The organism is Rhizobium sp. NFR12 (assembly GCF_900108545.1).
Classification (GTDB): domain Bacteria; phylum Pseudomonadota; class Alphaproteobacteria; order Rhizobiales; family Rhizobiaceae; genus Neorhizobium; species Neorhizobium soli.
This window is the reverse complement of sequence record NZ_FNWM01000006.1, coordinates 1-57,230: the sequence shown is the minus strand read 5'-3', so window position 1 is coordinate 57,230 and position 57,230 is coordinate 1. Positions and strand designations below refer to the sequence as shown.

The following is a 57,230-nucleotide window of genomic DNA, read 5'->3' as shown; positions in this document are numbered from 1 at the left end:
CGGTTCCCATTGCCGTTATCATGTCGTCGTCGAGCATACACTGGTGACCGGCAAGCCCGATTCCCGCCAGCTCGACATGCTGCAGGTGGCGAAAGACGCGCTCGACCAGATCAAGGATGCAGCGAGGACTGGGGCGGAACTAGGCTCGCTCGACGATATCCATCGCCGCGTGCTGGATGATGCCGGTTTTGCCAAAGCACGGTATGCGGCCTGCGGTTATGCGCTGGGCTGCACGTTCAAGCCGACCTGGATGGATGTGCCGCCGATGATCTATTCCGGCAACCCGCTGATCATGACGCCGGGCATGGTGTTTTTCGTTCATATCATGATCCCCGATGCGACGACGGGCCTGACGGCCGGCGTCGGACAGACCTTTGCGATCACCGATGGCGCGCCGGAAGTGTTCAGTGAACTTCCGGTCGAGCTTTACTGCTGCTGAGCGCAGCACTGACAATCAAGACAGACAAGAGCAGGCACTAATGGATCTTCAATTGAGCGGAAAGACCGCGCTGGTATTCGGTGCAGGCGGAGGCCTCGGCGGTGCGATCGCCAAGGTATTGGCAGCCGAAAAAGCCAGTGTCGTCGTTGCCGACATCGATCTTGCTGCAGCGGAAAAGACCGCGCAGGCGATCGAAGCCGCGGGCCACAAGGTTTTGGTGCTGCAATGGGATATCGGAGACCTGTCGGTGATCGCGGAGCGACTGGCGCTGATCAGCTCAACCTTCGGACCGGTGGATGTGCTCGTCAACAATACCGGTGGCCCGCCGCCGACTCCGGCAGCCGGTCAGGCGCCGGAGATCTGGTCGAAATATTTCGACAGCATGGTCCGCTCTGTAATCGCCGTGACGGATGCCGTTCTGCCGTCGATGCGCGAGCGTGGTTTTGGTCGTATCATCACCTCGACCTCTTCTGGTGTCGTCGCTCCCATCGCCAATCTCGGGATCTCCAACAGCCTGCGGATGGCCCTGGTCGGCTGGTCGAAGACGCTGGCGCGCGAAGTGGGCCGTGACGGGATCACTGCCAATGTCGTGCTGCCGGGCCGCATCGCCACGGGCCGCATCGTGTTTCTCGACGAGCAGAAGGCGAGGCGCGATAAACGTCCGGTGGCTGCTGTGACCAAGGAAAGCACCGGCTCCATTCCAGTCGGTCGCTACGGCGATCCGCAGGAATATGGCGATATAGTTACCTTCCTGGCGAGCCCGCGCGCATCCTATATCACCGGCTCAGTGATCCGCATCGACGGTGGCCTTCTCGCCAACATCTGATTAGAAACTAAGAGAAAAAGCTTCGGCCCCAACTGGGCAAGCATCTGCATCCGGAAGAACAACATGACATTCAGCATTGCATCCAAGGGCGTTTATGCGATCGCCGCCACGCCGTTTCACGAGAACGGCGCGATCGATTTCGAATCCGTCGATCGGCTGACTGATTTTTACGAGGAGAGCGGCTGCACCGGCATCACCATTTTGGGCATCATGGGCGAGGCGCCGAAGCTGGAAGCGGACGAAAGCCGGGCAATCATCGAGCGCGTCGTCGAGCGCGCCAGGGTGCCGGTCATTGTCGGCGTTTCGGCTCTCAGTTTTGCAGCGATGCGTTCGCTTGCCCGCAGCTCGATGGACATGGGCGCTGCCGGCGTGATGATCGCGCCGGGGCAGGGCGCAAAGACCGACGAGCAGACGATCAACTATTTCGCCGGCGCTGTGGAAGCGGTTGGTGAGGACGTGCCATGGGTGCTGCAGGATTATCCGCTGACGCTCAACACGGTGATCGCGACAAGCGTGGTCGCCAAGATCATCACCAACCATCCCTCCTGCCTGATGCTGAAGCATGAGGACTGGCCGGGTCTGGATAAGATCTCGAAGCTGCGCGCCATGCAGAAATCCGGCGAGCTGCGCGAATTCTCGATCCTCTGCGGCAATGGCGGCATGTTCCTCGATTTCGAGCCGGAGCGCGGCGCCGATGGGGCAATGACCGGCTACGGTTTCCCGGACATGCTGACCGAGCTGGTCGGGCTTTTTGCCGCTGGCAAACGCGACGAGGCGCATGACCTGTTCGACGCGCATCTGCCGCTGATCCGCTACGAGCAGCAGCTTGGCGTTGGTCTTGCTGTGCGCAAGCACGTGCTCAAGCGCCGCGGCGTGATTGCCTCCGATACACAGCGCAAGCCCGGCCAGATGCTGACACCGGCCGCCAGAGCAGAGGTGGATTATCTACTGGAGCGTGTCGCACGATACGATAATCGCGCCTCGTTTCGGCAAATTTCGTAGCTAGGAACTGTCTTCGCTATCGGCGGCAACGTTACTCGCCAGAGATACTGTTACTCCCGGGTTAAGCGGCCGAAATGACCCATTGACGGATCTCAGAACGCCGGTGGTATAAGTCTGTACAATGAAATAGTGTTGCTTTCCTATGCTCACGCGACAAAATTTAGGTGGTCTCTAAATAAGCTCTTACGCTCACGATGTGAAGTACCATCGGACGAAACGATCTCTGACGCCATCGACATGAACTTCCATCGCTTTTCGGGCTCCTGCCGCATCTCCCCCAGCGATCGCCTCCAGGACAGCAATATGCTCAAGGGCCTGTTGCTCGAAATTCTTTTCCATGCGAACGACGTGGCACATGCGCGCGCGTTGGCGAATATTCTGCACATGCTGCTTGAGAATGGGCCGTCCGCTGGCATTGGCAACAAACTCGTGGAATTCGTCGTCATATTTCCAGAACGGCTCGAAATCCATTTCAGGATGTCTCGCGAGTTCACGGCTCTTTTCCAGGATACAGTCAACGCTGTTTACTGTATGTCTTTGAGCCGCCTGGGCCGCGGCCTCGCCCTCGAGAAGTCTGCGAATAATCAGGATATCCATCAACTCCTCGATCGCGACCTGCTTAATGACGATCGTACCATTTGAAAGTCGCTCTACTAGGCCCTCGCCAACAAGGCGGTTGATGGCGGCGCGCATCGGGGTTCTCGACGCATTCAACTGATCCGCCAATGCGCGTTCCGTAAAGACTTCGCCGGGTTGTAGTTCCTGCGCCAGGATGAGACTCCGCACATACTGATACGCTTGCTCCGTCAGGCTTGCGGGTTTGCGCGCGGTGTCTTTCATTTTTGTCGCAACGTCAATCATCTGAAGCAAGCTCCTCCGCCTTTGATGTACGGTTTCCGATCATTTCCAACCGCCATTTCCTTAAACCACTGTCACCATAAGCGCCAGTTGCGCAAATTTTAGCCCCTGAATAAAAATTGTGCTCATTTGACTTCAATCGCTTTACAGCGGCGCCAACGGCGCGTAGAAATTCATAAGGTATTCGTTTGGGATACCACGTGTACTCACCGATCACAAAGCTCTCATACGCGGAGTCCAGCCTTGAATTTGCATGCTCAGTCATTGTCGGTCGACGAGTTTTCAGAATTCGGAGAAGTGATAGAGCATCACGGAATCGAACGCAGGCATCAATTTGCGATGATTGCCGACGACGGCATTCAGCAGGCCTACTGGGTGACCAAGGTAACGAGCGCCATCACGTTTCCGTTCGAAATTGATCAGCTTGAATACCACCCCCATACGGACCAGGCGTTTTTCCCGCTTTCGGGTCAGCGTATGCTGGTGGTGGTTTGCCCCTCGCTCGAAGATGGTGCCCCAGATCTCAAGAAGGCGAAGGCGTTCGTGAGTACGCCGGGGCAAGGCGTCCTCTATCGTCAAAACGTCTGGCATGCGGGCATGTCGGTCCTTGAACTTCCGTCGCAGTTCGTCGTGACAATGGCGGTCGGAGCTGACTTGCAAAACGATGTGTTCCGGAAGCTTGCCGAACCTCTGACGGTCAATTTTGCGGAGTGTGTATGATGCTAGCAGATCATCTCAAGCGCAATTTTCAGGGCTACGGGAGCCGGCCGCCTAACCCGATGTGGCCTGGCGCCGCAAAACTGGCGCTCAATTTCGTCGTCAATGTCGAGGAAGGATCGGAGCCGTCGGTCGGCGACGGCGATCCCGAAACCGAATCCGGCCTGACAGAAGGCGCGTCGGGCAATTTCAAGGGCCGTGACCTGGCCGCCGAATCGATGTTCGAGTTCGGCAGTCGCGTCGGCTACTGGCGGATCGTCCGGCTGTTCGAGGAGCGCGCTATGCCGGCGACGATCATGGCGTGTGCCCTGGCCCTCGAACGCAATCCGGATATCGCAAGCCATGTGCGCCAAACCGCGCAATTCGACGTCTGCGCACACGGATGGCGCTGGGAACATCATCGCGGTCTCGACATTGCGGAAGAACGCTTGCGCATTGCACGCGCGGCTGCATCCATCCTCAACAGCACCGGCAAGACTGCCGACGGCTGGTACTGCCGTTACGGGCCAAGCATCAACACGCGCCGTCTGCTCAGCGAGGCCGGTTGTTTCCTCTACGACAGCGATGCCTACAATGACGAGCTGCCATATTGGGTTGACGTCGACGGCAAACAGCACCTTGTCGTTCCCTACAGCCTGACGAGCAACGACGCCAAGTTCATGCGAGGGTCGATCGACAGCGGCGAGGCGTTCTTCCGCATGCTGCGGGAAAGCTTCGACATGCTGATGTCCGAAGGCCAGACCGCGCCGAAGATGATGTCCGTCGGGCTCCATCTGCGGATTGCCGGGCATCCCGGCCGTGCCGCCGGCCTCCGGCGTTTCCTGGACTACGTCGCAACCCACGGAGATCAGGTCTGGGTCTGCAATCGCTCCGATATCGCCAGACACTGGCACACCCATCACCAGCCAGAACCAACAAGTAAAAAAGGGAACTGAACATGCGGAAATTGCTTCTTTCGACGCTTGCTTTCGGCATCGCGCTTGCCACGTCCGCGACCTTGCCGGTCACCGCGTCCGCCCAGGATGGCGCTCCCCTTGTTGTCGGCTCCGACTTCGGTGTTGCTCCGTGGATGGTGCGTGGCACCAATGGTCCGGAAGGTTTTGGTGTCGATTTGATCAATGCCATCGGCGCCAAAATCGGGCGTCCGAATGTCGAGATTACCGACGTCAATTTCTCGGGCCTCTTCGCAGCTTTGTTCGCGAGCCGCATCGACATCACCGTCAATCCACTCAACATCACCAAGGATCGCAGCGAAAAAATGCTTTTTGCCGAGCCCATTTTTGCGACAGGCAACGGCTTCATCGTTGCCAAGGGTGACAGGATCGGCGGTTTCGAGGACCTCAAGGGCAAGGCGATCGCCGTCAACCGCGGCACGCTTTCCGACACATGGGCAACCGCCAATGCCGAAAAATACGGCTTTGAAGTGCAGCGGTACGAAACCTTCCCGGACTCCGTCCAGGCTGTTTTGACCAAACGTGCGTTCAGTGCCCTTAACGAAATTCCGACCACGGTTTATGCCGCCAGCAAGAACCCACGGATCGAAGTTGCCTTCAAGGATTTCGACGGCCGCAAATTTGGTTACGCATTCCGCAATGACAGTGTCGAGCTTCGTAACAAGGTCGAAGATGCGATCGAGTGCCTGAAGCGGGAAGGTGTACTCGTGGCACTCTACAAGAAGTGGTACAACGAAGAGCCGGCTGCTGACAGCCCGCTCAGCACCGTCTATCCCGGTTACGGCGCGCCCGGCTTCACCGGCTACGACGAAAAGCCGCATGAGCTTTCCTGCAAATAACTGATGAGACCCGAAGCCGTATGACGAGATGTCACACGGCTTCGGTGCGGAGCCTCCGACATGCAGCAGATCCTAGACAACTACCTCAATCTCGAAATTATGCGGGAAGCCTTTCCGGAGGTGCTTGGCGGATTTTGGGTGACGGTCCAGGCGTCGATCGCCGTGATCATCATCGGGCTTGCCAGCGGGCTGGCGCTTGCGATCTGCCGGTGCATGCGCAATCCGATCATCGATTGCGTGATCACGGCATATGTAGAGATTTTTCGCACCCTTCCACAACTTGTCGTACTGATTTTCCTGTATTTCGGCCTGCCCTATATGGGCCTGACCCTGTCGCCGTTCTTCGCCACGGTGTTCGGCCTCTCCGCTGTGCTTTCGGCGTTTTCGGCAGAAATCTTCTGGGCATCGATCGTCGCCGTGCCGAGAGGCCAGTGGGAAGCGGCCTCGGCGCTCGGCTTCAAGGCGTGGCGTACGCTGACATACATCATTCTACCACAGGCCGTCAGGCTTGCCCTGCCGCTGGTGACCAACCGCTCGATCGCCATCACCAAGGGCACGGCGCTTGGGGTCGCCCTGTCGCTGCAGGAAACCCTGGGAAGCGCACAAAGCATCATGTCGATCAAGGCCAACCCGTCGCCGCTTACGCTTGCAGCCTTCTTCTATCTTCTGTTCTTCATTCCGCTGGTGGCCTTCAGCCGCTACGTCGAACGTCGGTTCTCGCACTAGGATTGGGCTTGGATATGGAACTCTTTCTGCTCAATTTTGCGGATGTCGATTCGTTCATGTTGATCTATCCTCTGTTGCTTCAGGGGCTGCAGCTCACACTTCTGCTCTCGATCGTATCGCTACCACTAGCGCTCCTGTCCGGTCTGTCGGTGGCGGTCCTCTACAGTTTCGCAGGCGCTCGGACACGCCGGCTGATGGTCATGATCATCGACCTGCTGCGCGCATTTCCCGTCTTGGTCCTGCTGGTCCTGATCTATTACAGCTTGCCATTTTTCGGACTGACGCTTGGAAGTTTCGCGGCCGTCGTCGTTGCGTTGGTGATCAACAATACCGGATATTTCAGCGAAATTTTTCGTGCCGGCCTCGAATCCATTCCCAAGGGTCAGCATGAGGCGACTGCCGCGCTCGGCTTTCATCGGTTTCGCGGGATGATTTACATCATCCTGCCGCAGGCGGTACGCAAGGTGGTGGCGCCGCTCGCCAGCAATTCGCTCGAACTCGTCAAGACAACCTCGATCGCTTCGCTGGTCGCTCTGCCTGAACTGCTGCGCTCGGCCCGCGTGGCGCAGGAGCAGACATACAACCCGACCCCCCTGACTGCGGCGGCCGTCATCTTCTTCATTATGCTCTGGCCGTTCTCCCACTGGGTTTCCCGTCTGGAACGCAAGGCGATTATCGGGAGGGGCTGACACATGCGAGTACTGATCACGGGCGGCACCGGTTTTATCGGGCTTGCAACCGCCGAAGCGCTCCTGGCGCTCGGACACGAGGTGTTTCTGTTTGCGCCGGCACCGCTGTCAGCGGCTTTCGCCAACGCACCTACCCTCACGGGTGCGCGACTTCTGCTGGGCGACATTCGCGCAGAGGCCGATATCGTCTCGGCTCTGACCGCGGCCCGCCCGGACGCTGTTCTGCATCTCGCCGCCATCACGCCCGACGCAGATGCCGAGAGGCGCATGCCGGCGATGGTCATCGAGGTCAATATTGGTGGCACCGCAAACCTGTTGAAGGCCCTGAGCGACACGGGTGGCACCAACCGCCTGGTGACGACCAGCAGCGTTGCCGTATACGGACAGATAGACGCAGAGAACAGCCCGATCGTCGAGGATATCTCGCTGCCCGATCCGAACGGGCTTTACGGCATCACCAAACTCGCGGCCGAAAAAACCGCGATCCGTCTCGCCGGACTCTATGACATCGATGTCAGGATCGGCCGTCTCGGACCTGTATTTGGACCCTGGGAACACGGGACCGGCGTCAGGCCGCTGCTTAGTCCGCATGCCCAGGTTCTCCAGCAGTGGCGACAGGGTGAGGTTGCGAGGCTCCCCCGACCGATGAGCGGCGATTGGCTTTATAGCCGTGACGCCGCAGCCGGGCTTGTTGCCCTGCTGACCGGCCAGCGCCTCCAGCAAGTTGTCTACAATATAGGGCCTGGCTGGACTGAAACGGTCGAAGCGTGGGCATTGCACCTCTCGCAGATGGTCGCGGCGCCGGGCGTTCGCTTGACGATGGATAATGAGCAGCCGACCGTCCGTATCTCGATGCCACGTGACAGGGCAGCCTTGTCCATCGACAGGCTTGTGGCCGATACCGGTTTTACGCCGCGCTATCGCCTCGAAGAGGCTGCGACAGATTACGCGGACTGGCTGAACAACTTTGATCCAATCACAAAAGGGACGCCCGAATGAACAGCATCAATGTCGGACGCGCCGTCATCGAAATGCGCGCTGTCGAGAAATCCTTCGCAAGCTTCAAGGCGCTCGATGGCATCGACCTCAGCGTAGCGCGCGGACAAAGAATTGTCATTTGTGGTCCGTCGGGATCGGGAAAATCGACGCTGATCCGTTGCATAAACGGCCTTGAAACCTTTGATAGCGGAGAGATCTGGGTTGACGGCATCGCGATCGACGGCAAAGCACGCAACCTCGACAGGGTCCGTCAGGAAGTCGGGATGGTTTTCCAGCACTTCAACCTCTTCCCACATCTGACCGTCCTTCAGAACCTGATGATTGCCCCAATGAAAAACCGTGGCAAGCCTCGCCCCGAGGCGGAAGCGCTGGCGCGGCATTATCTTGAGCGGGTTCGTATCGCCGAACATGCCGACAAGATGCCTTCGCAGATATCCGGTGGTCAGCAGCAGCGCGTTGCCATTGCCCGTGCGTTGTGTATGCAGCCGCAGATCATGCTGTTTGATGAACCGACCTCTGCACTCGATCCCGAAATGATCAAGGAGGTTCTCGATGTCATGGTCGAACTGGCAAAAGAGGGAATGACAATGGTCTGCGTCACCCATGAGATGGGCTTTGCCCGCAGTGTTGCCAGCGAGGTGGTGTTCATGGATCGTGGCAGGATTGTCGAACAGAACACACCGGACGAACTTTTTAAGAACCCGCAGCATGAGCGAACCAAGGCGTTCCTCGAGCAGGTCATCAGGCATTAGGAGGCAGAGATGAGACTGGCCGAAAAGACCGCCATCGTGACAGGTGCATCATCCGGCATCGGGCGTGCCATCGCATTGCTGTTCGCGCAGGAAGGGGCAACGGTCGTAGCTGTCGATGTCACCTCCGATGTGGTCGAGGGTGGAACTCCCGTCATTGACGAACTCGCAAAGGTCTCCGAAAGGTCAGTCTTCCTGCAGGGCGACATTTCAAATGCGAATGACGTGCAGCGCATCGTCGATGATGTGGCAGGCCGTTTCGGAAGGGTCGATATCCTGGTCAACAACGCGGTAGTGCGCGGCGGCGCCTCGCTCGTTGACACCGACGAGGCGGAATGGGATCGCGTCACCGACGTCAATCTCAAGGGCGCTTATCTTTGCCTTCGCGCCGCCGTTCGGCAGATGCTGACGCAAGAGATCATCAACGAGGCACGCGGGCGCATCGTCAACATAACGTCCCAGCATGGGATGATCGCCGCACCCGACGATTTCGCTTACGGGGTGAGCAAGGCCGGCATGGTCTACATGACGAAACAGGTGGCCTCCGACTACGGCAAGGACCACATCATTTGCAATGCCGTCGCGCCGGGCAAGATCCTGACGGGTAAAGGTGGCAAGGCCATCGATCCGAAAATGTTGAACTATTCACGCGAGCGCACGCCGATGCCTCGCCTTGGTACCCCGATCGACGTCGCCCACGCCGTCCTGTTTCTTGCGAGCGACGAGGCCACCTACATCACCGGACATAACATGATGGTCGATGGCGGCTGGATGGCACGATGACAACGGTACGTGCGCCGTGGCAGCGTCGTCGAGCGTGGAAAAAAGCTGCGGGCTAAGCGCCTCGCAATGCAGTAGCAAGCGTAAGTGTCGGCCCCGAATATCACTTTATCAAACCATCAGAAGGTACGTCATGCGTTCACTTTTCCACTTGGCTTATCACGTCAAAGACCTCAACGACTGCCGCCGTTTCTACGGGGATATCCTCGGCTGCACCGAGGGTCGCAGCACGGAGACATGGGTGGATTTCGACTTCTTCGGGCATCAGATCTCTCTGCATCTCGGTAAACCGTTCGAGACGACGCGAACCGGCAAGGTCGGAGATCATATGGTCATGATGCCACATCTGGGTGTGGTCCTGCCTCTTGAAGACTGGTTGACCCTTGCGTCGCGTCTGGAGAGTTTCGACGTCAAGTTCGACATTCCGCCGGTTGTTCGTTTTGAAGGTGAGCCCGGCGAGCAGCGGACGATGTTCTTCTTCGATCCCAGCGGCAACCCGATCGAGGTGAAGGGCTTTAAGGACTTCAACGGCGTTTTTGCGCATTGAGGTACAAGGTGAGGTGACGAAATGGCATAGAATGTATTGCCCTTGTACCTGCCTCATTACCTCGACCGCCAAGGCATTGGCGTCACCAATATAAGAGGCCAACGGCAACCACGTTCAGCGGGCGAGCCGTTACTTTGCAGTGGATGTCGCAGATTTACGCCGCGGCTTGAAGTCGACGAGCAAGGATTTCAGCTCCACTTCTCGAACTCGCCGAGCAGCCTCGTCGGGAGAAACCCATTCCAGCGTCCGCTGACCACGCTCCTTGTAGTCGGATGCAGCTTCCTCCACCTCGATCTCGTAAACTTCAACCACGCACGGCGCAACATCGCCGTTGTCGAGCCATTTCAAATATGTGTAACTGCCGATCGGCTTTTTCTTGACCCGGCCACGTACGCCCGCTTCCTGCTGCGCCTCAATCTCGGCGGCCTCATGGGGTTTCTTTTTTTTCATAGGCCAGCCCTTAGGAATGACCCAGCGACCGCTGTCGCGCGAGGTGATGACGAGTATCTCTATGCCTTCGCGGTCAGACGCGTGCCGATAGCAGAGTGCTGCATATTGCTGCCTGAACTTGCCATTGAACAGCTTGTCCGGCGTCTGGGCTAACTGTTGCAGCAAAGTCTGCGGCTTGAAAGGTGATTGCTTGGACGCGTTCTTGACAGACTTCATTCCCTTAGATGCCGACTTTACACGATAGTTTCCAGCGCCATGTCCGCTTTCATGACAATTTGCTGACGGCGGCCCGTAGTCGTTGGCGGCGAAGTGCTGAGAAGCTAGCGCTAGGAGAGCTCCATTTTCGTGTTGGAAAACCACCGCGCACGCCAGCGTCTAATGACTAAGGTCTGCTGTTTCCTAAGTGTGCTGTACGCATCGGTCTCGCACTTCCACTACACCCGCGCGCGTGGATAGCAGGACCTGTTATCGCGATTAGGATGGACTGAAGGGTAGGTAGCCGCTATTTCGTAGTTGTGGCGAGACAGTAGCTCCGTACAAATTCGAAAGCTTATTGAGTAAAGAAAACACAACGCGGTTTTGCCGTCGAGTACAAATCCGGACGGCGAAAGCTTGACGCCAAGCCCACCTCCATTTGGGGAAACATGGACCTTAAGTCCGTTGCCCGTGAGGTAGAGGAGGAGGCGATGCCGTTGCTGCCGGAAGGACTGAAAGCTGATGAAGCCGGCCTAGACGTACAATTGCCTTCGGTAGAACCTCCTCAGCCATTATTGACACCACTGGATGCGACGCCGACAACTGCTCGAGAACCGAAGGAGATGATCATGGCTGACGATACCGATACAATGAATGACGTTGAAGGGCCCGCACAGGAAGAAGCGCCTGTTGCCGTAAAGAAGCAGCGTAAGCCCCGGGCGAAGAAGAGCTCCGTTGTCGCAACGACAGCAGAAAGCGCTACAGCCGGTACCGATGGCCGTAAAAAGCGAGGCCGCAAGCCACGCGTGAGCGTAGACCCGACGCCGGTCGAACCCACGGCGCAGAACCCTGCATCGAATCCTGAACAGATTGCTGATGACACGGCGACCTCTGCAGGCGACGAAATGGCTGATCTTCTGCAGCTAGAGGCGGAGAACCAAAAGCTCCGCAAGATGCTGGCTGAAAAGCTGCGTGCCGAAAATGCTGATTTGCGCAAAAAGCTCAGTCTCGATTGATCTCGCCGCGGCGGTCTTAAGCGCCTCACTTCTCTGATTTTTTAGCTAGTTTGTTTGGCGGCGGTCAGCCCGTCGACAGATGAAATCCGCGTAGATTGATAACAGATGCGAGGCCGATCCCATGGCATCTCCGTGGAAGTTTCTAAGCCGACTTGTGCCACGCAGACGCGAGCCGAAGCAGGCCGATGCTGAAGTTGCCGACAGGAAGCCAGATGTTCTGGCCCTGTCCGGCCCGGCGGAGATTGTTGCAGAGGATAGCTTGGATGCCTTAAGCGCACACGTAGATGCTGATCTACCACCGGCGGAGATATCGGATCCCGCTTCGGTAGAGACTCCAGCGATTGAAAGCGCTTTGGGCGAAGCTGATGACATGCCAGCCAATGTCGTAGCTGACGTTGTCGCTGGTGATATGGCGCCCTCCGATCTCCCTGATACCGTCGTCATCCCATCTCCGGACGCAGCGGATGTGCAGCTGCGAGGAGAGACCAAACCACGCAGGCAGATGGGGCAAACTAGGAGACCGAAGCTAGCTGACACTGAGCAAGTCCCACCTGACCGCAGCATCCCGTCAAACGATACGCTGAGCCTCGACGACGAGATCAGGGTGCTCAGGGGACAACTGGCCGAAAAGCTTAGATTGCAGAACGCGCAGCTGAGAAAGATGCTTGAGCGGTTCGAGCGATAGCCTAAGGCGTCGTCCTTTCGGAAAGCGGGGATTAGGCGCCGTGTCAATGTCGTACAGGTCTTTCGAGCTACATATCGGTGCCAGTGCGTGATAATTCTTTAAGGATGACGCAACAGCATCCAACGGACAAGCCAGCCCAATTCGATATGTTTATCGACACGGTGAATGACCCAGAAGGTTCGGCCAACGCCTCGCGTGCCAGACGCGTCAAGAGCCAACCCATGGCTGAGGCTGAGATGTTGGCGCATCTTACTGCGACGGGCCGCTACCGGATCCTGCACAAGCTTGAACCTCGTCAGGTCGCAGGCAGCGTTCGGCCCGAATACCCTTTGCAGGGCGTCATCATCGACACTGAAACCACAGGTCTCGATCATCGCAAAGCCGAGATTATCGAGATTGGCGTGATTGCCTTTACCTTCGACGAACGCGGGACCATCGGCGATATTACCGGAGTGTATGGCGCCCTGCAGCAGCCCGGAACCACCATTCCAGCCGAAATCACCAAGATTACCGGTATCACGGACGAGATGGTTGCCGGTCAGTTCATTGATATACCGGAGCTACGGTCGCTCATCGAACCTGCTGATCTAGTTATCGCCCACAATGCCAGATTCGACCGCCCCTTCTGCGAGGCATTCTCCCCGATGTTTTCCGGCAAAGCATGGGCGTGCTCGAACGCAGAGATCGACTGGGCGTCGCGAGGTTTTGAAGGCACCAAGCTCGGTTACCTGATCGGCCAAGCTGGATTTTTCCACAATGGCCATCGAGCGGTTGACGACTGCTTTGCGCTACTGGAGATCCTCGATCGGAAGGGTGAAGCCGACGGCATCTCACCATTCGCAGAGCTTTACAACGCGAGCCAGCGGTCCCGTGTCCGTATCTTCGCGGAAAACAGCCCTTACGATTTCAAAGATCATCTGAAGGCTCGTGGCTATCGGTGGTCGGACGGAGCGGAGGGTGGACCGAGAAGCTGGTGGATAGAGGTCGATGAGCCCGAGCTAGAGGACGAGCTTCGCTACCTGCGAACAGAGATCTACCAGTATCCCGAAGCCGATCCGATGATCAAAACCTTGACAGCGTTTGATCGTTTTAAAGCCTGACTAGCAGTCATTTGGGGCATTTGCCAGGGGTCAAATGCATTGAGCGCATAGCTGCATTGCGGCTGATCTCCTTACTGATATCGCCGTGTAGTGTAAATCACATCGACGAAGCGATGCACCTCCTCCCGCAAAGTTTCGTGTTCCAGGCGCCCACGCTCCTCCCATGGGGCACCTGACAGAACAACGGCGCTCCTCCTCCCAGCCGCTGTTCGACTATTCGAAAAGCCTGCCGCTCCCCCCGCGGCAGGCTTTTTCATTTTTCCAGTAAGTTGACAACGCCAAAAGGATGTCCGCGCTGTCTAAGCGAAGGAGCAACGCATCGTCAGCTGTCGGAAGTATTCGCTCAAGACCTTCGCCGTGTCCGACGATTCGTCGATTGTTTCAGCACTGGCTAATGGTCCGCGGTCAGTGCGCGGATCTCTGACGCGATACGATCTGCGGTGAGCTGTTGTATTTTTAACAACGACCATAGAATACATGACAAAATTTTATTGATTGCGCGAGATCTGGCTTTTATAGGTGGCCCCCGTGGCAGCGTAATGCTGTCTTCGCGACACCTTCGAATCCACAACCTCTTGGGTCGCCGCGATATTTTTTGTTCTTAGACAAAGGGTCAGGCAATGACGTTCTTGTTCACTCGGCATCCTTTTTGCCGCATGCTCCAACACTCTACTGCTTTTGTCGGTTTGGTGGTTGTTTGCGCGCCGAGTGCGGCAATTGCGCAAGAGGCTCCTGTCAATACGACCCTCGCCCCAATTGTCATTACAGGCGCCGGGCAAACCATCGGCGAAGACAACGATACGATCGTACCGACGCGTGCGATCACTGCCTTGAAGACAGATACGCCGCTCGTCGAAACGCCCCGCTCGATTTCGATTGTGACCCGCGAGGAAATCGAACAGCGCGGCGCAACCGATCTGATCCAGGCAACGCGCTACAGTTCCGGCGTAAACACGGGTGGCTTCGGTTTCGACCCGCGGTTCGATCAGGTCACTATCCGTGGTATCGAGACGACCACGAGCGGCGATTTCCGTGACGGCCTGCGCCAGCCGGTGATGACCTACGGCACGTTCACAACCGAAATCTATACGCTCGATCGCGTCGAGGTGCTCAAAGGTCCGGTATCCGTCATGTATGGAGCCGCAAGCGCGGCGGGCATAGTCAACAAGATTTCCAAATTGCCGCTTGAGGAAGCCCATCACGAGGTCGAGGTGCAATACGGGACGGTTGGTCGCAAGCAGGCCGCCTTCGACTTTGGCGGTCCGGTTGGCGAAAGTGACGATCTGTTTTACCGCGTCGTTGGGCTGGCCCGTGAGGGAGAAACCAATAATGAAATCGCGGACGACCGCTACCTGCTGCAGCCGTCCTTTTCCTGGGCGCCAACCGACAGCACGAAGCTGACGGTTTACGGACTGGCGCAGAAAAGCGAGGGAGAGGCTAGTGCCTGGACTTTCAAAAACGACGGCAAGATCTTCCGCGTAAGCGATCCGGATTACGATTATCAAAAGGTTCGCCAATACCAGCTTGGTTACCAGTTCGAACACGAATTCGAAAACGGTCTGACGTTTCGGCAGAACGCACGTGTGAGCGACCTTGACCTCGAAGCTCGCTATGTTGACCGTACGACGATGTTCAGCGCGCCGGCCGCGCCGTGGGGCACCGCCGCGGTAACTGAAGATGTGCGGGCCTACCAAATCGACAACCAACTACAGGCCAAGTTCGACACTGGTGCTGTGTCCCATACCGTTCTTGGGGGACTGGATTACACCGGCGTCACTTCCGACTTTGCCGATGGATATGGATCCACGCTACCGGAGGAGATAACCAGCGCACCGTCTCCGGTTCTGACCGGCTTTACCGGCAACGACCTTCGCCAGACAGGGATCTACGCCCAGGAGCAGGCCAAGATCGGAAACTGGCGCTTCGTGGGAGGTCTGCGTTACGACTGGCTGCATCAGGAGACCACGGACAAAGTGGCGGGTACGGGTGCCGAGAAAAATGAGGGTGCACTGTCCGGTCAGGTCGGGCTCCTTTATCTCTTCGACAATGGTCTTGCCCCTTACGTGAGCTACGGAACTTCCTTCGTGCCCTCGACCCAGCGCTCCGCCGGGGGTGGTGTGCTTGATCCGACGGAAGGCCGCCAGATCGAAGCCGGTATTAAATACCAGCCGGACGGCGGGAATTTCTCGCTCAGCAGCGCTGTCTATCACCTCGTTGAAACCGGCCAACCCCAGTATGCCGGCGTCTCCGGCCCGCTCTATGTCTACGAGAACTCGGGCGAAAATACCTATACCGGGTTCGAGGTCGAGGGCCGGAGGGCGTTCGACAACGGTATCAGCGTGATTGCCGCCTACACCTATACCCACGGGGAAATCACCGACAATCTCGATGGTTCGCTCATCGGCAACACGCCGACGACAACACCGCGGCATACGGCCTCGCTTTGGGTGAATTATGATGTGCCGGAAGAATCCGTCATCGGCGGCCTCAGTATCGGCGGGGGTGTTCGTGCCGTCAGTACGTCTTACACCGACGACTACAACACGGCTAAGAATGGGGGCGTTGGCTACCTGGATGCTTCTCTTTCTTACGACTTCGGTGCCAAGTCGCCGGACCTGAAGGGGCTCTCGCTGATGGTCAGCGCAACGAACCTTGCCAACCGCGAGGAGCAGGTGTGCAATGGCGGTTATTGCTACTTCGGTCAGGGGCGAACGGTAGTCGGTTCGTTGAAGTACAATTGGTGATAGGCGTCAGATACGGCGGACCAAACCGCTCGGGGTCTTGTTGCTCTCGAGAGGTACGGGCAGCCTGCGCGGGTCGGTCCGCGGACTATCTCTTAGAGCCGGGGCGATGCGTTCCCCGGCCTGCAAGCGTCATACATTTTGCGAGACTAGCATGACTGAACAGGCCTATTGCCTGCCCCGCACCACTTATTTCGACCTGGCGCCAGAGACCGGCGGCGATCCTTATCGCATTTTCCTGTTCAGGCCGGCTGTCGAGGCGCCCGTCGGGGGCTGGCCGCTTCTGGTCATGACCGACGGCAACGCAAACTTTCCCTTCGCTTTTGCAAGCCTGGTGACGCAGGCGCCTTATCCATCGGGCACCGGGGTCGACTGGGGCGTCATCGCGGCGATCGGTTATCCGACCGACGACCCCTATGATGCCATGCGACGGGCGTGGGATCTTGGGCCCCCGCCGGTCAAATCCTATCCGCCCTATGTCGAGGGGGGACCTCCTGTGCGCATCGGCGGATCAGGTGAGTTGCTTGCTTTCATCGACAAGCAATTGCTGCCGCGGCTCGCCGAAGTGGTTCTGCTCGATGCGACACGGCGGTCGCTCTTCGGGCATTCCTTCGGCGGCCTCTTCACGCTCTACGCCCTGTTTGAAAAGCCGGACCTGTTTGCCAACTGGATTGCAGCGAGCCCGACCATTTACTGGGAAGGCAGCGAGATCCTCAAAAACGAGGCGCTCCGCCAAACGGTCGCTGGCAACGAGGTGATGCTGCATCTTTCCGCGGGAGAATATGAGGGGGAGGAACTCGCGCCGTTCCAGTATTTGAACGAGGATGCCGCCGTCCGCCTGGTTCGGAAGAAAGCCGAAAGAACGGTCGCGCTGGCGCAGGAAATGGCCGATCGGCTGGATGGAGCGGCGGACGGCATCCGGACGCAATTCGAGCTTTTCGCCGGCGAGACCCATATGTCCGTGGTCGGACCCGCGGTCAACCGCGCCATTGGCATCGCCTTCCGGCGTCCGAATTCGTGACAAGAGCAACAGGCGAGATGGTCATGATAGAAAGCGCGCAGGACGCGCCTGATACGCAGAAAGCCTTCGCAGTCGACGGGGTCACTCTTGTAATCGACGGCAATGCCATCCTCTCGGATGTAAGCCTCGATTTCCCGGAAGGCGAAGTGGTGGCCCTTGTCGGCCACAATGGTTCAGGCAAATCCAGTCTCCTCAAAATACTTGCGCGGCAGCTGACGCCAACGACCGGATCTGTCGCCTATGCCGGCCGAGACGTTTGGCGCTATCACGGTCATGAATTTCCGCGTTCCGTCGCTTACCTGCCGCAGGATCTGGGCACCGGGTCGGATATGACTATCCGCGAACTGGTCGCATGCGGACGGTACCCGTGGCACGGCGCGCTCGGTCGCTTTTCTGCCGTCGACCGCGAGAAGGTGGAGGGAGCGATCGCTGCCACGCATATCGACAAATTTGCCGATCGCATGGTGGGAACGCTTTCCGGCGGAGAACGGCAACGGGCCTGGATCGCCATGCTGATCGCTCAGGACGCACGCTGCCTGCTACTCGACGAGCCGACCGCGGCACTCGATATCGCGCATCAGATCGAGGTGTTGTCGCTGGTGCGACGTCTCGCGCGTGAGAACGGTCGCAGCGTCGTCATCGTTTTGCACGACATCAACATGGCCGCACGCTTTTGCGACCGCATCCATGCCCTGAAAGGTGGACGGTTGGTCGCAAGCGGAACCCCCGCCCAAATCCTGGTGCCCGAACTGCTCTATACCATTTACGGGATTAAGATGGAGGTAATTTCCGCTCCCCACCTGCCGCATCCGCTTGCCTATGCCTGCTGAAGTGCGCAACGGAATGCAGATTTCAAGGCGCTCACTTCTGAATGGCGCAGCGGCGGCGGCCGCGGCGGTTTCCATACCGGCACCGCTGCTGGCGGGTGCGGGCGGCCAAAGGATCGTAAGCCTCGACTATGGGCTGGCGTCGACGTTGTTGTCGCTCGGGGTGCAGCCAGTCGGCATTTCCGATCTCGCCGACTGGAACAAATGGGTCGTCGAGCCCGAAATGCCGAGCTCGGTCGTGGATATCGGCAGCTCCCACGAGGTCGATCTCGAGCTCCTAATCCAGCTGAAGCCGGACATAATCCTGACGACGCCCTATCTCGACCAACTTCTGCCAAGGCTCCAGCCGATCGCGAACATCCTTCGGCTGGAGATCTTCACGACAGACGGCGGTCCCATCTTGCCGGCGGCGATTTCGGCGACGCGCAAACTGGCCTCCGGGCTTGGCCGCGAAAAGGAGGCGGAGCAATTCCTGACGCGGTCGGATGCATTCTTCGAGACCTGCCGCGCACGTTTGGCGGGGATAGCCCTTCCGCCGGTTGCACTGGCGTCGTTCATGGATGCTCGGCACGCCCGCATCTACTCCGCTCCCGGCCTGTTCCAAAACGCGCTGGAGCGCATCGGGATACGCAACGCCTGGACCCGTCAATCGAACTACTGGGGCTTCGAGACGATCGGCATCGAGGAGCTTTCGACCATTACAGACAGGGACGCCCGCCTGATCATCTTTGAACCTGTGCCGCCCGATGTGTTGCCAAGACTTGCGGAAAGCCCGCTGTGGCAGACGCTGCCGTTTTCCCGGCCCGGACACGTGTCGGTCATTCCGCCGGCGCTGATGTTCGGCATGGTCAACGAGGCGATGCGGTTTGCCGGTCTGGTGACCGACATCCTGGACCATGACGCATGACCGCCCTTAGTCGCGATAATCTAGGGCCTGGCGTCGTCGTTTTCCTGCTGGTTTGCGGCGGGTGTGTCGCATCCTGGTTTCTCGTTCAACCGGCGCTCTCGGGACCGGTAGCGCCGGGCTACGACATCGAGCGGATGGTGCTCTACTATTCTTCCTTGCCGCGGCTGGCCACGGCATTGCTGGCGGGCGCAGCGCTGGCTTTGTCGGGCGCGCTGTTCCAGCAGGTGCTGCGAAACCCGCTGGCCGATCCGACGACGCTCGGCGTCTCGGCCGGCGCCAATCTTGCGCTGGTCGTGGCCTCGCTTTTCATGCCGGTACTATTGGGCGCCGGCCGCGATCTCGTTGCCCTGCTGGGAAGTGCGGCGGCTGCCGCCATCGTCATCGGGTTGGGTGCTCGCCGAGGTTTTTCGCCGTATTCCTTGGTGCTTTCGGGCCTCGTGCTCAGCCTCTGGTGCGGCAGCCTCTCGGCCATCCTCATCTATTTGAACCAGCGCTACCTCGCGAGCCTGTTCATTTGGGGCGCAGGATCACTGGCGCAGCAGAGCTGGGTCATTCCGGTCTCGCTCATCTGGAAGATTGTCCCCGTCGCAATCGTCTGCGTCCTGGTCATCCGGCCGCTGTCGCTGCTCGATCTGGGGGAAAGCAGTTCGTCGTCGCTCGGGGTCAAACTTGCGCGCCTTCGTATCGTCGCCGTCGCCTGCGCGGTGTCGCTTGCGGCCTTTGTCACCAGCGCCGTGGGCGTCATCGGCTTTATCGGGCTGGTCGCGCCGACGCTGGCGCGGCTTTCGGGCGCGCGCCGGCCGGTGCAGTTGATATTGTGGTCTCCGCTGATCGGGGCATCACTTCTCTTCCTCGCCGACTCCGTTCTGCAACTCGTGGCGGGCGGTCTCGGAGACCTTCTTCCGACCGGCGCAGTCACCGCAATCTTCGGATCGCCCCTGCTCCTGGCGCTGCTACCTTGGCTGAAGGTGCGTCACCGGGTCCAGCACGCGGTGACGGTGCGCGAGCGGCAGGGCCGATGGGGCGTAGGCAAACCAGCAACGGTCGCCCTTGCGAGCGTCCTGGTTATTGTTGCGCTTGGCCTATTTGTCGGGCGCGGACCTGGCGGCATCTGGTCTGTGCTTTCCGGCGAGTTTTTCGACGACATCCTCGCTATCCGCGCACCCAGGGTGTTTGCAGCGCTCGCATCCGGCGCGATGCTGGGTGTTGCGGGAACGATCCTGCAAAGGTTGACCGGCAACGAAATGGCAAGCCCAGAGGTTCTGGGGATTAGCGCCGGTGCCACCTTTGGCGTTGCTATCGCGTTATTCGCTGTTGCGCCTGGCTTTATCGGGCAGTTCGCTTTTGCAGCCGTCGGCGCTATCACGGTACTCGCTGTCATTCTGCTGAGTTCGAGGCGGTCGAACTTCGCGCCGGAGCGGGTCCTTCTGGCGGGCATAGCGCTCAGTGCAATGGTGGATGCTGTGGTCGGCGTGCTGAGCTCCACCGGCGATCCGAGAGCGGTGCTGTTGCTGCGCTGGATAAGCGGCTCCACCTATCTGGTTGACGCCGGAACAGCAGCCACGGAAATAGCAATCGGAGCAGTGCTGATTGGTATTGCTCTGTCAGCACGTCGTTGGCTCGATATCCTGCCCCTTGGGCCGGCTCCGTCATCGGCAGTCGGCATCGAGCTGGCGCGTTCGAGACTGGCGCTGTTCGGTCTAGCCGGCCTGATGACTGCGGCTGCGACCCTCACAGTTGGTCCGCTGTCCTTCGTCGGCCTTATGGGACCGCACCTGGCGCGGGAGGCCGGGTTGAAGCGCGCTCTGCCGCAGATGATGGGTGCCGCCTTTATTGGCGGTGGACTGATGGTTTTAGCAGATCTGATTGGTCGCACGGCTGTAGCACCTTACCAAATCCCGGCTGGGCTCGTCTCAGCTCTCATAGGCGCTCCGTGCTTGATGTTTTTGTTGGGTAAAAGGAGGTAGATTTTCTCGTGGCAGGATGCAGGTCGTAGGTTCGAACCCACTCAAAGCGCTAGTAACGGCCGCGGTGCACGCCGGTTCTAAGTATGTGATTTCACGCACGTTGCCACAATATATCGAGGCTAGCCCGCATGTGCAAAATCGCGCGCAGCCTGAATGAAAGCACTAAAGGCGGCAGGTGGTTTTTTCTCCCGGGGTAGTACAACGCTAACGGCGCCAACGATGGCGTGCAGTCTTCGAGAACGCGCACCAACCGACCGGCCGCTATGTCTTCACGTACATCGGCCTCCATGACATATCCGAGCCCGACGCCATTTTGAACCGCTATCCTGACTAGGCTCGGCTCGTCGAGGGTGATCGAGCCTTGCACGTCGATCTGGACAGCCTCTCCGTCCTTCTCAAATTTCCGCCGAAACAAGCGTTGTTGGGCAGGCGCGCGCGGATGCAGCGAAACCGATAGAGGTCGGCTGGCACCGTTGGAATGCCATGAGTGCGCAGGAAATCTGGTGACGCGACGACGGCATTACTGCGCTTGGTACCGAGTGGCACAGCGATCATGTCGGTCGGCACCAGATCGGCTGGCCTCAAGCCCAGGTCGAACCCTGCCGCAACAATGTCAACGATCCGTCCCCCTGTGACCAGATCGATATGCACCTGTAGCATTGCCGTACTACAGCGTATGAGTTTAAGACCTCTTCCAGTGGCACGAGCGGAGTATGCTTTTGAAAAGCGAACGCATGAAGATGGAAGCGGGAGAGTGGTATTGCTGCATCGATCCTGAGCTCGATGCGCTGCGCAGTTTGGCGAGACTTGCCGTGCACGCTCACAATAGTATGCCGCCCAACGAGCGGGGAGCAATGGCCCCAGAACTTCGCGTCTTGTTTGCCGAGCCGGGCAATGCTTTCATCGAGTCACCATTCCATTGCGCCTATGGAATGAATATCAAACTTGGAGACCGCGTTTATATCAACGCAGGCTGCGTCATACTTGACACCGCATTGGTCTCGGTAGGCGACGGCACGATGTTTGGACCTGCAGTCCAGATATATTGTCCAGAACACCACCAAGATGCGGGCCTACGCAAGGCGGGGCTCGAAATTGGGCGGCCTATCACCATTGGCAAGGATGTCTGGATCGGAGGAGGTGCCATAATACTTGGCGGGGTGACTATCGGCGATGGAGCGACCGTGGGCGCGGGCTCGGTAGTAACCCGGAGTGTGGCGACCGGGGTTACGGTTGTCGGAAATCCGGCGCGACCGATTCGCTGACGACGAGCTCACGGTCATGTTAAGTCCGATGGGGTATAGTGAGGTTGGCAATGCTATGATCACCCCGCCGGCTTCGGCCTGGTCGGGACATGATGCCCCGACTTTAAGGCGAATGTCTAATGGGGGAAACGGCGGTATCCGTTGGCAAGACACAAGCGCTACGCATCGGTACCACCGCTGTCGTCACCGTCCTGTCCGGGCTGAAGTACGAGTAGGAGCGAAACGATCTTCGAACGCATCGAACGCGGAAGCTTACTCATTGCATCGATGACGTCGTATCCTTCCTTGCTCGATCTATAGGACTGTTGACGTTCGAGGCTTGCCATGGATTCTCCAGCCATCTTGTCGCTGAGAGCCAGATCCTCGAAGAAGTACGTTATTGGCGTCTCAAGAGCGATCGCTATCTCGTAGAGCTTCGACGTGCTTATACGGTTCGTCCCTCGCTCATATTTCTGCACTTGCTGGAATGTAATCCCCAACCCGTCCGCGAGGTTTGTCTGAGACATTCCTACCTCGTTTCGCCGCATCCGGACGCGGCGGCCCACGTGAATATCGACAGGGTGCGGGCCCTCAGTGTTCATTTTGCCTCTGCTCATCAGTCCCTCGTGTTCAGTCGCGACTCAACGAGAGCCAAGCTGCCCATAGCACAGCCGGCCATCGAGTACATTCAACAGGGACGACGATGATAGCGACTTAATGGGTCTTCTATCTCGCGAAGTGACCCGGCGCTGAGGACAAGGTCAGTTTGCCACACCTGGAGCGATGCTTATATTGAAGGCAAAACTGACTGTGGCGACGCATCGTCCTTTTTCATCGCTGATGTTCACCTGCAAATTCTCTGGCGGCGGGAAGTGTTTACAGACAAACTGAGCAAGTGCGGTTACGCCTGTCTCAATGGCCTCATGCGAGTTGGTTGCTTCGATCTCAACTTCCGCCTCTTTGCCGTCCATAATGTGCAAATTGAAAATGGGCACCGGCTCTCCAATCTTCGTGACAACTGCCATAGAGTTCCAGCAAAGTACAATTTTTAGCAAGTACATTCGTAATTATTCCTGCAAAGGTTGCTGCAGCAGCCTAGAGCTAAGGATCTAGAGACATGTTCGATCGGAGGTTCGAGTCCTGGCGCGAGCGACGTAGCCTTTCGTCGTGAGGGACGATAACCACTCCCCTTCGCACGACATCGATCGCGTCGAGTTCACCATTGTCGAGAAAGCAATCAACCAGCCATGGGATTGATCAGCTATGTCGCGCTGAACAGACAGCGTAGCTGGCGATATCGTCCGATTGCGTCGGACATGTACGTCACCAAACGCGAACTCGCCATCATCGGCCCCGGAATGGAGGGACGCGAACAGCACGCATCCGTAGAGGGTGAGAACGACAGCCATTACCACCCAACCGTCACTGGTCCAAGCGAAGCATTAGTCACAACGTCGATCCATTTCTGGACTACCTCGGCTCCCGTGTCGTCCGGCAAGAGTTTTGGTGACGAAATCTCAAGTTCCCAAGGCATTGCGAGGATAAGGTACATCCAGTAAATTGCGACGAATACGCCGGAAGATAGCTTCTCGAAGTGATAAAGAACGTTGGGTTCCGAAGGCTTTTGGCGACAGCGTTTGCCCAGGCGGCGCTAAGCTCTGCTTGCGGGCTCAGAACCAGCGCGAAATAATAATCGCGTTCGAGCTGCCGGACGCGGCTGAAGCTACGAAGTCCTTGGGTGAACTCGCTGTCAGGGCAAAAGCACCCACATGACGGTTTCGAAGACAACGAGGACCGCAGGAAGCAGGCCGAGGAAGAGGTACTTCGTCCCGCCTGTGCTTCTGCGGCCTACGAAAGCGAACCGTCGGCGCGCGCTCCCCCGTTTCGGTCGGAGATTGTTGTTGCCTTTGTTGAGTGCTGATGAAGAACGTCGCAGCCTAAGCAAAAGGTGCCGGGGTAGCGCTGAAGCCGCCGGTACCGATGAGTCGCGAACATATAAGCAGGACATCCTGGCGCACAACGCGAAGCTGAAGGTTACGCTCGAAGTGGATGGTGACTGAGTGCGCCATGTTGACCATAGCTGGCCATCAGAACAGTCGCAGCATCTCTATCGACAGCTTTGGAGAACAGATATCCCTGCCCGAGCTTGCACCCGAACGACACGAGTTGCTCGAGCTGGGTCTCGGTTTCGATCCCTTCCGCCACAACTCTGAGACCCAAATTGTTTGCGATGCTGACCAACCCCTCCACGATCACGACTGCGCCGTCGTCCGGAACCAGTCTTTCGACGAAGGATTTGTCGATCTTGATGATGTCGACCGGGACAGTGAGGAGATGGGTGAGCGATGCGAAGCCCGTTCCGAAGTCGTCAAGCGCGACCCGCATTCCACAGCTACGCAGTAGCTTGATTTCGTCGGCAACCACATGGTCGCGTTGGCCAAGATAGACGGACTCGGTGACTTCGAGAATGACATGATCCAACGGAACACCGGCATCCGCGAAGACTGCACAGATCCGCTCCTGTAGCCGGCCCGCGTGAAAGTCCGCGGCGGAAAGGTTGATGCCAACGTGCTGGAGAGGCAGGCCCCGGTCGAGCCAGCTGCGCATATCACGCGCCACTTGTTGAAGCATGCACTGGGTTAGTTCGGCAGCGACATGGGCGTCTTTGGTTGCTTCGTGGAAGTTGGCAGCGGCGATGATGTCCCCTGACGCTGTCGACATCCGACATAACGCTTCGAAACCGACGACTTGCCCGGTATCAAGTCGCACAATCGGTTGGTAGTAGGGGTGTATGCGCTTCTCGACGAGGGCAAGACTGACCTGTCTGATCGCTCGAAAGCGTCGCGTTATTGCGGTGCCAAACCCGGGCCTGTGTTCGACAAACTGGCCGCGATTGCGCTCTTTAGCGTGGTACAACGCGACATCCGCACACTGGCGAACATGATCGGGTGTTTCCCCCGGTCCTGCGACACAACCGCCTAGCGTGGCGCTTGGAACGATGGCGTGACCGTTGCAATGCGCTTGTTCCTTGATCGTCGCAAGTATCCCTGCTGCAACTGTCGAGATTGATGATCCAACGCTACTTTCTACCACCACTGCAAATTCGTCACCGCCGATCCTGAACGCACGACCCTTGCCGACCGCAGCGGCTATCCTTGTTGCAACGATCTGGATGAGTTCGTCTCCGGCACCATGGCCGAACGTATCGTTGACGACCTTTAGGTTATCCAGGTCTGCCAGGATTACGCCCCAACCGCCCTCTAGGCGTTCGGTGTAATTCAGCAGAACCTGACTGAACTTTGCCCGATTGGGCAGTCCTGTCAGCACGTCGGTGTAAGTCAGGCGCTGACGCTCCTGGACCCGCTCCTCTCGCTCGATCGCGATCGCACAGAGATAAATGCAGGCGTCGACGATGCGCTGCTCTAGCTCGTTTGGTCCCCTGCACTCTCGGAAGTAAAAAGCGAATGTCGCGACGACGCGGTCCGCACTGAAGATCGGCGTCGACCAGCATGCCCTGAAGCCGAGCGGCAAAGCCACATCCCTGAAACTCGCCCAGCGGGGGTTATGTTCGATGTCTGTGACGGTTACTGCCTCTCCCTGGAAGGCCGCAGTGCCACAGGAACCCGCCGCTGGTCCGATGGGCACACCATCTAGCGCCGCCGAATATGAGGAAGGCAGAGATGGTCCAGCTAGAGGACTAAGGCGTTCATCTCGAACCGACAAAACGGAGCACACCGTCCCCGGAACCAAAGTTTCAGCTTCGAGGCATAGTCGATCGATCGTCGTCTGCAAAGCTTCGCCCCGGGCGATCATTTCGAGGATGATGTTTTGCAGATTAACCATCGGACATGATCTCCCTTGGACGCTAGTACGCTAGCAATTCGGCCTTAACTCATGGTTGCCGGTTCATATTGTACATTTCTCAGAACGGCTTTCTTCTAAGGCGCCCTATTTCGTTACGAGATGCGCTGCCATGCTCGGAAATAGGCTGCGTCTCGCTATCGCCAGCTGAAGGTCTACTCCTTGAGACAGGGGATTTTACGAGATTGCTGCGCGACCCTTCAACGGGCCGTCGGTGCCGCTGCCATTTGATGGAGTGTGGCGGTGATTGCTCCGATATCGTAGGGCTTATCGAAGAAAATAGCTCTGTCGGGAAGTGTAAGGTCGTGGTGACGCCCCCGGCCAGAAACAATAACGATTTGAATGGGGGGCCATCGATCTCTCACCGCGGCGGCCAGTTTCATGCCGTCAAGACTGCCAGGCATATCGATGTCAGTGAACACGATCCGTATGTCCATTCGCGTCTCTAATATCGAAACCGCGATGTCGGCATTGGCAGCCTCAATGACATCGAAGCCTGCTTCCTCAATAAATTCGACGGCCAATAGTCGTATGAGCGGTTCATCTTCCACGATTAGAACGATCGGTTTTTTTGGCTGCTGCGTTGGGTTCATAAAGGCGGTACCTGTCCGGTGAGAGCGGGTCTCACCGAAACCACTGCGAACGGTAAGCAGCTTCGAACTTACGGGTTCCTTTATATGTCAAATGTAGTAGTCCAAGACCCCGCGCTGATAGTCAGTGCTGCAAACTGGATCTGCAGGTCGCCTCAGGTTCGATCCGGAGAGCGGGACAGAACTAGCCATTCACGATTAAACTGCGAGTTGGTTGAAGATGTAGATAGTTGGCATTGAAGTCTGCAAACTCTCGCATGCGCCTGATATCTGGTATTTCGATGCGATGGTTCTGAAACGAAGCCAATCCGCGATCCCTTAGAAGCTTCAAACTTCGACTTACGTGGACAAGCGAAAGGCCGACCGTGTCCCCAAGCTCCTGTTGGGTGATCGGAAGCGTGAAGACATCATCATCGACCAGCCCTACGGCTTGAAGTCGAGCATGAATTTCGCAAAATAGATGTGCAATACGCAGTTCGGCTCGACGAGCCCCGAGATTGGTGACCCACTCCCGTAGCACCGCTTCGTCGACCAGCATTGTCCACCATAGCGCTCGCGTAAGCGCTGGGCGTTCGGCTACGATATCTAGAATGGACGGTCTGCGAATCTGAGCTACCATACAATCCGAGAGCGTAGACACTGTATGATCCATCTCGGCAAGCAGGGCGACGTGGAGGTCGCAAATGTCCCCGGGTACGAGATAGCTGAATATCTGACGGGTTCCATTTCCAACCACTTTATGCCGTATGGCGTACCCTTCCAAAATAACGTGAACGACGTCGGTTGAGGTACCTTCTTTGACGAGATCCGTCCGCCGCCTGATCCGTTTCTTTTGTTCGGTTAGCACCTCGATGAGGGCTTTATCGCTCTGGTTGAGCGGCCGAAAACACTCCAGTTTGCGGACGAAAGCGTTCAATACTGTCAACCTCCACTCGGACCCTATAGCGGTCTTGCGTCCATTTAGCATGGCCGAGGTGGTTCGACTATGTTGCGACTGTTATCGCCGCTGAACACGGACCGCGCGAAGCTACTAAGGCTCGTTCTTATGCTCGATGCCGTTAGACGTCCGAACAAGAGCCTGCCGAAGGTGCAACCTGCCTCACTGAGCGCTACGTTATCGCTTCTGTGGCTGACATCTCTAGCGCGTGGCATGACGCCTCTGCCGAATAATCCAAGGTACCAACAATCAACGAGCTTGGGCTAAGAGTCCAGATTTTGTCCCCGATGAAGAGGTAGGCCGCCCGTGCTGATTGAAGCGACTTACATAATCATGCGCCGAGGTTCCTGAAGCATTACAAGCGACTGAGTATCTGACCCGCGCAATCTAGAACATCGTCCGGATCAGAGTGATTTTTTTCGTAGCGACTCTTGAAGTGAAAAACCTGAAAAACCAAATCGATTGTCGCCAGCCGCTGTTGAAAGGGCTGGCCTTGCTGGGAGCGCCGCCTTTCGGCGCTTCTGTACCCATGTTGCTTCAAGGAGGATATGGCTATGGCAACATCTTACGACTACGCACCGCTGTTCCGCTCGAGCGTCGGTTTCGATCGTGTGTTCAATCTTCTGGAGAATGCCCAGCGCTCGCGCTCGATCAGCGACTGGCCGCCCTACGACATTGTTAAAACCGGTGATGACACCTACCGGATTTCGATCGCGGTGGCTGGATTCGCCCAGGAAGACCTCGACATCACGTTCCAGTCCAACCTACTGACTGTCATTGGCAAGAAGCAGGAGGCCCCTACGGATGGCTACTTGCATCGCGGCATTGCCGGCCGTCCCTTCGAACACCGGTTTGAGCTTGCCGATCATGTCAGGGTGAACGGAGCGGATTTGAGCAACGGCCTTCTATCGATCGAGCTTGTCCGCGAGATCCCGGAAGCGTTGAAGCCGCGCAAGATCTCGATACAGAGCACGCCTGCGTTAACATCGGCCGCTCCGACGCAGATCGAAGCACAGAAAGCGGCTTGATCGAGGTAGTCCACGCAACATGAGCGCCGTCGCGACGGCGCCCATCAGCATCCCGGGTTGGGAAGGAGAGAGCGATGAAACCCGATATGTTCAGGCAGCCTGTTTCCATTCTTGTCGGCCTTGGCTTTCCGGCCGAGATTTGCAGTGTCCTCGACGCCTACCGGCATCTCGTTGAATGGCCGGCTTCTCAGCGAGACGCAGCGCACTCAGTCGCGCTCAAAGCCTGCCGCGCCGCGCTCCAGGGTGAAATCGAAGCAGAGACCGCGCGGGGACTGTTCGTTGCCTTTGCCGAAAAGCACGATCTGCTGGCGCCCGAAACAAACGCGATCGCTGCGTCACGCCTGCGGCGCGACCGGGATCCGCACGTGCTGTGAGATGTAAGATGATGCAAGAAATGGCTTTCGGTCTGCGACAAGCGTGCAATCCTGACGGCGTGGGCGTGCGACGTCTACGACGTCGATTGCACGCCGCCCCCATGTCCTAGGAACACCGGAGCCGATTTTGATCGTGATGCGATGCGATGCCAGTCGTCCGAACAGTTTGCTTCAGGGTTTGCAGCTTAACCGCCAGGCCGAACTGGAGGCGTGATCAGCCTCTTTGTCGTGATCGCCGCCAGCACCATATTCTGGTGGCGAAATGACAAGCAGTAGCAACCGCCAGAGCGTTTTCTGCCGGTTAGAGTTCACACGGATATTCTTGAGGTTGCCCCGTTGCGGAACGATGGCTGAATGAATTTTGTCGTCGTTAACTTCGTGCAGCATGCACTCGGAACCAGTAACTAGCCTATGCCTTTCGCAAGAAAGGAGATGCTGATGGGTCATATTTCCACGATCGTCACAGTCGCGTTCGCGTTCATCGCGATGGGTATGGTGGCACTGGATTTTCTTGCTGATTGGTGAGCGAGAAGCCGGTTGGCTTTGTCTGAGCTTCGGTTTATGTACTCTCGCCATCGAATTTCATTCGGGCTGGCGGCCGGTGGTCTGGCGTTGCGGACTGCACTCTCGGGTGCGCGCCGGACCTCCGTGCCGGCGCTAAATCTAGCCTATGGCAAAGCTGGCCGGTCGTCGGTAACTTCGGGTCACCGTGGCGTTCCCCTCAATGCATCCACGGTAGCGGCTCGGCGTCGGTAGTCCCTTCCCTTCAAGGGCACCGGGCCTCACTTTTTATCATTCAATTTCAACAGTTGCTCACGCTGCACTCGCATGCTTACTGAACGTCAACTGCCTTCCAAAGGACGGGGGTAGTTTTGGAGAGCCGGTCGCGCCGCCGCAACATCGGCTCTCCTTTAGAACTCACTGTGCATCGTCTTTTATCGGTGACACGAGTCTCCGTGATGATCAGGGACCGTACTGAATAGCCGCCGCCGCAAGCTTTTGCTCCCGACATTTCGACTTTCCTAACTCTTCGTTGTTCAGACACGGCGATGGTTGAAAGGGCTGGCCGACGTCAGAGGAAGGGAATGTCGCCAAGGTTCGCAAAGGCTCAGGATATAGGTGACAGTCGCCTGTTTCATGGCGTTGCTTACTGCCGCGCTACCAGAGCTGATCTTTATCAGCTAGGTGCAAACTTTAGCTGTCTCGACGCCGAGCGCTGCGGAACAATTGGTGTTTTCGTTGAGGGAACAGGCAGGCAGATCACTACCGATCGATACGTGAATGCTTATAAAGCATCTAGTAGTATACAGCGGCTGCAAAACAGCGCATAAGCAAACAGGCACTTCGCCTAGTCCTTTCTTGGAGAGTGCTCATGCCTAAACATACCGGGTCTCGGCCGGTCACAGAAGTCGAACGTCTGCGTGCGGATCTGGATATCTTTCTGATGCGTACGAAAGGTGTTTCCCTGATGCGCGACCCTTCGCCTCTCGATCATGACCAGTTGAGTCCTGGCGTTTTGGCCACATTGCAAGTCCTCGAGGAAATCTACAACCCGCCCAGGATAAAATCTGAGCCTCTATTGAAAGAATATTAACAAGCGCTAAAGTTGCCCTCAGACGTAGCTGCAGGAGAAACAATGCGTCCGACAATCGACCTTAGTTTTGAATGTGTTCTTATCGGGGAACAGGTACCTGATGCTGGCTTTTATGCCTGGGACATTCCCGATAATATTCTGTACGCAGACAGTGCACTCGCAGCATTGTTTGGGCTCGACGCTGGTCTGGCCGAACGAGGCCTTCCAATTGAAAACTATCTGGAAAGGGTGCATCCCGACGACCGCCCGCGGTTAGCGAAGACGATTAGGGACAGTATCATTGGTCATCATCCGCAGCAGGAAGTCTATCGGGTTCTGGACATGAGCGGCACCTACGTGACGGTCGCCTCTTATGGACGCGGCTTTCTCGATGCAGCAGGAAGTCCAAACCGGTATGTCGGTATCGTCATTCCCGCGGCCCACGATATGCAAGGCATCACGCATTGATAGGGATCGGGCGAGGGTAATCGAGGTTAGTGTGTCTCGCCAACAGGGCCTGGCTTTTTTTGGGATGCAAGAGCTGCAGCTCTCCGCGCAACTGGTTTAATCAAGTTTGGAGGGTGTAGGCACGCCCGAGCCGTATCACGCTGCTTTAGACCGAATGCGACTCTTTCGAGGCTGAATTTCCCGCCGCGCTACGCTGGACGCCTCACGGCTCATGAGGCCGAGGCCGGCAAGCGTTTCGAGCATTGACACCACCGCGGCAGAATCTGAAGAGTAGATGACTTGTTGCGCCGAGCGCCTTGTCGTCACGAGCTTGGTTTCTCGTAGCATGGAAAGACGTTGTGAAAGCGCTGATTGCGAGATTTTCAGGTCGGAGGCTAAGGCGTTTACATCCCACTCTTGGAGAATAACGCGCTGTAGAATTCCAAGCCGCAAGGGGCTAGACATCAAGCTTAGGAGCTTCGCAGCTGTCTTCGGATTAAACGTATAGAGCTGGTCGGTTGTTTTGGACACGGGCAGTCACCAGAGTTAGAGCGTTAACAACTGTGCGCGTGTTGTTAAGAATAATTTACAGGTTGAGAATCCATCATCGGCGCAGTTGTGGCGATCACGGAGGGACGTCATAAGGCTGCGTAGCAATCGCGTTGCGATCATCGCATTAACCGTACGAGACCTGCAAGGCTCCGAGTTGCAGTTGCGGAGAGACGCGACGTTTAGCTAATCGATCACAAACGCAAGGTAGGAACGTAGATGTCCTGCCCAGGCAACTGAGCGGCTGCAAATCTGTGTCCCATAAGACAGGATTGCACAGCGCTTATCAGTTCGTCCGGGTCCGACGGCTTGCAAATCCAGACACCGTTTAGAAATATTCGATGGTTGTCGGTAGTCGCGCTCCTGCGGGCCGTGTGAATAACGAGCGGAACGCCCCGAGCGACAAGGACTTCTGCTACTGCGTCGCACTCTCCATCCCTAAGGAAGATATCGACAACGGCGACATCCGGCGTATTGGTCTCCAACCAGGTTAGGGCCTCTGCGCAAGACGCTAGACATGTTGCCAATCCCAACTGCGCGTCTGCAATCGTTCGCTCAACTTCGACTGCAATTAACGCCTCATCCTCCAGCAGCAAAATGTTGCACATCACTGTGGTCTCCTCCATAGGCCCCAGTTCAGTATACACCTGTTGTGCGAGGCTGTCTGGCTTGGTCACCTAGCGCACCATCCGCCAGTTGCATCGTTTGGGTCCTAGCGCTAAGGGAAAGTCAAAATCAGAAGTACTTCCGTCCCATTCGGCGCGGTAATCGACAGACCGGCACTGTGCAGCCGTCGATGGTTGCCGACACGAGGTTTGTCCGGTGAATCGGCGCCTGCGGCGATTATCACCCGTAAGCAATCCAACGTGTTTGTAGTCGTTGAGCAGGAACGTGATTTCAAGCCTGTAGTTTTCGCACCAGGTATGAGTGGTTAGAACGCGATGCCATGAGAGCCGAAATCAGTCTAGTTCGTAAGGCGTTCGGAGCAGACTAGCTGGTCAAGGCTGGTTACACCGTACTTCGTCGCGCCGCTTATGAAAGTCGCAGGTAGACCATACTAATGGCAGCGTGCCCAAAGTAGCTAGGCTCTATGGCGCCGAGCGTCGGGTTAAGCTACTTTGAGCAACGATTCATACTGGGGTGTTGCCAAAGACTCGAATTCCGGTCGGGCGATCAGGTAGCCCTGCATCAGTTTGACGCCGAGATCTGCGAGGACTTGGAGTTCGCCAACTGTCTCGATTCCTTCGCAGAGCGGCGTGACGCCAAGGTCGTCAAGCATTGCAACGGTGTGTTTGACGATCTTCTGCCGGGCAGTGTCCGTATCGATCCCGCGGATCAGCGCCATGTCAAGTTTGGCAATGTCCGGCTGAAACTCTGCCAACAATGCCAGCCCGGCATGCCCCGCGCCAAAATCGTCAATGGCCGTGCGGAAGCCCATATCGCGGTACGTGCGCAAAATGTTGAACAGATGAGCGGTATCTAGCTGCTCGTTCTCGGTAAATTCGAAGATGATGTTCTTGGTTGGAAACTTAGTGCGCATGGCGGCAGCCAGGGTCAGCCTTATGCAAGCTCGCGGCTCGTAAACCGCATTCGGCATGAAGTTGATCGACAGGCTGACGTTGTCGTCTTGACCGTATAGCGAGGAGGCCAGCTCAATAGCCTTGACGCGACATTGCTGATCAAAAGCATACCTGTTCGTCTCATCCACAGTCGACAGGACTGACCAGGCACCTTCTCCCGCCGGTCCTCGCACCAAGGCCTCGTGCGCAAACACTTTTTGTGCTGCGACATCGATAATCGGCTGAAACGCCATCGAGAATGATGTCTCGAATTTCTCACCGTTGCGACATTCGAGGCAGGTTTTAGACATCGACTTTATCCGGTTTCTATATTGTGGTTAGCATCTAAGCATGAAGGAACCCTTGCGAATATTTTTGAATCCGATTGCGCAAAACTCTTACTCGCCGCTGCTGGTACGATTAAACATTTGTACTTCGGAAATTTAGTCTGCTCCGAAGAAAATACATGAGATGTCGGGGCCCATTCGTGCTGCAGAACGCCTTGGTCGGCAGGTTGTCGCGCGATTACGGCAGGAAGATCTGCGGATGTGAGCGGGAGCTCGCAGTGTTCTTCGGCGAGGGCTACGGTGCGTCCTCAATCGCGTTTTGGAAGGGCGCTTTATAGCGGATGCCACTGGCATTCTTAAACCCCACAGCGCTCCTACGATAGCCGGCGGGCGATTATGCCATCGTTTGCCGTGATCAATCACTCGCGTAGATCGGCTGACAGCTCCGACGCGATAGCGCTCTTGTCAGGGTCGCACGACATCGAATTAGAATCCGCCCGTCACGGCTACCTGCGATTCTAGATGCAAGGGAACGGCTCAGGCTGCAGCGGGCATTACGTTTGGGCTTGCGGTCTCGACGCGATTTCGACCATGGGCTTTCGCCTGGTACAGGGCGCCGTCGGCGCTTGCGAGCATTTCGGCGAGGTCGTGGCAGTTCGTTGCCGCAAGACCAACACTGACGGTCGCCTGAATCTTCAGTCCCTCTGCCTGAGCGGCTGCTTCGGCGAACCGGCTTGCGATCGCCGAGCCGCGACTGAGAGCTTGATGATGGTCGCACCGTGGCAGGAGTGCGGCGAATTCCTCACCACCCAGCCGGACAAGAAGCGCGTCGGGTCCCGCTTCTTCGCGGGCGGTCTCTGCGAACAGCTTGAGAATCTGATCTCCGGCTGGATGGCCGTGACGGTCGTTGATCGCCTTGAAGTGGTCGAGGTCGAAGGCAAGCAGGGAGACGGGGTGGCCCTGCCGCTCCCTCATGATCCGAGCTGCCTCCTCAAAAAAGGCGTGGCGGTTCGCAAGCCCGGTCAAATGATCGGTTTGCGACAGGCGGAGCAGGTGCTGCTTCTCCTCCTCTCGAACGATCATCAAAAAGGACATCGGCATCGCTACAGAGTACAAGACGGCCTCGTACATCGTCGCCTTCCCGATGGTGGAGAGAATATCTGGCCCGTACTGCTGGAGGAGGATAGGGGCGATGAACGCGCGGCCGAGGTAGAACACGGCATGGACGGTCGAGATCGCTACTGCGATCGGACGTGAGCGCAGTCCCTGAACCGTGCGGCTGCGCAGAAGTATCCACGCTGTCAGGCCGCAGGTCAGCGCGATGGGGACAGACGAGACATGGTTCCAGAAGGCGGCCGGGAAGTGCGTGCCAGCGATGGCCCAGGCAAGGGCCAGGATGCCCAGCGCTCCAGCAGACGACCAGACATATCGGTGACCGTCGAGGCCGGCGATGGCGTTAAGGACCAAAAGGTAGCCCAACATCATCAGGATGTTCGTCGCCCCCATGCCGAGCGCGACCTGGATTTGGCTGCGGTTCATTGCAAGTGCGCAGCCGAGAACGAACGCGAAGAGAGCCGCGGCCATAACGCCGAGCACGCGTGCGCGACATAGATGAGCCTGCCTTTCCCAAAGGAGAAGCGACGCTGACACCAGCAGCGTTCCGATTGTTAAGTACCAGAGAGTTTGTAAATCGATCTGCATTGCTCTGCCTGCCTTGAGTCAAAGCTTACAGGGAGGTGTTGAAGGATTCTTTACGTAGCCTCCTATACCACCGACATGGTTGGCGTAACGTTAAGCGTGGCGTTACATTCCTGCACTAATGCATAGGGTTGATTCTCGCTGTCATACAACTTGCCAGCGGATCGAATGTGATGGTCGCATCTACAGCCGCCGCGAGACCCGCACCCAGTGCCAGGTGATACGTCTTGCGAGAACGAGCCAACGACGAAGTGGTAGCGCTCATCATACTTCCACGAACACTTGCCAATCGACCAACCTCACAATAGCTTACGTTATGCGCGGTAGAATTCCCTCTGATGTTCTTCTCCGGCCTGAAGACCTGGCTCTGCTCGAAAGAGTATTTGCGCAGGCAGTGCCGATACACGACACGCATCCCGACGAACTCGCGATGCTGCTTTTCCGCTTGTTCCAAGAAGGAATGCGAGACGAGAAGAAACTGCTGGCAGCTGCCGAAGCGTGGTTCTTGTAAGCCAACCTTGCGCCCTTTGACCCGATCGAGAGCGAGGAGGTCGCAGATGCGGCTCTGTTACCTCCGCAAGCGGAAAGACCGAACAGTACGATCTGGTCGTCATTGCGGATGGCGTAGGCTCATCACCCCGCCAACTTGTAATCCCTCGCCAGGCTGACACAGCGTTCCTCCACCAATAAGTTGAATCGTCTTAGGAATCTAAGTGATTTGATCTTTGATGACTGGTCGTAGGTTCTAATCCCATCAAGGCGTAGTGTTCGTCCAGCGGACGAGCAGTTACTTTGCAGTGGATGCCGCAGATTTACGCCGCGGCTTGAAGTCGACGAGCAGGGATTTCAGCTCCACTTCTCGAACTCGCCGAGCAGCCTCGTCGGGAGAAACCCATTCCAGCGTCCGCTGACCACGCTCCTTGTAGTCGGATGCAGCCTCCGCCACCTCGATTTCGTAAACGTCAACCACGCACGGCGCAACGTCGCCGTTGTCGAGCCATTTCAAATATGTGTAACTGCCAATCGGCTTTTTCTTGACCCGGCCACGTACGCCCGCTTCCTGCCATGCCTCAATCTCGGCGGCCTCATGGGGTTTCTTTTTTTTCATAGGCCAGCCCTTGGGGATGACCCAGCGACCGCTGTCGCGCGAAGTGAGGACGAGTATCTCTATGCCTTCGCGGTCAGACGCGTGCCGATAGCAGACTGCTGCATATTGCTGCCTGAACTTGCCGTCGAACAGCTTGTCCGGCGTCTGGGCTAACTGCTGCAGCAGAGTTTGCGGCTTGAAAGGTGATTGCTTGGACGCGTTCTTGACAGACTTCATTCCCCTAGATGCCGACTTTTCACGATAGTTTCCAGCGCGATGTCCGCTTTTTATGACGGTTTGGTGACGGCGGCCTTTAGTCGCTCGCGCTGGCAATGATTGTCTAACTTGACGTATCGGGATCTGTGGCTGCGCTGAGGGGACTGGTAACGTTGCAAAATGTGACAAGGGCGTGGACGCCGTGCTGGTATTGGGCTTGCAGTTGGCGTTGCACAGGTCTACCGCACCGCGCGCGTTTCCTTTGCTGTCAGCGCGCGCAACGCGCCGCAGCTCGGTCGGCGGCAGTCCGCTCATTGCTGCCTTGTCGATTTGGAAGAGGAGCAGGGTAACAGACTGCGGTGACCTTGACGGCGCAAGTCGTTCTGGTCGATCACAATGCAATCGCGCGAATAGAAAGCAGTCCCGCATGCCATATTACCTCGTCACCCAGACGTCGCTCATGGAAGGCGCGGATGAAGTCGAAGCAGCTCGGAAAGTCCTCACGAAGTTAAAGTCAGATGGCGCCGTAGGATTCACCGTGAAATACGATGAAGAAAATATCCAGCAGGTAACGGTCGCCAACGTCCCTGTCTCAGAAGTCGCGCAACCGGCTGCCCGGGAGACCCGACTATTCCCAGAGCAGATCCAGGAAGACAACATTTTTGAGGCCCCAGCTGTCAATCAAGCCCATACAGGTGTCTCCAAGCCGAGACGACTGTCAGCCAGCAGTGTTGTTCTTGGACTGAGCCTGTTCGCAGCCGGCGTAACAACGGGGCTGATCATCATGGCTCTAGTCGATCGCACTCATGGATGAGCCGTCGAGATCTCCAAGAGGACATTGGACTAGTGCTGCCTTTCGCTGGCAACATGATCGCAGAGCTACATGAGCGTATCGATGGCTCGGAGCGCTGTACGATTGCGACGCGAAGCCAACCAAACCATACAACTTGGCTGATGACGACCAACTCTCAACCGGGTCATTGGTTCGAATTGGTTCAAGAACAGGTTCCCTTTTGGCATCGTGAGCCCGATAGTCTCGTCGAAGGTCCCACGATTGATGCCATACCGTAGAAAATTCGAGATTCAGCTCGTCTGTTGATCTGGTGTCGCCGATAGCGGTGCGCCAGTAAGCGTCTCGACAAGATCCGCGCGCCTGAATGTCGCAGAAAGTCGCTGCAGTGTCCGCTCACGTCCATCAAAGAGCGGTTTCAGTGCGTCCTCAATTTCCGTTTCTGCGCGAGTGATATAGGCAGCTCCGTGCTCTTCTATGCGCGTCCGTGCTTTGACGAAGGTTGTATGATTCAGCTTGTCCAACGTTATGCCGAGATCGTGCAAAAGATATCTACCCATTAACATGGCAACAAACCGCGAACCATAAGACAAGAAATCTGGCGCGTCCGCGGGCGGCCGCTTCCGACGATTTTCAACTTGGCGAAGGATCAGAGCTGCGATAACGGCTTGCGCGCCGTTCAAGTCGCCTGCGAATATTATGTCATAAAGTGCCCCGAAGTGCTCTCTTCCCGAGAAGCGCGCTTGGTGCGGCCTGTGCCGCCATATGGCCAACACCGCTTCCGCCACGACTGCACTCGTTAGCTCGTCTGACGCGGTTGCTCGCTCTTCGCGTTTCGTGCGGTAGCCAAAGCCCAGTCCGCGTATCGATTCCGCCAGCTGCCTTTGTCGCGGATCATTGGCCTTGAGGTCCCTTAGATCAACGGGATTTTGGCTGTTGGTCGCGTAGGTGATAGCATCAACCAGATCTTGATCATTTTCTGGAAGCTCGTAAATGCGAATGAGTACCTGTGCTGCGGCGACATCAGGCCCAACTTCTCGTGCCACCTGCTGTACGGTCTTGGACGTTTGTCCTCCGTTGACGATCTGCAATCCGCTAATCTGCACCTGAGAATTGCTTTGTACTAAAGCATTGTGACGGAACTGGGTGCAGGTGATTGTGATTCCATTGTTATAGAAGTAAAAATTGCTTCGCTGATCGACGTCGCGAAGCGTTTCGGCGACCGCTTCGTTGACTCGGTTCCCCGCCAAGCCCAGATAGCGGCGGATATTGCGTTCTAGCAACCTGTCGCCAAATTGTTCAGCAAGCTTAGCAAGCTCCGAAACAGAGATTCTCCCGATCAACACGCGTCGGAAATCGAATGGTTCAACAATCGCCGCGCCGCTCAACTGCAAAGTGGTATCGATTGGTCGCTGCGCTTGAAGTAGCGTTAGAAGTTCATCGGGTCCAACGTGACGCCACTCGACCTGGTCTCCAAATGACCGCACGCTGTCATCAATGCGGCGTTGCGCGATAGCATTCCAAGCAAGGCCGTTGTTGGCACCAATTGCTGTTACCCGCGGTATAGCTCCACCCGCAACAAACGAACGAATGTCTTCTATACGTTTAAGGAGCCGCGCATTTAACGTAAGCCCCCGCGCTGGGTCGAATAGAGCGCCGATCGCGTCAATCATTTTGGCGACACCATTCTCCGGAAAATTAGCGTCTCCGTCGAATGTTTGCTTATATTTTCCCTGAACAACAGTGATTGGGATCTCACCATCTGTCGGCTGCGAAAAATAGAGAGCGTCGATGCCAAAATCGTTGCCACCGTCGACAACTCCGTCAAGCGTATCGTCATCGGAAAGATTAAGCAGTGTCTTGGCAACAAGATACACGAAAGCAGCTGATTTCCGCTTGTTCTGATCGATCCCAAGCTTCAGTTCGTTTGTGAACGGCTCCTCCAATTCGGTGAGCAGACCAACAATCCGCTGATCAACGATTTGTGTCGCGATCGACATGCAATCTCCAAAGATTCAAAAACTTACAAGCACAATAAAGAACTTCGCGAACAGTTGCATCTTCAAAATGAGGGTAGATGCCATTTGACGCAGAGATCTTGATTTGGCTTCGTCCACTTCGTTTATTTAAACCCAACGGGCGGAGCGACCTGATAGATTTTCCGGGGCAGCAGACGTTGTCGCAGACGGGTACGTCATCAAACCGGCAAGTCCGCTAAAAATGTGCCAACAGTGTCACTCCGCCGGCCACGGTCGATGGCTAAAATAAGAGGGTCGATGGTTCAGATCCTTTCAAGGCAAAGACGTCGGCAAGACATCGTGCTCGAGCGTACTTCGGGTCAGCCGCAACGACGGCTTTGCGTCTTCATGTCGGTTATAGAGGCCACCGTCGCGCCCGCCGGAGAGCAGACGTTGACTAAGCCGCTGCTTCACACAGCCGATGCGAAGGAGAGCTCGTGCCACTGCCCTTTGGCTTGCTTGCGGCGTTCCTGCCTGTTGATCCGGTGTCACGTGGAATCAAAGACTATCCTTGAGGCTCGGTCCAAAGCCGTGGCTGCAGCAGTGATCAGCCTAGAGGGTCGAGCGACACTCCGAGGTGATCTTTGATCGCCTGCAGTTTCGCCAAGGGCCTTTGGACTTGCTAGGAAGACAGCACAAATGTCGGCTGAATAGAGGCTCGCGCGTACTGACACAGTCATCTGCTCTTTCCGGTAGCTTGGGTTGGGGCGCCCTCCTGGGAGCGCCCCAATGGCGAGTTTCAGCTCGAGACCAGTGCGTTGGGAAAACGACGGGTTCAATGGCCCTCGGCGGTTACACGCCTTCGTAGACGAGTCGGGTGAAGAAGGCAGGGTCGATGACAAACTGGCCCCATTCGGCATCGAAGGCCGCCGTCGGCTTGGCTTCCACCGCCTCGTCGCGGGTTCGACCTTGACGTTTGAGCGTTGCCACGTTCTCCCTGATACCAACCATCATGTCCCGAAAGCCGCGAAGTTCCGAGCGGTTGCTGACTGGGTTTCCATGGCCAGGAATGATGATCGTCTTGTCCGTGGAGACCGCCAGGTTCGCTTCGCATGCCGCAATCATTCCGTCGATGCTGCCACCCGTCGAGTGGTCTATGAACGGGTATATCCCGTTCCAGAAGGTATCGCCGACATGAAGGATGTCCGCCTCGGAGAACAGCACTGAAATATCGCCGTCGGTATGCGCCGGCCCGTAGTACTTCAGGGCGAGGGTCTCGCCGTTGAGCTTGAGCGAATGCTCCTTCGAGAAGACGTGCTGGGGTACCCCGCTGCCGTGGAGCGGGAGGAAATTGTAGTCCCAGTCTTCGACTCGCTGAACCTGCGAAAGATACTTGCGGGTGTTCTCGTGCGCGATAATCTTGGTCTTGTCGGAGCCGATCCAGGAGTTTCCGTCTGCGTGGTCGAAATGCCAATGGGTATTGATCAAATGCGTGACGGGCTCTCGAGAAATGTCGGCCAGTGCCTTCGTCATCTGCTTGCGGGAGACGCTGATCCCTGCGTCGATCATGACAAGACCGTCCTTGCCGCTCACCACGGCGACGTTGCCGCCGGAGCCTTCAAGGACCGTGACACCGTTCCTCAGCTTATGAGCGGATATTACGGACTTAGCGGCGCTGTCCTTAATGAGGCTTACGATGCCGCGGGCCTCGGCATAAGCCGCACGGGGGCTCAACCATCCTCCGGTGGCGGCGAAACCCGCCGCGCCTACACAGCAAAGGCAAAAACCGCGGCGGGAGAGAATGTGTTCGGACTTCATAACTACCTTTCCGAGACCGGCTTCTAGGGCCGCCCGCTACAAGCTTGAGTTTATGGCGATCAAGGCGGGTCACGCGGTGTATGGCACCGCCAGGTTGAACACCTTGCCTAGGCTCTGTTCATCGTCCGCACAGGTACGGCCACTTGGGCAAGCCCTGTGCGGCCACTAATCGGAAGGTGGGACAACAACGGAAACTTCAACTTAGCTCATTTGTCGCCCTATCCACCTGTGGATGTTTACCACCCGTGCTTTCGCCGTATGAGTGGCATTGGTGACAAAGCGAGGGGTGCTTGGGACAATCCGTCGGATTCACAGGGACGGCATAGGTTTCGCAGCCGCATGGCGCATTGATCCTGTCACCGCGAAGCTGTTAGGTCTCAGAGAAGTTATTGAATAGCACTGCCTCCGTAGACACCCTCGGGTAACGTTTCTGCTGCTTTCGCTCTCGATAGGTGAGGGCATTGCGTCTCTGACGTGTTTGCGCTTCTTTGGCGACAGAAAACAACTAGGCCTTCCAACCTGAGCATCGAATGAGGGAGCAGAAATTGGTGCGGCAGAAATGCGGTTGCTTGTCGGCAATGACGTCCGCGTTGACATTGCCGAATGTCGTTAGCGGCTTGTGGCGATTGCCGTCGTAGAAGGCTTGTATGATGTCTTCCTTGAACTGTGATGTCCGGGGGAAGGCTGTAACAATCGCCTCCCTTATCTCGTCGGTGTATTGGTCGTAGGTCAGGCCCAGAACGTCCATCTCGACGCCCGCCGTCGTCAGCGCGATCACCGGATGCATGAACTCGGGCACGCCCGGAGTGGTGTGGAGCGCGATACCAGTCCAGACCTTTTCGATATCGGAAGGATCGACATTATGGCTCTTTAGGAAATCTCGGGCGGCGTTTGCCCCATCGACTTCAAACCTGAGATCTGCGGTGCTGTGCGCAGGCATTAGACCGACATCATGGAACATTGTTGCCGCGTAGAGAAGCTCCCGGTTAACGGAAAGGCCTCGCTGCTGTCCGGCGATCGCACCGAAATAGTACACACGGCTCGAATGGTTAAAGAGTAGGTCGGTCTCGGTGTCCCTGACAAACTCCGTAATGGCGCGGCCAAGCGCGCTGTCGGGGACCGATACGCTGCTGATGCTAGGCCGTGAAAACAGGCTATCAGTCGTCGCTGAACGGTGTTCGTGTCCCATATCTCGTCTCCTTGTCGATTGACATGATTTGACCGCACCGGGATTTGAGTAAATCCGACGGTTACTGATTGGTCGCTGTTCTGGTGCAGGGACAAAACCAAGGGGCATTGCGTCCTGGTTCCTTATATCGCAAGTGTCACGGATGGCAGCAATCACTGTCTACCGTGAAAAACTGCCAAAACAGCCCAGCTACCTGCCTGCGACCATCCAGGCGGAACGCGACGTGTCGGCAGGTTCGACCTGCAATTCAGTAAAATACGAGGTATTGATGACAAGGAGAGAGGTAGCGCTCGTCATTCATGAGGGTGTTCAGGCGCTCGATGTGGCAGGGCCACTCGACGTGTTTGCTGAAGCAAACGGATTCTTGCCGGAACACGAGCACTATCGATGTGTGCTATTAGCGGGAAGCACTGCGCCTGTTCGCAGTTCGAGCGGCATGTGGATGATACCCGATCTCAGCTTCGAACAGGCCGGACGCGAGTTCGATACGGTCCTTGTCGCTGGCGGTCCCGATCTACCGGATCGTGAGCCAGACGAGGAAATGTCAGAATGGCTTCGTCAGTGGGGCGTATTGGCAAGGCGGCATGGTTCGGTCTGCAACGGCGCTTTCGCGCTCGGACATGCCGGACTTCTCGATGGACGGACCGTGACCACACATTGGCGGTGTTCCTTTCAACTGGCAGTGAAATTCCCTGCGGCACAGGTCGAGCACGACCGCATTTATGCCCGCGACGGCCGTTTAGTGACGTCCGCCGGTGTGACCGCCGGAATCGACCTCAGTCTCGCTCTTGTTGGCGAGGATCATGGATCGGCTTTGTCACTTTCTTGTGCCAAGGCGCTGGTTGTAGTGGCCCAGCGCCATGGTGGCCAGTCACAGTTCAGCCCGCTTCTCGGAGCGCCAACCGAGACGTCGACGCCGCTCGGCAAAGTTCAGGCCTACGTCATGGAGCACATCAGCGAGTTGCTTTCCGTCGAGCGCTTGGCCGAAATTGCTGGCGTCAGTCCCAGGAGTATCGCGCGGCTTTTCGTTCAAGAACTGAATACAACGCCACACGATTTCGTGGAGGGCATCCGGATTGACCACGCACGCAATCTACTCGAGGCGACAACACGGGCGCTTAAGGTGATCGCATTTGACTGTGGCTTCGCAAGCGTTGATCAGATGCGGAGCGTATTTCAGCGCAGGCTCGGTATCACTCCACTGCGATACCGAGAAAACTTTCAGGTCGCTGCCTGAGCTCCTTGTTGGGAGTTTTGTTTTGCTGCGCTGACGTGAACAAGACGATTCGCGGTCGCTAGCTAAAGCGCTCGATATGACCAAAATTTCGTCGGTATTCGCTTGGGCTGAGTCCAGTCTCCCGGACGAATGTTTGTCGGAAAGACGCTATGTCAGCATAGCCAACCTCATACGAGACTTCGGTGACGGGCACGTCGTTCGCTTCGAGCAACTCGCGCGCCTTCTCCATCTGCAATTTTTGACGGTATACGTTGGGATTGCACCCGGTGGCCTTACGAAAGCGGCGCGTGAAGGTCCGTGGTTCCAGACCGGACCACCTGGCCATGTGTTTGACGGTTATTCCAGACGGACCTCGAGCATGGAGTTCATACTGAGACTTCAGCACAGCGCTATCGCCATGGTTCATTTCAGGGAGGAACGTCTTGTAGAAACGCTGCTCCCGACTGGGTGCCTGGAGCATAAAAAAATTTGCGGTCTCTTCCATTGCGGCAGGACCGAGCAGTCGCCGAACGAGGACGAGAGCGAGGTCGGTCCAGGCCATTACTCCGCCGACCGTGATGATATCGTCTTCCTCGGTTCTTACAGCATCAACATCGATTTGCACGTCCGGAAACAAGTCGGTCAACTCCTGGGCGCTAGGTGCGTGCGTTGTGGCCCTGCGACCGTCCAGGAGACCGGTCTGAGCGAGCAGAAACGTGCCGCCGCATATCGATGTCAAAATTGACCCGCGAGTGTGCTGGGCCTTTAACCAGTCCGACCATGCAGTACTGGCCTCAATACCAAGGCTTGATGTTTGGCGGGGTGGTATGATGATGACGTGTGGTTGATCGTTTACATCTTCCGATACGGCATCCGCGATCGCATCGAATGTTCTGGTGACCCCACCCGATTCTGTATCAGAGAAATGGCTTAGCCTTATCACTGGCGTATCCACGCCGAGGCGTTTTCGGCTCAGGTCGTCAGCAATGCGGAAAAAGTCCGTCAGGCCGTGAACGACGCCAAGCATCGCTTTCTCACGTAAGACGATAGCAATCTCGATTGGCCGAGGGCCATGGTGGGACATCGCCATTTGTCGTTTCCTCCTCGCTTATTGTCCGTCCAGCCGATCACAGAGCGGAACGGTATGTCGTAGGACTAGGCGGTAGCAGGATGGATTTCGCCGAGATGTTGTTTTGGAGGCGTAAACGCAAGCGGTGGCCGCCTTGCGCAGGGTGGCCGTGCGGCAATCGCTCGAATGCCCGCTGGCATCAGGAGTTAGAACCATGAATACAAACACAGTCAAGAACATTGCCAGTATCATAGCCGAAGCCGTAGTCCCCGCCGATCGAGCCCGTCCGGGGCAGGTGGTGCTCTCGACACTAACGCCTGCCATCCTCGCTGCCTGAAGGCGGCGCGGTATTTGGAGAGGCGGCGGCGCGACCGGTCCGGTCCAAAGACGTCATATCGCAAACCGTATCCATGCTTTTCCGGCCCGAAGCAACATCCGTGTGCTGACTAATCTTATGCACGCCTCAACGAAGCTCATGGAAAGGAATATTGCCAATGAAAGATTCGAAGCAAAATTTGCATATCGACATCCCGGTCAAGTTGACTGAGGTGAAAGCAGTTTTCAGCGTCGGAGGCCTTACATTTGAAGGCGATCTGCCAGCGTCCCTCTTTCATATGACGCTCATTACGGATGACGTCTATGACTGGAACGCGGCATCAGACATCATCGCAGTGTTTCATACCAATGCTGGCCATGTCCTGATCAGCGATGCGACCTACAACGCAGACCGAAATATTTCTACAGGCAACCCCTACAAGGAACTGGTCGCTGTCCTCGTGAGGCGCGGTGTACGTGTCGAGCTGTGCGGTGCCACAGCGAAAGCGCACAGTTGGGTGAACGACGACCTGTTGCCTGATGTGAAAGTCAACACGGACGCCATGGCAAGAACGATAGAGCTTGTTCAGTCAGGCTTCGTAAAAATCTCGGAATAGGCGTTGCTCCAACCCAAGATGGATCCGCTTTCCTATCCGCGGCAAGCAGTCATTTTGCCCATTTGTTTTCTCGATTTCGAACAAGGTGCTCGTCTCCCTGGGGTCGTCGCTATGGACAAATTTGTTAATCGACCAAGGCCATCCGGCCTGGAAAGGAGAAAAGAATGTTTACTCGAGATAGCTCTGCCGACGGCGGAGCAACACGCCGGGAGGTTCTGGTTGGCATCGCGTCAATCGCTGCTGTTGCCGCCGTCGTGCCAACGTCACTACCGGCAGCGGTTCAGCCGAAAATCAACGTCAAATCAGGAGTTACAGACATGGGTACCATCACAGTCAAGGACGGCACTGAGATCTTCTACAAGGATTGGGGCACGGGCCAGCCAATCGTATTCCATCATGGCTGGCCGCTGAGCGCTGATGACTGGGACGAACAGATGATGTTCTTCCTCGGAAAAGGCTTTCGGGTGATCGCCTATGATCGTCGTGGTCATGGTAGGTCCAGCCCTTCGCCAACGAATAACGATATGGATACTTACGCCGACGATTGCGCGGCGTTGGTCAAGCATCTTGACCTTAAGGCCGCCATCCATGTCGGCCATTCGACGGGCGGCGGTGAAGTTATCCGCTACGTTGCCAAACACGGTGGCGGTGGTGTCGTTTCGAAGGCAGCGACGCTGAGTGCTATCCCGCCGGTGATGGTCAAGTCGGAGAAGAATCCTGACGGTGTTCCGATGGAAGTATTCGATGGTATTCGGGCCGGTGTTGCCGGCAATCGTGCCCAATTCTACACGGACCTCCCTGCTGGTCCCTTCTACGGCTATAATCGCGACGGTGCTAAGGCCTCCGAGGGCACGAAGAAGAATTGGTGGCGTCAGGCCATGCTGGGCGACATGAAGGCCCAATACGATTGCGTCAAAACGTTCTCGGAAACGGACTTCACCGAGGATCTGAAAAAGATCGACGTGCCGGTACTGGTGATGCACGGTGAGGATGATCAAATCGTCCCGATTGGAAACTCGGCGCTGAAAGCCGTCAAGCTTTTAAAAAACGGAACGCTTAAAGTGTATCCAGGCTTGCCGCACGGTATATTCGCAACAAATCCGGATGTGATCAACGCCGACCTCCTGGCGTTCTTCAAAAGCTGATCACCCGCGGCACGGTCGATGCCTCCGATCAGTCTCGCCGCTTCGTCGCAAACCTGCTGCGCGGCGAGACTGACAAGCGGTCCAATTTGAAGAAATATTTGCATGCCAATTCGCCTTCGAGGGTCGATGCCATGACGGATCGAGCATCGCGCAACAGCCAGTTCGTCGCAGCTCTGCGAGATCTTTTTGTGTTTCGGATCCGCTCGCCACAGTCAGCGACCCGCCACAAGCGACAGACCGTCGGTTATTTTTCACTCGAAGGTTTGGCAAGTCAGCAAACGGAAGCATCACATGACACAAACAATTCTCATCACAGGCACGTCCTCTGGCTTTGGAGAGGCGACCGCCAGGCTTTTTGCCGCGCGCGGGTGGAATGTCATCGCGACAATGCGCAATCCAGAGGCGAGCAACGCACTGCAGTTGGGTGATAACGTGCTGGTGACCCGTCTCGACGTCGAGGACCTGGACACCATTGAAGCCGCCATCTCGGAAGGAATTGCGCGTTTCGGTCGTATTGACGCTCTCGTCAATAATGCGGGATACGGCCTCTTTGCGGTATTTGAGGGTGCGTCTCGCGAAGCTGTGAAACGACAATTCGACGTCAACGTCTTTGGCGTCATGGATGTCACCCGCGCAATCCTTCCGCATTTTCGGTCTAACCGCAAAGGCACGATCATCAACATCTCGTCGGGTGCGGGTGTCGTAGGCTTCCCTATGGCCTCTCTATACAGCGCCTCGAAATTTGCCGTCGAGGGCTTCACAGAGGCTCTCGGGTATGAACTCTCTGGACTCGGCATCACGGTTAAGCTCGTGGAGCCAGGCGGGGCTCCTAGTACAGGTTTCATGGCACGAAGCGGATCGGAAGGCGCCCCAATCCCCGTCGCCACAGATTACTATCCATTCCTCGAACATATCGGAAAACTCTACGGTGGCATGGCTGGAGGGACGGATCCGGACGCAGTCGACAAAGTTGCGTCAGCGATCTTTGAGGCAGCGACTGATTGCTCTAATCGGCTGCGTTACATTCCGACAAATGATATCCGGCCACTCATGGACGCCCGCCGCGGCGCCACGGAAGAGCAGTATCAGGACCTTGTGCAAGGCATTTTTCTTCCGCAAGCTTGAGTGGCCATGCCCGGCTTTGCCGAGCTGATTCCACACATCGACAATATGAGCCTGAACCGCCCTGTGGAGGAACACCTTCTTTACCGTGATGGCCGGATGGTTGGTGCGGTCCCTATAGCCAGAGGCTGGTGTCCGCTTTTGCATCGCGTGCTCGAGCAGCGGACGGTCTGTAGTCGCCCCCAAATCAGCCATTCCCGAGGGCAAGTAGCTGCCCGTCCACGGAAATTCGGCGCGAACTTATCGGCCAAACGACGGGGTCGGCGGTAAGAGTCCTTTCAAGACCATTGAAGCTGTCACTGTCCGCAATCGGGCCCAAGCCGCCATGCGAAAGTTACTGCAGGTTCAATGAGCCAGCGATAGAGTAGTGAAATTAATTGAAATCACCAGAAAAGCCGTATGAAGAAAAATGAAGACATCCATCCTGAAGCTGCCGTTGCTCCTGGCTATCTGGCAAATCATGCCGAACGAGTGTTCAACCGGTCGGTAGATAATGCATTGCGAGTCCATGGAATATCGCTGACCCTACTTGGCCCGCTGCTATGGTTGTCTTGGCGCGGGCCTCTGCTGCAGAGGGACCTCGTAAAAGCATCGGCGGTGAAGCAGCCCGCGATGGTCGCGACACTCGATAAGTTGGAAGTGGCAGGCTATATTGAGCGTTCCCCCGTGCCAGCTAATAAGCGTGCCTCAACAGTGATCATCACGCCACGCGGCCAAGTAGTGGCAGCGCTTGGGCGACAGGTGCTGCTCGACACAAATGCGAGAGGGATGGAGGGCTTCACTCCTGAAGAGGCTGTGGTTTTCGTATCGATGCTCCAACGCTTTATCGGCAATCTGGAACGATGAAGGCGATTATATCATCGGTGATGTTTACTTAATATCATGCGTGATGTAATCATGGGGACAACAGGAGCATTCCCATGTCCAGACGAGTACTCATTAGTGGCGCGAGCGTCGCAGGCAACACGACGGCCTGGTGGCTATCTCGATATGGCTTCGAAGTCACGGTAATCGAAAAAGCCACGGCGTTTCGCGACGGTGGCCAGAACGTCGACGTTCGCGGTGCTGGGCGCGAAGTGTTGCGCAGGATGGGCTTGGAGCAAGCGGCGCTCGATCTCACCACTGGAGAGGCGGGAACAGACTGGGTAGATGAGAATGACAATACAATTGCGCGGTTTGCCGTAGCTGATATCGGCGACGGACCGACTGCCGAGCTGGAGATCATGCGCGGCGACATTGCCCGGATGATTTATGACCCGGCAAGCCAACGAGCAGCCTATCGGTTCGGTGAAACGATAGATGGTTTGAAGCAGGATGCCTCAGGCGTCACCGTGCACTTCGCAAGCGGCACAAGCGAACGCTATGACGTCGTAATTGTCGCAGAAGGCGTTGGGTCGCCGACCCGGGAGGAGATATTTCCGGACGAGAACAAGCCGAAGTGGATGGATATCACTGTCGCATACTTCGGCATTCCCAAGACGACCGATGACGGCGAATTCTCGCGCCAGTACAACACCATCGGGGGGATCGGCGCGACCCTGAAACCGGGTCGCGAAGACAATGTCCATGTATACATCGGTATGCAGAAAAAGCCGGAGGGCGAGAATGATTGGAGCACCGAGCGTCAGAAGCTCTTCCTAAAGGAAAAATTCTCTCATGCAGCATGGCATTTCCCGCGCATCCTGGACGGCATGTTCAAGACTGACGATTTCTATTTTGATGTCCTGCGCCAGGTTCGGATGGATCGGTGGTCTAATGGCCGAGTGGTGCTGACGGGCGATGCTGCCTGGTGTGCCACACCATTGTCTGGCATTGGAACGACGCTTGCGGTCGTTGGTGGCTATGTGTTGGCGGGCGAACTGTCCAGGACGGAGGATCTCCCATCTGCGCTTGCGGCGTACGAACGTGTCATGCGGCCTTTCGTCAAGGAAGGGCAAGGCGTACCGAAGATTGTGCCTCGTATGCTCTGGCCTCACTCTCGTGTTGGTCTGGCTTTCCTTCGTGGTGCGATGCGCGTAGCCGGGACACCATTAGTTCGAAAGACCTTTTCGAACTTGTACCTCAGGAACTCAAAGAAGATCGAACTTCCCGATTATGCCGACGCATCTACCGCATGACTTTTAATGGCAACCGGACAGCATGGGTGAATTTCCGACAAGCACCCTGAATTCGATTTTCTCTGCAAACTCGCAAGTGAAGTGTCGTGTCCGATTGTAGTAATGTAACAGAAGCGGCAATCGGCCCACCAGGGTCATTCGCCGTCGGAGCGAGTGTCGCAAAACCAATCATTCGCGACAAAATCAGCGGCGTTCGATTTTAAGCAAAATTTCTGTCGCAGAATTCGGTCGCAAAAAGCTAGCACTAGCGACCGACTTTTGCGAAAGAACTGGGTCACTGGAGGTGGCCCTTCGAAGCCGTTCCACAAATGCTCGTCCATCCGCCAGACTGCCGTTCACTTTTCTTTTTCATCATCTAAGTCTGTGCATCGGCTGAAGCCGCAGGGAGCCACCGCGCCACATGTCCTATTGCACCATCCTCCCGCAGCTCATAGCGGCGGCCCTGTTTCTTCTCGGTCCGTCACCTGCCTTCGCAGAGGAGCTGGCCTTGCCGCCAGGTGCCGAGACCGCGGGTAACGCGCTGCCCGGCGAAATCATGCTGCGTGCGGCACCCCTGATGCAGGCGGGGAGGGGTGACGAGGCGACGTTCTGGTTCTATGCCGGACAACTTCGCTGGCGTTCACGCTTGAACGGCGGCCCAGCTCAGGACCCGACCGGCGAACCCGCTCTGTTCTCGTCGCTGTTCGAGACACTTGGGCCGCCCATCAATAATTGGGCTTTCGGCGATATCCCCAAGCTCGAGCGGACGATCGACGCCGTGCTTCTTTGGGACGCACATTATCCCGATCCTTCGCTGGATCCGGTTGTACACGAGCGGATGCGGGCAGGACTGAGGGACCTTCGAGACCAGATCGGCCGAGAAGCTGGCATGATCAGAGCTGAGCGCGCCTCACGTGGTCTGGAGAACCGATAATGCTGCGCATGAGGTGTTGCATCGACATGGAACGCTTGTTCCGCCTGCTGCTCGCCGCGATGCTACTTGCCATCTCCGGATCCGCATCGGCGCAGGATGGTCCTGTCGCGGATCCGTTGCGCAGCGGCCTGGAGGGCGCACTGCGCGGCTGCGAGACTTGGGTCCTCGACCCGTCAAGCTGGCTGAACAATCCGACGCGCTTCCTCGCGGCCATCGATCTTGGCAGCGCGGTGTACGAGACCGAGAAACTGCCCGAGCCGCTCCTCCCCCCTGAGCCCCTCCGACGCGGCAACCGCTACTGGCGGATCAATGCCGGACCCAACGAGGGTTACGCGCTGGTGGTCTCGCGCGACATTCCGATGTGCCACATCACGGGCGGCGGCGGGGTCGACTTCCAGCCGGCGGCCGAAGCCGTGGCCACTTCGCCGGACTTTTTTGATCGCTGGGAACGCATCGGCGAGGAGCGCCAGGAGGACATGGTCTCGACCTTCTTCCGACTGCGCGAGGAGCCAAAGCTGGCGCTGGTCCTCAGCCGTGCCGACGCGCCGGGTGCACGACGTGACCGCGCCCAGGTGATCGCGACGGCGACCTACGACCTTGGTCGCTGAGGCGACGCAGGTTCGTCGGGCCAGCGTGGTGGAAATGGCAACACAAGAACCTCACCGCCCGGCGGGATCGGTCCCAAATGGCGCAGCACACGGTCATAGTGCTGATCGCTCGGGGAGTAGCGAAACTCACCATGTCCGACGACGGACCCGTCTTCGTTTGTGGCACGCAGCCATAGGACCAGCGTGCCATCTGGCTCGCGATGCGCTGAGCCGATCGACGCCTCCGCGGAAGAAGGAGCCGGCGCATGCTCCTGCAAATTGGCTCGCTGGTTGGCGGACGCCGCCAACGCTTCCAGCACTGCTACGAAACGTGGTCTTGGACAATCGGAGCCGACCTCCTGCAGGACGTCATCGCCGTCGAACAGGGCGACGCTGCACAGGTGGTCTGTCGGCTCACCGAGTACTGGTGGATCGGAACCCGGCATGATCCAGACCTCGTTTCCGGACGCGATCACGTTGCGCCGCTCGTCATCCGAGATGGCATCGGTGCGTTCGCTTTCGATCTTCACCGAGCCTCCCGCATCGGTTAGACGGGTCGTTGCCTGCCGGATCGTCATGAGGTCGAGATCAATGACGATCCATCGAGCCAGCGGCGACAGGACGTTGCCGGTCGCGACCAGCATCCCGCGACGGGGCAGTTCACCAACAGGATAGGCGAGACGGACGCCCGCGCGGCTGGTGCGTGCGGGCGAGGCGATCTTTGCGTCGGCGTAACCAGGCTCGTGCGCCTCCGCTGCGACCGGCAGGACGAGAAGGAGGACGAGAAACTCCAAGGTCCCCAGCCGTCGCAAACGGTCAAGCACTCCTTCGTGCCACTTGGTTCCGGTCTTGGTCCGGTATGCGTCCGTCCTGCTGCCTTCCATTTGCGAGCCCGCTTCTGTTCGTTTCGCTCCGGCATTCTATCGACGCTGGTCCCAGCCATCATCCGTACGTGGTCAGCAATCCGGGTAGTAGCGGCTGACCTCGACCAAACAACCGAGCCGCTCGCCCAGTTCTTGCCCAAGCGCCGTCATGCCGTCGGGATCGCTGTGCTGCGCTAGGAACACAGACTGGTTGTCCGCGCCGGTTGCGTGCGTGCAACAATGAGCATGAAGCGACGAGCCGCCCCCGCCCTTGGCCGGCGTCATACGAATGACCTCGAGAAGCAGAATGTCGGTGCGGGGCATGACGAAGAGCTGATCCGAAACCACGATCAGCGCCTCGCCGTCTGCTGACAGCCCAAGCGTCCGCTGCCGGTCATCGACCAGGTCTTCTGGGTCGCGCACATATTCGAGCTCCGTCTCACCTGGCGCAAGGCGGCCAGCCTGTGCCATGCGCGCTGTCCCGACATCCCCCTCGAATGCGAGAGGCACGGAGCTTGTCACCCATTCTCGTTCTCTTGCGCTTAGAGGCAGGCTGAAGCCCGTCGTCAGCGTCACGTGGCAGGCGGTCCTAAGGCGAGGGTCGCGATCCTCGGACGGGTTCTGCAGACCTTGCGATTGCCACTCCGGCGGCCAGGCTGTCAGCGAGACCTCAGCCAGCCCCGACCGCCACGCGGCGACGACGGTGTTCCACCGCTGGCCGACCAGCGTGGGCCCGAGTGATGCCGTTAGATTGTCAGCGACGCGCCGAAGGTTCGCGTGCGCGTCGTCCTCGAACCACGCAAGGGCGGTGAAACGGCTAATCGGGAACTGGGGTGGGATGCGCTGGAAGGCGCTTGCCGTCCAAGGCGCAAGAGCGCCTGGTAGGGGTTCGGCCTCGGTAAGGACGAGCGCTGGCCAGTTGTAGATCGGATCGGGCAGAACGCCGCAGCGCGCCATGACCTCCGTGCGCGTTTCGTGACGGGGTAAGCGCCAATCGTCTGCAACGCGTAGGATCGGGTTCATGCCATCGGCAAGTAATGGAACCTCCGCCGGCCCGGGGCCGTCGGGCCAGGACGTCAGCGGCACCAGTGCGGCCTGCGTGCGGCGCAAGAGGCGGTTCAAAAATCGTATCACGGCCTCCGTTATGTTCGCCGCTCACCAACGGGTCCAGGTAGAATACAAGATACGCGCTGGCCATGTCCACGTCCCAAACGTCTTGCCCCGTAAGTGGACCGAAACTATTCCGGATCAGAGGGAGTTAGCCTCCGGAACAGATTAGACTGCTCATGGCCTCCACCGGTCATTTCGAGTGCAAGTGATTACTGGGTTAGATGATTTAATGCGAATATAGCGACAGGGTCGGCGGTTCGATTCCGTTCAAGGCGTTGTAATTTTCACGGGTCAGCAATTTGGAGGTCTTGCCGACGCGGCGCGCCGAGCCGGTCGTTCGTTCCTATGTATCGGCACCATCTTAGGCTCGCATGTCGCTCGATCATCATGCAAAAACACTTACAGAACCATCGTTTTGACGGGATCTCGTTAGCGCCGGACAGGCATCCGGGTAAAAGAACCATCCGCCGGCATCCGGCGGATGGTTTGCGTTCGGGAAGATAGGACGCGTTACCCAGAAGCGTTCGTAACGCTGAGCGCAGCGTGGATCTGCGAGACGACGGCTGCACCCTCACCAACCGCTGCTGCAACACGTTTGGTTGAGCCGGCCCGGACATCGCCGATGGCAAAGACATTCGGCAGGCTGGTTTCGAGGGGCAGGGGACTGCGGGGCAAGCTGCAGAGTTTGTCAAAAGCTTGGCCGGTGATGATGAAGCCTTTGTCGTCGGTGTGGACGCGATTGCTAATCCAGCCTGCATTGGGATCGGCGCCGATGAACAGGAAAAGATGGTGCAATGGCAGTTTTTGTTCGCTGCCATCGACCCGATTGTGAATAGTTGCAGAGGTCAGGCCGGTCGCAGGATCGCCAGCGATCGCATTTACCTCGCAGTCCATGTGAAGTTCGATATTGGGCAGAGATCTGATGCGGTCGATCAGATATTGCGACATCGTCTGCTCAAGCGGGCGCCGGACGACGAGGTGCAGCTTTGCGACCAGCGGCGCGAGAAACATCCGTTGCAGGCACCGGCTATAGTTGGCAGACCCCTGACACCAAGGCGATTGTCAGCGTATTGGAAGTCAGTCGAGTGACAAGGCCATGTCTTGGCGGTTCTGGAACCGTGCCATAGATGATTTACGGCTTTATCACTATTCATATAAATCCCTCACGTGGGTCGTGACGGACGCAGACTACTTCAAGGTTATACCCTCGCTGTCGTTTCGAGTGGCAGGCGTAAGGTTTTGAATGATGGTGTGAGGCTGGTTGACCAAGAAGCGTTCGATCGCGTCACGGAACTTGTGAGCTGTATGCTTAGATCGGGCTACTCCCGTTCTATTTTCGAACATGTTTCGGTCTCGGATTCATACGCGGTGGGCTTGCTTGTGGGCGGCGCTACCACCGTAAGCACTACGCAGATTTGAACCTTGCGGCATGGAATCGGACGAGCACCACCGGTCTGCATGGTAGTTCTTGACGAATGCTGGGTAGACCTTAAGCCGCAGCGCTGTTGGTAGAGATCTCTCGATTTACTCGCACCCGATTACGCCCCGCCGATTTTGCGGTGTAGAGCGCCTTGTCCGCCCTTTGAATGATATCCTCAACATCACGGCTGCGTTCATCACTCACGGCGCATCCGACGCTTGTCGTAAACTTCACCGTCTGGTCGCCCGAGACAACCTCGAGCGCGGCGATCTTCCTTTTTAAGCGATCCGCCATTTTTTCCGCGACAAGTTCGTCAGTTTCCCTCAGGAGCACGACAAATTCCTCGCCACCAAAACGTGCGACTTTGTCAGTGGTTCTAATTTCGTCCTTTATGCAAGCGCCGACCGCTCTGATGACCTCGTCGCCGACTGCATGCCCATAAGTATCGTTGACGCGCTTAAAATGATCGATGTCGAACATTAGAATGCTGAATGGACGATCGTAGCGCTCGAAATAGCTTAGCGCATCCTCCGCAAAAGGTAGAAACGCCCGGCGGTTGAGTAAGCCCGTCAATCCATCTGTATCTGCCAATGCCCGCAGCGCATGAAGGTCGGCGCCGAAGCGCATCGCTTTTTCTTCAGACTCTTTCGTGCGGTTTTCCAATTCAAGCTGCAGCGCCGCCATGGCACTACTGGACGCATGTTGATCCGCTTCTGCCACCCCAACCCGGCGGACCAAGGACCGAATAGCCGCAGATAGATGAAGCACTTCGCGCGACCCATGCTGTCTTTCGACTGTCGTTACGCCCGGCTGACGACCGATCTGATCGACGTCGTGCGACAACTTGTGCAGCGGTTTGGTAACCGTGCCAGCCAGCAACCAGGCGACTGCGCTTGCCAGCAATGCTGCTAGTCCGCCAACGATAAGAATTTTGAAAACCAGCGCGTTGGCTGGACCGTAGATCACCTGCGCAGGTTTGCGCGCTGCGACTCTCCAGCCAAGGCCCGGATAGGTTTGATACCCCTTCGTTGCAACAATGGAGGTGCGCATGTCGTCGCCCGAAGCAGCCTCTGTAAAGGTCTGGACATCCTCCTGCGCCGGATCTTGTGTCAGGGTACGGTCGCGGGGGCCTATCAGCATCGTACCGTCACGCCCGATCACCCAGAGTTCAGCATCATCGGCCTGTCTGCCACTTAGCACGGTGCGCTTGACGTCTTCAGCCCATGCCCAGCTCATATGGGCGCCCAACACACCGGCAATCCCGTCGGTTGAGACCACGGGTACTGCGACATCGACGAATCGAAACGGGGCTTCGTCAGGCGACGTGCGAAGCAGCTTGTCCAAGAGCTTTGCGTCATGGACGTCCTCGACAGTTGCCGCCTTGCTTCCGTTTACGAACCAAGGCCTGCTGCTAACTGAGACGCTTTCCAGCATTCCCTTGGTTGCGGCTCTGACATTGCCGTCCATGGTAGCGAAGCCGAGCCATGCATATTCCGGCAAGCTCGATTGAACGCGTTCCAGCGTTTCCCGGATAACTGCAGGATTGTCTTGCCAGACGCCTCTTAGGGTCGGGGAGTGCGCGATGTTCTGAATTTCGCGGTAGCGTTCGAACATGTGTTGATCTAGGCGATCGGCCATGTTTCTTGCCAAGGCCTGAAGCTCGCGGTCAGCCGCAGCGATCACTCCGCTTCGAGCAATGTAAGCTGCGCCGGCCGCGGCAAGTGCAACGGCGCCAGCACAGACAAAAGCTACTAGCAGCGCTGTCTGGACACGTATCGTCAACGTGTCGCGGATCCGCTGGAGCCACGAACGAAACTCGATCAAGGGTAATCTCCGTATATTATGAAAGGAAGTTACAACCAATCGATTTCGGGAGCGTAAACTTCGTTAGCTAACGGAGCACTAATCCTTATTGAGCTTCGGTAGTGTCTGAATAGCCCCGAGTTTCCTAGACACCCTCGGGTCAAGTTTTCTGCCGCTTTTCGAACTCTACGGGCGACAGCATCCCGTTTCTGACATGTTTGCGCTTCGGGTTGTAGAACATCTCGATGTAGTCGAACACGTCTTGCCTGGCTTCGTCTCTTGAGCGATAGACCTTTCGACGTATCCGCTCCCGCTTCAACAGATTGAAGAAGCTTTCAGCCACGGCATTGTCATGGCAGTTGCCCCGTCGGCTCATCGAATGAACCAGATTGTGGTGCTTCAGGAACGCTGCCCAGTCCATACTGGTGAATTGCGATCCCTGATCCGAATGCACCCGAACCTTTTCCTTTGGCTTTCGCCTCCAGACAGCCATCAGCAACGCCTGCAGCACGACATCCGTTGTCTGACGGCTCTGCATCGACCAGCCGATAACACGGCGGGAATAGAGATCGATCACCACCGCGAGATAGGCGAAGCCTTCGTTGGTCCGGATGTAGGTGATGTCCGTGACCCACGCCTTGTCCGGAGCAGCAACGTCGAATTGACGGTCCAGAGTGTTGTCGATGACAATGGAA

55 protein-coding genes and 2 pseudogenes (1 of these 57 running past the window's edge) are annotated in these 57,230 nt (G+C 57.2%); 35 read left to right on the top strand and 22 right to left on the bottom strand.

Features of this window, described 5'->3' with window-relative positions; genetic code table 11:
- The 3 genes from BLW69_RS20685 to BLW69_RS20675 all read left to right on the top strand — a co-directional run.
- A protein-coding gene (locus tag BLW69_RS20685; RefSeq protein WP_092664810.1) for a M24 family metallopeptidase crosses the window boundary here: on the top strand, positions 1–439 show its 3' end. The gene continues 776 nt to the left of window position 1, outside the view; the window shows 439 of its 1,215 coding nt (coding positions 777–1,215); its start codon lies beyond the left edge, outside the window; its stop codon occupies positions 437–439.
- 40 nt (positions 440–479) lie between these two features.
- Complete coding sequence (locus tag BLW69_RS20680; RefSeq protein ID WP_092664808.1) at positions 480–1,265, top strand: SDR family oxidoreductase; 786 nt, start codon at positions 480–482, stop codon at positions 1,263–1,265.
- A gap of 63 nt (positions 1,266–1,328) precedes the next feature.
- Positions 1,329–2,267 (top strand): dihydrodipicolinate synthase family protein, encoded by a 939-nt coding sequence (locus tag BLW69_RS20675; protein ID WP_092664805.1) that lies wholly within the window; start codon positions 1,329–1,331, stop codon positions 2,265–2,267.
- A 189-nt stretch (positions 2,268–2,456) separates the two neighbouring features.
- Here BLW69_RS20675 and BLW69_RS20670 read toward each other — a convergent pair whose 3' ends face one another.
- Positions 2,457–3,128: a GntR family transcriptional regulator gene (locus tag BLW69_RS20670; protein WP_092664804.1), complete on the bottom strand. Its 672-nt coding sequence runs from the start codon at positions 3,126–3,128 to the stop codon at positions 2,457–2,459.
- 240 nt (positions 3,129–3,368) lie between these two features.
- On the opposite strand from BLW69_RS20670, the gene BLW69_RS20665 reads away from it, so the two are divergent.
- The 9 genes from BLW69_RS20665 (at position 3,369) to BLW69_RS20625 (ending at position 10,124) form a co-directional block, all read left to right on the top strand.
- Entirely contained in the window at positions 3,369–3,845 is a 477-nt protein-coding gene (locus BLW69_RS20665) for an ureidoglycolate lyase (protein ID WP_139283909.1), read from the top strand.
- Entirely contained in the window at positions 3,842–4,777 is a 936-nt protein-coding gene (locus tag BLW69_RS20660; protein ID WP_210184936.1) for a polysaccharide deacetylase family protein, read from the top strand. Before BLW69_RS20665 ends, BLW69_RS20660 begins: the two co-directional genes overlap by 4 nt.
- Before the next feature lie 2 nt (positions 4,778–4,779).
- On the top strand, positions 4,780–5,634 hold the full coding sequence (locus BLW69_RS20655; protein ID WP_092664798.1) for a substrate-binding periplasmic protein: 855 nt from the start codon (positions 4,780–4,782) through the stop codon (positions 5,632–5,634).
- Positions 5,635–5,694: 60 nt separating this feature from the next.
- Entirely contained in the window at positions 5,695–6,360 is a 666-nt protein-coding gene (locus BLW69_RS20650; protein ID WP_092664795.1) for an amino acid ABC transporter permease, read from the top strand.
- A gap of 14 nt (positions 6,361–6,374) precedes the next feature.
- Positions 6,375–7,049 (top strand): amino acid ABC transporter permease, encoded by a 675-nt coding sequence (locus tag BLW69_RS20645; protein ID WP_092664792.1) that lies wholly within the window; start codon positions 6,375–6,377, stop codon positions 7,047–7,049.
- Between the two features lie 3 nt (positions 7,050–7,052).
- Positions 7,053–8,048 carry an NAD-dependent epimerase/dehydratase family protein gene (locus tag BLW69_RS20640; protein ID WP_092664789.1) on the top strand — a complete coding sequence of 332 codons (996 nt, stop codon included), beginning with the start codon at positions 7,053–7,055 and terminating at the stop codon, positions 8,046–8,048.
- Between the two features lie 32 nt (positions 8,049–8,080).
- Positions 8,081–8,800 carry an amino acid ABC transporter ATP-binding protein gene (locus BLW69_RS20635; protein ID WP_280141304.1) on the top strand — a complete coding sequence of 240 codons (720 nt, stop codon included), beginning with the start codon at positions 8,081–8,083 and terminating at the stop codon, positions 8,798–8,800.
- A gap of 9 nt (positions 8,801–8,809) precedes the next feature.
- Entirely contained in the window at positions 8,810–9,580 is a 771-nt protein-coding gene (locus BLW69_RS20630; RefSeq protein ID WP_092664783.1) for an SDR family NAD(P)-dependent oxidoreductase, read from the top strand.
- 130 nt (positions 9,581–9,710) lie between these two features.
- Entirely contained in the window at positions 9,711–10,124 is a 414-nt protein-coding gene (locus tag BLW69_RS20625; protein ID WP_092664780.1) for a VOC family protein, read from the top strand.
- A gap of 129 nt (positions 10,125–10,253) precedes the next feature.
- Here the strand turns inward: BLW69_RS20625 and BLW69_RS20620 are convergent, their stop codons facing one another.
- A complete protein-coding gene (locus BLW69_RS20620; RefSeq protein WP_092664778.1) occupies positions 10,254–10,790 on the bottom strand; it encodes an NUDIX hydrolase in 537 nt (178 codons plus the stop codon).
- A gap of 470 nt (positions 10,791–11,260) precedes the next feature.
- Here BLW69_RS20620 and BLW69_RS20615 point away from each other — a divergent pair, with 470 nt between their 5' ends.
- The 8 genes from BLW69_RS20615 (at position 11,261) to fhuB (ending at position 21,033) form a co-directional block, all read left to right on the top strand.
- A complete protein-coding gene (locus BLW69_RS20615; RefSeq protein WP_244508916.1) occupies positions 11,261–11,785 on the top strand; it encodes a transcriptional regulator in 525 nt (174 codons plus the stop codon).
- A 121-nt stretch (positions 11,786–11,906) separates the two neighbouring features.
- Positions 11,907–12,470 (top strand): hypothetical protein, encoded by a 564-nt coding sequence (locus BLW69_RS20610; protein WP_092664775.1) that lies wholly within the window; start codon positions 11,907–11,909, stop codon positions 12,468–12,470.
- A gap of 146 nt (positions 12,471–12,616) precedes the next feature.
- Positions 12,617–13,570: a 3'-5' exonuclease gene (locus tag BLW69_RS20605; RefSeq protein WP_092665034.1), complete on the top strand. Its 954-nt coding sequence runs from the start codon at positions 12,617–12,619 to the stop codon at positions 13,568–13,570.
- 620 nt (positions 13,571–14,190) lie between these two features.
- Positions 14,191–16,314: a TonB-dependent siderophore receptor gene (locus tag BLW69_RS20600; protein ID WP_092664773.1), complete on the top strand. Its 2,124-nt coding sequence runs from the start codon at positions 14,191–14,193 to the stop codon at positions 16,312–16,314.
- Positions 16,315–16,465: 151 nt separating this feature from the next.
- Positions 16,466–17,332 carry an alpha/beta hydrolase gene (locus BLW69_RS20595; protein ID WP_092664770.1) on the top strand — a complete coding sequence of 289 codons (867 nt, stop codon included), beginning with the start codon at positions 16,466–16,468 and terminating at the stop codon, positions 17,330–17,332.
- 17 nt (positions 17,333–17,349) lie between these two features.
- The gene (locus BLW69_RS20590) at positions 17,350–18,162 is read left to right on the top strand and encodes an ABC transporter ATP-binding protein (RefSeq protein WP_092664767.1); all 813 of its coding nucleotides are present in this window, start codon (positions 17,350–17,352) and stop codon (positions 18,160–18,162) included.
- A gap of 13 nt (positions 18,163–18,175) precedes the next feature.
- Positions 18,176–19,066 (top strand): iron-siderophore ABC transporter substrate-binding protein, encoded by an 891-nt coding sequence (locus BLW69_RS20585; RefSeq protein WP_092664765.1) that lies wholly within the window; start codon positions 18,176–18,178, stop codon positions 19,064–19,066.
- Positions 19,063–21,033: a Fe(3+)-hydroxamate ABC transporter permease FhuB gene (gene fhuB / locus BLW69_RS20580; protein ID WP_092664762.1), complete on the top strand. Its 1,971-nt coding sequence runs from the start codon at positions 19,063–19,065 to the stop codon at positions 21,031–21,033. Before BLW69_RS20585 ends, fhuB begins: the two co-directional genes overlap by 4 nt.
- Positions 21,034–21,152: 119 nt before the next feature.
- Here the strand turns inward: fhuB and BLW69_RS20575 are convergent.
- A pseudogene (locus BLW69_RS20575) lies at positions 21,153–21,687 on the bottom strand (LysR substrate-binding domain-containing protein); the annotation flags it as partial.
- 59 nt (positions 21,688–21,746) lie between these two features.
- Between BLW69_RS20575 and BLW69_RS20570 the strand changes: the two are divergent.
- Complete coding sequence (locus BLW69_RS20570) at positions 21,747–22,298, top strand: sugar O-acetyltransferase (protein WP_092664760.1); 552 nt, start codon at positions 21,747–21,749, stop codon at positions 22,296–22,298.
- Between the two features lie 158 nt (positions 22,299–22,456).
- Here BLW69_RS20570 and BLW69_RS20565 read toward each other — a convergent pair whose 3' ends face one another.
- The 5 genes from BLW69_RS20565 to BLW69_RS20540 form a co-directional block, all read right to left on the bottom strand.
- On the bottom strand, positions 22,457–22,879 hold the full coding sequence (locus tag BLW69_RS20565; protein ID WP_280141305.1) for a helix-turn-helix domain-containing protein: 423 nt from the start codon (positions 22,877–22,879) through the stop codon (positions 22,457–22,459).
- A 159-nt stretch (positions 22,880–23,038) separates the two neighbouring features.
- The gene (locus BLW69_RS20560) at positions 23,039–23,338 is read right to left on the bottom strand and encodes a hypothetical protein (RefSeq protein WP_092664755.1); all 300 of its coding nucleotides are present in this window, start codon (positions 23,336–23,338) and stop codon (positions 23,039–23,041) included.
- 973 nt (positions 23,339–24,311) lie between these two features.
- On the bottom strand, positions 24,312–26,120 hold the full coding sequence (locus BLW69_RS20550; protein ID WP_092664750.1) for a putative bifunctional diguanylate cyclase/phosphodiesterase: 1,809 nt from the start codon (positions 26,118–26,120) through the stop codon (positions 24,312–24,314).
- 218 nt (positions 26,121–26,338) lie between these two features.
- A complete protein-coding gene (locus tag BLW69_RS20545) occupies positions 26,339–26,731 on the bottom strand; it encodes a response regulator (protein WP_092664747.1) in 393 nt (130 codons plus the stop codon).
- A gap of 181 nt (positions 26,732–26,912) precedes the next feature.
- On the bottom strand, positions 26,913–27,644 hold the full coding sequence (locus BLW69_RS20540) for a Crp/Fnr family transcriptional regulator (RefSeq protein WP_244508914.1): 732 nt from the start codon (positions 27,642–27,644) through the stop codon (positions 26,913–26,915).
- Positions 27,645–28,219: 575 nt separating this feature from the next.
- Here BLW69_RS20540 and BLW69_RS20535 point away from each other — a divergent pair.
- Together BLW69_RS20535 and BLW69_RS20530 are read left to right on the top strand one after the other, a co-directional pair.
- Positions 28,220–28,693, top strand: a complete 474-nt coding sequence (locus tag BLW69_RS20535) for an Hsp20 family protein (protein ID WP_092664742.1) — start codon at positions 28,220–28,222, stop codon at positions 28,691–28,693.
- Between the two features lie 74 nt (positions 28,694–28,767).
- The gene (locus BLW69_RS20530; RefSeq protein WP_092664739.1) at positions 28,768–29,067 is read left to right on the top strand and encodes a DUF982 domain-containing protein; all 300 of its coding nucleotides are present in this window, start codon (positions 28,768–28,770) and stop codon (positions 29,065–29,067) included.
- Between the two features lie 171 nt (positions 29,068–29,238).
- On the opposite strand, the gene BLW69_RS22615 is transcribed toward BLW69_RS20530, so the two are convergent.
- Positions 29,239–29,454 carry a hypothetical protein gene (locus tag BLW69_RS22615; RefSeq protein WP_139283908.1) on the bottom strand — a complete coding sequence of 72 codons (216 nt, stop codon included), beginning with the start codon at positions 29,452–29,454 and terminating at the stop codon, positions 29,239–29,241.
- A 985-nt stretch (positions 29,455–30,439) separates the two neighbouring features.
- On the opposite strand from BLW69_RS22615, the gene BLW69_RS20525 reads away from it, so the two are divergent.
- Both BLW69_RS20525 and BLW69_RS20520 read left to right on the top strand, forming a co-directional pair.
- Entirely contained in the window at positions 30,440–30,661 is a 222-nt protein-coding gene (locus tag BLW69_RS20525; RefSeq protein WP_092664736.1) for a hypothetical protein, read from the top strand.
- A gap of 42 nt (positions 30,662–30,703) precedes the next feature.
- A complete protein-coding gene (locus tag BLW69_RS20520) occupies positions 30,704–31,108 on the top strand; it encodes a PAS domain-containing protein (RefSeq protein WP_092664733.1) in 405 nt (134 codons plus the stop codon).
- A 135-nt stretch (positions 31,109–31,243) separates the two neighbouring features.
- Here BLW69_RS20520 and BLW69_RS20515 read toward each other — a convergent pair whose 3' ends face one another.
- The 4 genes from BLW69_RS20515 to BLW69_RS20490 all read right to left on the bottom strand — a co-directional run bounded on the left by BLW69_RS20515 (position 31,244) and on the right by BLW69_RS20490 (position 36,504).
- Complete coding sequence (locus BLW69_RS20515) at positions 31,244–31,618, bottom strand: ArsR/SmtB family transcription factor (RefSeq protein WP_210184935.1); 375 nt, start codon at positions 31,616–31,618, stop codon at positions 31,244–31,246.
- 1,126 nt (positions 31,619–32,744) lie between these two features.
- Positions 32,745–33,506 (bottom strand): EAL domain-containing protein, encoded by a 762-nt coding sequence (locus BLW69_RS20505; RefSeq protein ID WP_092664727.1) that lies wholly within the window; start codon positions 33,504–33,506, stop codon positions 32,745–32,747.
- A gap of 513 nt (positions 33,507–34,019) precedes the next feature.
- Positions 34,020–35,183 carry a GGDEF domain-containing protein gene (locus tag BLW69_RS20500; RefSeq protein ID WP_092664724.1) on the bottom strand — a complete coding sequence of 388 codons (1,164 nt, stop codon included), beginning with the start codon at positions 35,181–35,183 and terminating at the stop codon, positions 34,020–34,022.
- A 784-nt stretch (positions 35,184–35,967) separates the two neighbouring features.
- Positions 35,968–36,504, bottom strand: coding sequence for an NUDIX hydrolase (locus BLW69_RS20490; protein ID WP_092664719.1), 537 nt, complete (start codon positions 36,502–36,504; stop codon positions 35,968–35,970).
- A gap of 406 nt (positions 36,505–36,910) precedes the next feature.
- Between BLW69_RS20490 and BLW69_RS20485 the strand changes: the two genes are divergently transcribed.
- A complete protein-coding gene (locus tag BLW69_RS20485) occupies positions 36,911–37,297 on the top strand; it encodes a hypothetical protein (protein WP_092664716.1) in 387 nt (128 codons plus the stop codon).
- Between the two features lie 269 nt (positions 37,298–37,566).
- Here the strand turns inward: BLW69_RS20485 and BLW69_RS20480 are convergent, their stop codons facing one another.
- The 3 genes from BLW69_RS20480 to BLW69_RS20470 form a co-directional block, all read right to left on the bottom strand.
- A complete protein-coding gene (locus BLW69_RS20480) occupies positions 37,567–39,273 on the bottom strand; it encodes an AIPR family protein (protein WP_092664713.1) in 1,707 nt (568 codons plus the stop codon).
- 810 nt (positions 39,274–40,083) lie between these two features.
- Positions 40,084–41,049, bottom strand: a complete 966-nt coding sequence (locus BLW69_RS20475) for an MBL fold metallo-hydrolase (protein ID WP_092664710.1) — start codon at positions 41,047–41,049, stop codon at positions 40,084–40,086.
- Between the two features lie 505 nt (positions 41,050–41,554).
- Positions 41,555–42,238: an HD domain-containing protein gene (locus BLW69_RS20470; RefSeq protein WP_092664708.1), complete on the bottom strand. Its 684-nt coding sequence runs from the start codon at positions 42,236–42,238 to the stop codon at positions 41,555–41,557.
- Positions 42,239–42,380: 142 nt separating this feature from the next.
- On the opposite strand from BLW69_RS20470, the gene BLW69_RS20465 reads away from it, so the two are divergent.
- A complete protein-coding gene (locus BLW69_RS20465; protein ID WP_348271849.1) occupies positions 42,381–43,475 on the top strand; it encodes a GlxA family transcriptional regulator in 1,095 nt (364 codons plus the stop codon).
- A 58-nt stretch (positions 43,476–43,533) separates the two neighbouring features.
- Here the strand turns inward: BLW69_RS20465 and BLW69_RS20460 are convergent, their stop codons facing one another.
- The gene (locus BLW69_RS20460; protein ID WP_092664705.1) at positions 43,534–44,544 is read right to left on the bottom strand and encodes a GlxA family transcriptional regulator; all 1,011 of its coding nucleotides are present in this window, start codon (positions 44,542–44,544) and stop codon (positions 43,534–43,536) included.
- A gap of 193 nt (positions 44,545–44,737) precedes the next feature.
- Between BLW69_RS20460 and BLW69_RS23170 the strand changes: the two genes are divergently transcribed.
- The 8 genes from BLW69_RS23170 to BLW69_RS20425 all read left to right on the top strand — a co-directional run bounded on the left by BLW69_RS23170 (position 44,738) and on the right by BLW69_RS20425 (position 51,360).
- A complete protein-coding gene (locus BLW69_RS23170) occupies positions 44,738–44,860 on the top strand; it encodes a hypothetical protein (RefSeq protein WP_280141303.1) in 123 nt (40 codons plus the stop codon).
- 157 nt (positions 44,861–45,017) lie between these two features.
- On the top strand, positions 45,018–45,455 hold the full coding sequence (locus BLW69_RS20455) for a DsrE family protein (RefSeq protein WP_092664702.1): 438 nt from the start codon (positions 45,018–45,020) through the stop codon (positions 45,453–45,455).
- 317 nt (positions 45,456–45,772) lie between these two features.
- Positions 45,773–46,600, top strand: coding sequence for an alpha/beta fold hydrolase (locus tag BLW69_RS20450; protein ID WP_244508919.1), 828 nt, complete (start codon positions 45,773–45,775; stop codon positions 46,598–46,600).
- Positions 46,601–46,891: 291 nt separating this feature from the next.
- Positions 46,892–47,725 carry an SDR family oxidoreductase gene (locus BLW69_RS20445; protein ID WP_092664695.1) on the top strand — a complete coding sequence of 278 codons (834 nt, stop codon included), beginning with the start codon at positions 46,892–46,894 and terminating at the stop codon, positions 47,723–47,725.
- 396 nt (positions 47,726–48,121) lie between these two features.
- Entirely contained in the window at positions 48,122–48,568 is a 447-nt protein-coding gene (locus BLW69_RS20440; RefSeq protein WP_092664692.1) for a MarR family winged helix-turn-helix transcriptional regulator, read from the top strand.
- 74 nt (positions 48,569–48,642) lie between these two features.
- The gene (locus BLW69_RS20435) at positions 48,643–49,839 is read left to right on the top strand and encodes an FAD-dependent monooxygenase (protein WP_092664689.1); all 1,197 of its coding nucleotides are present in this window, start codon (positions 48,643–48,645) and stop codon (positions 49,837–49,839) included.
- 400 nt (positions 49,840–50,239) lie between these two features.
- A complete protein-coding gene (locus tag BLW69_RS20430) occupies positions 50,240–50,752 on the top strand; it encodes a hypothetical protein (protein WP_092664686.1) in 513 nt (170 codons plus the stop codon).
- Positions 50,752–51,360, top strand: a complete 609-nt coding sequence (locus BLW69_RS20425; protein ID WP_092664682.1) for a hypothetical protein — start codon at positions 50,752–50,754, stop codon at positions 51,358–51,360. The genes BLW69_RS20430 and BLW69_RS20425 overlap by 1 nt, the downstream gene beginning before the upstream one ends.
- Here BLW69_RS20425 and BLW69_RS23035 read toward each other — a convergent pair.
- The 5 genes and pseudogenes from BLW69_RS23035 to BLW69_RS20400 form a co-directional block, all read right to left on the bottom strand.
- Positions 51,342–52,133 (bottom strand): hypothetical protein, encoded by a 792-nt coding sequence (locus BLW69_RS23035; protein ID WP_244508913.1) that lies wholly within the window; start codon positions 52,131–52,133, stop codon positions 51,342–51,344. The genes BLW69_RS20425 and BLW69_RS23035 overlap by 19 nt on opposite strands.
- Positions 52,134–52,295: 162 nt before the next feature.
- The gene (locus BLW69_RS20415; RefSeq protein WP_139283907.1) at positions 52,296–53,336 is read right to left on the bottom strand and encodes a hypothetical protein; all 1,041 of its coding nucleotides are present in this window, start codon (positions 53,334–53,336) and stop codon (positions 52,296–52,298) included.
- 486 nt (positions 53,337–53,822) lie between these two features.
- A pseudogene (locus tag BLW69_RS20410) lies at positions 53,823–54,323 on the bottom strand (NAD(P)/FAD-dependent oxidoreductase); the annotation flags it as partial.
- Between the two features lie 478 nt (positions 54,324–54,801).
- Complete coding sequence (locus BLW69_RS20405; RefSeq protein WP_092664676.1) at positions 54,802–56,556, bottom strand: sensor domain-containing diguanylate cyclase; 1,755 nt, start codon at positions 56,554–56,556, stop codon at positions 54,802–54,804.
- A gap of 139 nt (positions 56,557–56,695) precedes the next feature.
- A partial coding sequence (locus BLW69_RS20400) for an IS3 family transposase (protein ID WP_139283906.1) occupies positions 56,696–57,230 on the bottom strand: 535 nt, incomplete at its 5' end.

Coding starts and splice junctions, on each gene's coding strand:
- BLW69_RS20680 (WP_092664808.1), top strand. CDS start 480: ATGGATCTTCAATTGAGCGGAAAGACCGCGCTGGTATTCGGTGCAGGC.
- BLW69_RS20675 (WP_092664805.1), top strand. CDS start 1,329: ATGACATTCAGCATTGCATCCAAGGGCGTTTATGCGATCGCCGCCACG.
- BLW69_RS20670 (WP_092664804.1), bottom strand. CDS start 3,128: ATGATTGACGTTGCGACAAAAATGAAAGACACCGCGCGCAAACCCGCA.
- BLW69_RS20660 (WP_210184936.1), top strand. CDS start 3,842: ATGATGCTAGCAGATCATCTCAAGCGCAATTTTCAGGGCTACGGGAGC.
- BLW69_RS20655 (WP_092664798.1), top strand. CDS start 4,780: ATGCGGAAATTGCTTCTTTCGACGCTTGCTTTCGGCATCGCGCTTGCC.
- BLW69_RS20650 (WP_092664795.1), top strand. CDS start 5,695: ATGCAGCAGATCCTAGACAACTACCTCAATCTCGAAATTATGCGGGAA.
- BLW69_RS20645 (WP_092664792.1), top strand. CDS start 6,375: ATGGAACTCTTTCTGCTCAATTTTGCGGATGTCGATTCGTTCATGTTG.
- BLW69_RS20640 (WP_092664789.1), top strand. CDS start 7,053: ATGCGAGTACTGATCACGGGCGGCACCGGTTTTATCGGGCTTGCAACC.
- BLW69_RS20635 (WP_280141304.1), top strand. CDS start 8,081: ATGCGCGCTGTCGAGAAATCCTTCGCAAGCTTCAAGGCGCTCGATGGC.
- BLW69_RS20630 (WP_092664783.1), top strand. CDS start 8,810: ATGAGACTGGCCGAAAAGACCGCCATCGTGACAGGTGCATCATCCGGC.
- BLW69_RS20625 (WP_092664780.1), top strand. CDS start 9,711: ATGCGTTCACTTTTCCACTTGGCTTATCACGTCAAAGACCTCAACGAC.
- BLW69_RS20620 (WP_092664778.1), bottom strand. CDS start 10,790: ATGAAGTCTGTCAAGAACGCGTCCAAGCAATCACCTTTCAAGCCGCAG.
- BLW69_RS20615 (WP_244508916.1), top strand. CDS start 11,261: ATGCCGTTGCTGCCGGAAGGACTGAAAGCTGATGAAGCCGGCCTAGAC.
- BLW69_RS20610 (WP_092664775.1), top strand. CDS start 11,907: ATGGCATCTCCGTGGAAGTTTCTAAGCCGACTTGTGCCACGCAGACGC.
- BLW69_RS20605 (WP_092665034.1), top strand. CDS start 12,617: ATGTTTATCGACACGGTGAATGACCCAGAAGGTTCGGCCAACGCCTCG.
- BLW69_RS20600 (WP_092664773.1), top strand. CDS start 14,191: ATGACGTTCTTGTTCACTCGGCATCCTTTTTGCCGCATGCTCCAACAC.
- BLW69_RS20595 (WP_092664770.1), top strand. CDS start 16,466: ATGACTGAACAGGCCTATTGCCTGCCCCGCACCACTTATTTCGACCTG.
- BLW69_RS20590 (WP_092664767.1), top strand. CDS start 17,350: ATGGTCATGATAGAAAGCGCGCAGGACGCGCCTGATACGCAGAAAGCC.
- BLW69_RS20585 (WP_092664765.1), top strand. CDS start 18,176: ATGCAGATTTCAAGGCGCTCACTTCTGAATGGCGCAGCGGCGGCGGCC.
- fhuB (WP_092664762.1), top strand. CDS start 19,063: ATGACCGCCCTTAGTCGCGATAATCTAGGGCCTGGCGTCGTCGTTTTC.
- BLW69_RS20570 (WP_092664760.1), top strand. CDS start 21,747: ATGCTTTTGAAAAGCGAACGCATGAAGATGGAAGCGGGAGAGTGGTAT.
- BLW69_RS20565 (WP_280141305.1), bottom strand. CDS start 22,879: ATGAACACTGAGGGCCCGCACCCTGTCGATATTCACGTGGGCCGCCGC.
- BLW69_RS20560 (WP_092664755.1), bottom strand. CDS start 23,338: ATGTACTTGCTAAAAATTGTACTTTGCTGGAACTCTATGGCAGTTGTC.
- BLW69_RS20550 (WP_092664750.1), bottom strand. CDS start 26,120: ATGGTTAATCTGCAAAACATCATCCTCGAAATGATCGCCCGGGGCGAA.
- BLW69_RS20545 (WP_092664747.1), bottom strand. CDS start 26,731: ATGAACCCAACGCAGCAGCCAAAAAAACCGATCGTTCTAATCGTGGAA.
- BLW69_RS20535 (WP_092664742.1), top strand. CDS start 28,220: ATGGCAACATCTTACGACTACGCACCGCTGTTCCGCTCGAGCGTCGGT.
- BLW69_RS20530 (WP_092664739.1), top strand. CDS start 28,768: ATGAAACCCGATATGTTCAGGCAGCCTGTTTCCATTCTTGTCGGCCTT.
- BLW69_RS22615 (WP_139283908.1), bottom strand. CDS start 29,454: ATGCTGCACGAAGTTAACGACGACAAAATTCATTCAGCCATCGTTCCG.
- BLW69_RS20525 (WP_092664736.1), top strand. CDS start 30,440: ATGCCTAAACATACCGGGTCTCGGCCGGTCACAGAAGTCGAACGTCTG.
- BLW69_RS20520 (WP_092664733.1), top strand. CDS start 30,704: ATGCGTCCGACAATCGACCTTAGTTTTGAATGTGTTCTTATCGGGGAA.
- BLW69_RS20505 (WP_092664727.1), bottom strand. CDS start 33,506: ATGTCTAAAACCTGCCTCGAATGTCGCAACGGTGAGAAATTCGAGACA.
- BLW69_RS20500 (WP_092664724.1), bottom strand. CDS start 35,183: ATGCAGATCGATTTACAAACTCTCTGGTACTTAACAATCGGAACGCTG.
- BLW69_RS20490 (WP_092664719.1), bottom strand. CDS start 36,504: ATGAAGTCTGTCAAGAACGCGTCCAAGCAATCACCTTTCAAGCCGCAA.
- BLW69_RS20485 (WP_092664716.1), top strand. CDS start 36,911: ATGCCATATTACCTCGTCACCCAGACGTCGCTCATGGAAGGCGCGGAT.
- BLW69_RS20480 (WP_092664713.1), bottom strand. CDS start 39,273: ATGTCGATCGCGACACAAATCGTTGATCAGCGGATTGTTGGTCTGCTC.
- BLW69_RS20475 (WP_092664710.1), bottom strand. CDS start 41,049: ATGAAGTCCGAACACATTCTCTCCCGCCGCGGTTTTTGCCTTTGCTGT.
- BLW69_RS20470 (WP_092664708.1), bottom strand. CDS start 42,238: ATGGGACACGAACACCGTTCAGCGACGACTGATAGCCTGTTTTCACGG.
- BLW69_RS20465 (WP_348271849.1), top strand. CDS start 42,381: ATGGCAGCAATCACTGTCTACCGTGAAAAACTGCCAAAACAGCCCAGC.
- BLW69_RS20460 (WP_092664705.1), bottom strand. CDS start 44,544: ATGGCGATGTCCCACCATGGCCCTCGGCCAATCGAGATTGCTATCGTC.
- BLW69_RS23170 (WP_280141303.1), top strand. CDS start 44,738: ATGAATACAAACACAGTCAAGAACATTGCCAGTATCATAGCCGAAGCC.
- BLW69_RS20455 (WP_092664702.1), top strand. CDS start 45,018: ATGAAAGATTCGAAGCAAAATTTGCATATCGACATCCCGGTCAAGTTG.
- BLW69_RS20450 (WP_244508919.1), top strand. CDS start 45,773: ATGGGTACCATCACAGTCAAGGACGGCACTGAGATCTTCTACAAGGAT.
- BLW69_RS20445 (WP_092664695.1), top strand. CDS start 46,892: ATGACACAAACAATTCTCATCACAGGCACGTCCTCTGGCTTTGGAGAG.
- BLW69_RS20440 (WP_092664692.1), top strand. CDS start 48,122: ATGAAGAAAAATGAAGACATCCATCCTGAAGCTGCCGTTGCTCCTGGC.
- BLW69_RS20435 (WP_092664689.1), top strand. CDS start 48,643: ATGTCCAGACGAGTACTCATTAGTGGCGCGAGCGTCGCAGGCAACACG.
- BLW69_RS20430 (WP_092664686.1), top strand. CDS start 50,240: ATGTCCTATTGCACCATCCTCCCGCAGCTCATAGCGGCGGCCCTGTTT.
- BLW69_RS20425 (WP_092664682.1), top strand. CDS start 50,752: ATGCTGCGCATGAGGTGTTGCATCGACATGGAACGCTTGTTCCGCCTG.